The 56,377-nt window shown below is 73.1% G+C and carries 55 protein-coding genes and 1 riboswitch (2 of these 56 cut by a window edge); of the genes, 26 read left to right on the forward strand and 29 right to left on the reverse strand.

Translation table 11 applies throughout. The features are described from left to right. The 12 genes from cbiE to OG900_31180 all read right to left on the reverse strand — a co-directional run. Positions 1–143 carry the start of a precorrin-6y C5,15-methyltransferase (decarboxylating) subunit CbiE gene (cbiE, locus tag OG900_31125; protein WUH95995.1) on the reverse strand. It extends 1,096 nt beyond the left edge of the window, so the window shows 143 of its 1,239 coding nt (coding positions 1–143); its start codon is at positions 141–143; the stop codon falls past the left edge of the window. A gap of 4 nt (positions 144–147) precedes the next feature. Then, positions 148–963 carry a precorrin-4 C(11)-methyltransferase gene (gene cobM / locus OG900_31130; protein WUH94144.1) on the reverse strand — a complete coding sequence of 272 codons (816 nt, stop codon included), beginning with the start codon at positions 961–963 and terminating at the stop codon, positions 148–150. Further along, positions 960–1,688, reverse strand: coding sequence for a precorrin-2 C(20)-methyltransferase (cobI, locus tag OG900_31135; GenBank protein ID WUH94145.1), 729 nt, complete (start codon positions 1,686–1,688; stop codon positions 960–962). Before cobI ends, cobM begins: the two co-directional genes overlap by 4 nt. Then, on the reverse strand, positions 1,673–3,118 hold the full coding sequence (locus tag OG900_31140) for a cobyrinate a,c-diamide synthase (GenBank protein ID WUH94146.1): 1,446 nt from the start codon (positions 3,116–3,118) through the stop codon (positions 1,673–1,675). Before OG900_31140 ends, cobI begins: the two co-directional genes overlap by 16 nt. Next, on the reverse strand, positions 3,112–3,708 hold the full coding sequence (cobO, locus tag OG900_31145) for a cob(I)yrinic acid a,c-diamide adenosyltransferase (protein ID WUH94147.1): 597 nt from the start codon (positions 3,706–3,708) through the stop codon (positions 3,112–3,114). Before cobO ends, OG900_31140 begins: the two co-directional genes overlap by 7 nt. Beyond that, entirely contained in the window at positions 3,708–5,765 is a 2,058-nt protein-coding gene (locus OG900_31150; GenBank protein ID WUH94148.1) for a putative cobaltochelatase, read from the reverse strand. Before OG900_31150 ends, cobO begins: the two co-directional genes overlap by 1 nt. A gap of 145 nt (positions 5,766–5,910) precedes the next feature. Next, positions 5,911–9,687 (reverse strand): cobaltochelatase subunit CobN, encoded by a 3,777-nt coding sequence (gene cobN, locus OG900_31155; protein ID WUH94149.1) that lies wholly within the window; start codon positions 9,685–9,687, stop codon positions 5,911–5,913. After that, on the reverse strand, positions 9,684–11,177 hold the full coding sequence (locus OG900_31160; protein ID WUH94150.1) for a cobyric acid synthase: 1,494 nt from the start codon (positions 11,175–11,177) through the stop codon (positions 9,684–9,686). Before OG900_31160 ends, cobN begins: the two co-directional genes overlap by 4 nt. Then, on the reverse strand, positions 11,165–12,214 hold the full coding sequence (locus tag OG900_31165; protein WUH94151.1) for a cobalamin biosynthesis protein: 1,050 nt from the start codon (positions 12,212–12,214) through the stop codon (positions 11,165–11,167). Before OG900_31165 ends, OG900_31160 begins: the two co-directional genes overlap by 13 nt. Positions 12,215–12,346: 132 nt before the next feature. Continuing rightward, a riboswitch (cobalamin riboswitch) is annotated at positions 12,347–12,476 on the reverse strand. A gap of 111 nt (positions 12,477–12,587) precedes the next feature. After that, positions 12,588–12,785, reverse strand: coding sequence for a hypothetical protein (locus OG900_31170; GenBank protein WUH94152.1), 198 nt, complete (start codon positions 12,783–12,785; stop codon positions 12,588–12,590). A gap of 18 nt (positions 12,786–12,803) precedes the next feature. Continuing rightward, complete coding sequence (locus tag OG900_31175; protein ID WUH94153.1) at positions 12,804–14,012, reverse strand: inorganic phosphate transporter; 1,209 nt, start codon at positions 14,010–14,012, stop codon at positions 12,804–12,806. Positions 14,013–14,258: 246 nt separating this feature from the next. After that, complete coding sequence (locus OG900_31180) at positions 14,259–15,650, reverse strand: FAD-binding oxidoreductase (GenBank protein WUH94154.1); 1,392 nt, start codon at positions 15,648–15,650, stop codon at positions 14,259–14,261. Between the two features lie 96 nt (positions 15,651–15,746). On the opposite strand from OG900_31180, the gene OG900_31185 reads away from it, so the two are divergent. The 6 genes from OG900_31185 to OG900_31210 all read left to right on the forward strand — a co-directional run bounded on the left by OG900_31185 (position 15,747) and on the right by OG900_31210 (position 22,799). Next, positions 15,747–16,391 carry a class II aldolase/adducin family protein gene (locus OG900_31185; GenBank protein ID WUH94155.1) on the forward strand — a complete coding sequence of 215 codons (645 nt, stop codon included), beginning with the start codon at positions 15,747–15,749 and terminating at the stop codon, positions 16,389–16,391. Positions 16,392–16,709: 318 nt separating this feature from the next. Then, positions 16,710–17,825: an alpha/beta hydrolase gene (locus OG900_31190; GenBank protein WUH94156.1), complete on the forward strand. Its 1,116-nt coding sequence runs from the start codon at positions 16,710–16,712 to the stop codon at positions 17,823–17,825. Between the two features lie 63 nt (positions 17,826–17,888). Beyond that, positions 17,889–19,259, forward strand: coding sequence for a hypothetical protein (locus tag OG900_31195; protein WUH94157.1), 1,371 nt, complete (start codon positions 17,889–17,891; stop codon positions 19,257–19,259). Positions 19,260–19,678: 419 nt separating this feature from the next. Continuing rightward, positions 19,679–21,277 carry an ATP-binding cassette domain-containing protein gene (locus tag OG900_31200; GenBank protein ID WUH94158.1) on the forward strand — a complete coding sequence of 533 codons (1,599 nt, stop codon included), beginning with the start codon at positions 19,679–19,681 and terminating at the stop codon, positions 21,275–21,277. Between the two features lie 382 nt (positions 21,278–21,659). Next, a complete protein-coding gene (locus OG900_31205; GenBank protein WUH94159.1) occupies positions 21,660–21,881 on the forward strand; it encodes a helix-turn-helix domain-containing protein in 222 nt (73 codons plus the stop codon). Positions 21,882–22,001: 120 nt separating this feature from the next. Then, on the forward strand, positions 22,002–22,799 hold the full coding sequence (locus OG900_31210) for an enoyl-CoA hydratase/isomerase family protein (protein WUH94160.1): 798 nt from the start codon (positions 22,002–22,004) through the stop codon (positions 22,797–22,799). 20 nt (positions 22,800–22,819) lie between these two features. On the opposite strand, the gene OG900_31215 is transcribed toward OG900_31210, so the two are convergent. Further along, on the reverse strand, positions 22,820–23,578 hold the full coding sequence (locus tag OG900_31215; protein WUH95996.1) for a nucleopolyhedrovirus P10 family protein: 759 nt from the start codon (positions 23,576–23,578) through the stop codon (positions 22,820–22,822). 143 nt (positions 23,579–23,721) lie between these two features. Here OG900_31215 and OG900_31220 point away from each other — a divergent pair, with 143 nt between their 5' ends. From OG900_31220 to amaP, 5 genes are all read left to right on the forward strand, one after another. Further along, positions 23,722–24,228 carry an Asp23/Gls24 family envelope stress response protein gene (locus tag OG900_31220; protein ID WUH94161.1) on the forward strand — a complete coding sequence of 169 codons (507 nt, stop codon included), beginning with the start codon at positions 23,722–23,724 and terminating at the stop codon, positions 24,226–24,228. 82 nt (positions 24,229–24,310) lie between these two features. Then, the gene (locus OG900_31225; protein WUH94162.1) at positions 24,311–24,511 is read left to right on the forward strand and encodes a hypothetical protein; all 201 of its coding nucleotides are present in this window, start codon (positions 24,311–24,313) and stop codon (positions 24,509–24,511) included. Continuing rightward, positions 24,511–24,879 (forward strand): Asp23/Gls24 family envelope stress response protein, encoded by a 369-nt coding sequence (locus tag OG900_31230; GenBank protein WUH94163.1) that lies wholly within the window; start codon positions 24,511–24,513, stop codon positions 24,877–24,879. The genes OG900_31225 and OG900_31230 overlap by 1 nt, the downstream gene beginning before the upstream one ends. Then, a complete protein-coding gene (locus OG900_31235; protein WUH94164.1) occupies positions 24,876–25,568 on the forward strand; it encodes a DUF6286 domain-containing protein in 693 nt (230 codons plus the stop codon). Before OG900_31230 ends, OG900_31235 begins: the two co-directional genes overlap by 4 nt. Before the next feature lie 7 nt (positions 25,569–25,575). Next, complete coding sequence (gene amaP / locus OG900_31240) at positions 25,576–26,172, forward strand: alkaline shock response membrane anchor protein AmaP (protein ID WUH94165.1); 597 nt, start codon at positions 25,576–25,578, stop codon at positions 26,170–26,172. A 284-nt stretch (positions 26,173–26,456) separates the two neighbouring features. Here the strand turns inward: amaP and OG900_31245 are convergent, their stop codons facing one another. The 5 genes from OG900_31245 to OG900_31265 form a co-directional block, all read right to left on the reverse strand. Beyond that, entirely contained in the window at positions 26,457–27,218 is a 762-nt protein-coding gene (locus OG900_31245) for an SDR family oxidoreductase (protein ID WUH94166.1), read from the reverse strand. 3 nt (positions 27,219–27,221) lie between these two features. Then, positions 27,222–29,009: a glycoside hydrolase family 15 protein gene (locus OG900_31250; GenBank protein WUH94167.1), complete on the reverse strand. Its 1,788-nt coding sequence runs from the start codon at positions 29,007–29,009 to the stop codon at positions 27,222–27,224. Between the two features lie 52 nt (positions 29,010–29,061). After that, on the reverse strand, positions 29,062–29,922 hold the full coding sequence (locus OG900_31255; GenBank protein ID WUH94168.1) for an SURF1 family protein: 861 nt from the start codon (positions 29,920–29,922) through the stop codon (positions 29,062–29,064). An 82-nt stretch (positions 29,923–30,004) separates the two neighbouring features. After that, complete coding sequence (locus OG900_31260; GenBank protein ID WUH94169.1) at positions 30,005–30,256, reverse strand: hypothetical protein; 252 nt, start codon at positions 30,254–30,256, stop codon at positions 30,005–30,007. Between the two features lie 133 nt (positions 30,257–30,389). Further along, complete coding sequence (locus tag OG900_31265; GenBank protein WUH94170.1) at positions 30,390–31,382, reverse strand: DEDDh family exonuclease; 993 nt, start codon at positions 31,380–31,382, stop codon at positions 30,390–30,392. A 151-nt stretch (positions 31,383–31,533) separates the two neighbouring features. On the opposite strand from OG900_31265, the gene OG900_31270 reads away from it, so the two are divergent. Together OG900_31270 and OG900_31275 are read left to right on the forward strand one after the other, a co-directional pair. Further along, a complete protein-coding gene (locus OG900_31270; protein WUH94171.1) occupies positions 31,534–32,436 on the forward strand; it encodes a sterol desaturase family protein in 903 nt (300 codons plus the stop codon). A 137-nt stretch (positions 32,437–32,573) separates the two neighbouring features. Further along, positions 32,574–33,185 (forward strand): lysoplasmalogenase, encoded by a 612-nt coding sequence (locus OG900_31275; GenBank protein WUH95997.1) that lies wholly within the window; start codon positions 32,574–32,576, stop codon positions 33,183–33,185. Between the two features lie 67 nt (positions 33,186–33,252). Here OG900_31275 and OG900_31280 read toward each other — a convergent pair whose 3' ends face one another. Beyond that, on the reverse strand, positions 33,253–33,468 hold the full coding sequence (locus OG900_31280) for a hypothetical protein (protein WUH94172.1): 216 nt from the start codon (positions 33,466–33,468) through the stop codon (positions 33,253–33,255). A gap of 273 nt (positions 33,469–33,741) precedes the next feature. Between OG900_31280 and moaA the strand changes: the two genes are divergently transcribed. Continuing rightward, complete coding sequence (gene moaA, locus OG900_31285) at positions 33,742–34,731, forward strand: GTP 3',8-cyclase MoaA (protein ID WUH94173.1); 990 nt, start codon at positions 33,742–33,744, stop codon at positions 34,729–34,731. Between the two features lie 48 nt (positions 34,732–34,779). Here moaA and OG900_31290 read toward each other — a convergent pair whose 3' ends face one another. From OG900_31290 to OG900_31305, 4 genes are all read right to left on the reverse strand, one after another. Then, the gene (locus tag OG900_31290) at positions 34,780–35,034 is read right to left on the reverse strand and encodes a hypothetical protein (protein WUH94174.1); all 255 of its coding nucleotides are present in this window, start codon (positions 35,032–35,034) and stop codon (positions 34,780–34,782) included. Positions 35,035–35,291: 257 nt separating this feature from the next. Further along, a complete protein-coding gene (locus tag OG900_31295; protein ID WUH94175.1) occupies positions 35,292–35,651 on the reverse strand; it encodes a DUF3099 domain-containing protein in 360 nt (119 codons plus the stop codon). 239 nt (positions 35,652–35,890) lie between these two features. Continuing rightward, positions 35,891–36,442, reverse strand: a complete 552-nt coding sequence (locus OG900_31300) for an RNA 2'-phosphotransferase (GenBank protein WUH94176.1) — start codon at positions 36,440–36,442, stop codon at positions 35,891–35,893. A 22-nt stretch (positions 36,443–36,464) separates the two neighbouring features. Then, positions 36,465–37,859, reverse strand: coding sequence for a metallopeptidase TldD-related protein (locus OG900_31305; GenBank protein ID WUH94177.1), 1,395 nt, complete (start codon positions 37,857–37,859; stop codon positions 36,465–36,467). A 554-nt stretch (positions 37,860–38,413) separates the two neighbouring features. Here OG900_31305 and OG900_31310 point away from each other — a divergent pair. Next, positions 38,414–39,130: a G1 family endopeptidase gene (locus OG900_31310; GenBank protein WUH94178.1), complete on the forward strand. Its 717-nt coding sequence runs from the start codon at positions 38,414–38,416 to the stop codon at positions 39,128–39,130. Between the two features lie 318 nt (positions 39,131–39,448). Here the strand turns inward: OG900_31310 and OG900_31315 are convergent, their stop codons facing one another. Continuing rightward, positions 39,449–40,228 carry a GntR family transcriptional regulator gene (locus OG900_31315; GenBank protein ID WUH94179.1) on the reverse strand — a complete coding sequence of 260 codons (780 nt, stop codon included), beginning with the start codon at positions 40,226–40,228 and terminating at the stop codon, positions 39,449–39,451. A gap of 287 nt (positions 40,229–40,515) precedes the next feature. Further along, a complete protein-coding gene (locus tag OG900_31320) occupies positions 40,516–42,054 on the reverse strand; it encodes a TldD/PmbA family protein (GenBank protein WUH94180.1) in 1,539 nt (512 codons plus the stop codon). 223 nt (positions 42,055–42,277) lie between these two features. On the opposite strand from OG900_31320, the gene OG900_31325 reads away from it, so the two are divergent. The 6 genes from OG900_31325 to fabI all read left to right on the forward strand — a co-directional run bounded on the left by OG900_31325 (position 42,278) and on the right by fabI (position 47,205). Continuing rightward, a complete protein-coding gene (locus OG900_31325) occupies positions 42,278–42,691 on the forward strand; it encodes a globin domain-containing protein (protein WUH94181.1) in 414 nt (137 codons plus the stop codon). Between the two features lie 90 nt (positions 42,692–42,781). Next, positions 42,782–43,888: an FAD-binding oxidoreductase gene (locus OG900_31330; protein WUH94182.1), complete on the forward strand. Its 1,107-nt coding sequence runs from the start codon at positions 42,782–42,784 to the stop codon at positions 43,886–43,888. 49 nt (positions 43,889–43,937) lie between these two features. Then, positions 43,938–44,510, forward strand: coding sequence for a DivIVA domain-containing protein (locus tag OG900_31335; GenBank protein WUH94183.1), 573 nt, complete (start codon positions 43,938–43,940; stop codon positions 44,508–44,510). Positions 44,511–44,682: 172 nt separating this feature from the next. Continuing rightward, entirely contained in the window at positions 44,683–45,591 is a 909-nt protein-coding gene (locus OG900_31340) for a lytic polysaccharide monooxygenase (protein WUH94184.1), read from the forward strand. A 121-nt stretch (positions 45,592–45,712) separates the two neighbouring features. Continuing rightward, positions 45,713–46,432 carry a 3-oxoacyl-[acyl-carrier-protein] reductase gene (fabG, locus tag OG900_31345; GenBank protein ID WUH94185.1) on the forward strand — a complete coding sequence of 240 codons (720 nt, stop codon included), beginning with the start codon at positions 45,713–45,715 and terminating at the stop codon, positions 46,430–46,432. 5 nt (positions 46,433–46,437) lie between these two features. Beyond that, positions 46,438–47,205 (forward strand): enoyl-ACP reductase FabI, encoded by a 768-nt coding sequence (fabI, locus tag OG900_31350; GenBank protein ID WUH94186.1) that lies wholly within the window; start codon positions 46,438–46,440, stop codon positions 47,203–47,205. Positions 47,206–47,623: 418 nt separating this feature from the next. On the opposite strand, the gene OG900_31355 is transcribed toward fabI, so the two are convergent. Next, on the reverse strand, positions 47,624–48,307 hold the full coding sequence (locus OG900_31355; protein ID WUH94187.1) for a FadR family transcriptional regulator: 684 nt from the start codon (positions 48,305–48,307) through the stop codon (positions 47,624–47,626). Between the two features lie 22 nt (positions 48,308–48,329). Here OG900_31355 and OG900_31360 point away from each other — a divergent pair, with 22 nt between their 5' ends. The 4 genes from OG900_31360 (at position 48,330) to OG900_31375 (ending at position 50,909) form a co-directional block, all read left to right on the forward strand. Then, the gene (locus OG900_31360; protein WUH94188.1) at positions 48,330–49,604 is read left to right on the forward strand and encodes an MFS transporter; all 1,275 of its coding nucleotides are present in this window, start codon (positions 48,330–48,332) and stop codon (positions 49,602–49,604) included. Positions 49,605–49,646: 42 nt separating this feature from the next. Further along, on the forward strand, positions 49,647–49,769 hold the full coding sequence (locus tag OG900_31365) for an SGM_5486 family transporter-associated protein (protein WUH94189.1): 123 nt from the start codon (positions 49,647–49,649) through the stop codon (positions 49,767–49,769). Between the two features lie 226 nt (positions 49,770–49,995). Then, positions 49,996–50,247: a hypothetical protein gene (locus OG900_31370; protein ID WUH96096.1), complete on the forward strand. Its 252-nt coding sequence runs from the start codon at positions 49,996–49,998 to the stop codon at positions 50,245–50,247. A gap of 140 nt (positions 50,248–50,387) precedes the next feature. Then, complete coding sequence (locus OG900_31375; GenBank protein ID WUH94190.1) at positions 50,388–50,909, forward strand: histidine phosphatase family protein; 522 nt, start codon at positions 50,388–50,390, stop codon at positions 50,907–50,909. 6 nt (positions 50,910–50,915) lie between these two features. Here OG900_31375 and serB read toward each other — a convergent pair whose 3' ends face one another. Continuing rightward, positions 50,916–52,166, reverse strand: a complete 1,251-nt coding sequence (serB, locus tag OG900_31380; protein WUH94191.1) for a phosphoserine phosphatase SerB — start codon at positions 52,164–52,166, stop codon at positions 50,916–50,918. Between the two features lie 192 nt (positions 52,167–52,358). Between serB and OG900_31385 the strand changes: the two genes are divergently transcribed. Further along, on the forward strand, positions 52,359–54,977 hold the full coding sequence (locus OG900_31385; protein WUH94192.1) for an FHA domain-containing protein: 2,619 nt from the start codon (positions 52,359–52,361) through the stop codon (positions 54,975–54,977). A 94-nt stretch (positions 54,978–55,071) separates the two neighbouring features. On the opposite strand, the gene OG900_31390 is transcribed toward OG900_31385, so the two are convergent. Both OG900_31390 and OG900_31395 read right to left on the reverse strand, forming a co-directional pair. Then, positions 55,072–55,908, reverse strand: coding sequence for a transglycosylase SLT domain-containing protein (locus tag OG900_31390; GenBank protein ID WUH94193.1), 837 nt, complete (start codon positions 55,906–55,908; stop codon positions 55,072–55,074). 267 nt (positions 55,909–56,175) lie between these two features. Continuing rightward, positions 56,176–56,377 carry the 3' portion of an S-adenosylmethionine:tRNA ribosyltransferase-isomerase gene (locus OG900_31395; GenBank protein ID WUH94194.1) on the reverse strand. The gene runs 812 nt beyond the window's last position, so 202 of the gene's 1,014 nt are visible here — the last part of the coding sequence; the start codon falls outside the window, past its right edge — the gene reads right to left on this strand; its stop codon occupies positions 56,176–56,178.

Here is a 56,377-nt window from a genome sequence, read left to right on the forward strand (position 1 = left end):
GGCGCCAGCGGCCCGAGGACCAACTGCCGCACGCCGTACGGCATTTCGGCCGCGCCGAGATGCCGGGCCGCACCGACCACCAGGTCGGCGGCACCGACCACCGGTGGCGGCCCGCCCGTTCCCGTGCCGAGGACGGTGATCACCGCGTCACCCACGGGACTCGCGCAGGGCGCGCCGCGCGGCGGGGTCGGCCCGCCGGAAACCGTGGAAGTGCCCCGGGTGGTAGAGGTGCGACCGCGTCCCCGACGCGGACAGCGCGGGCCCGACCAGGAAGAGCGTGTGCTTCCACAGGCGGTGCGCCTTGACCGTCTCCTCCAGCGTCGCGATGGTGCAGTGCAGCAGCAATTCCTCGGGCCAGCTGACCTGGTGGGCGACGATGACCGGCGTGTCCGTCGGATAGCCGCCCTCCAGCAGCTCGGCGGCGAGCTGCCCGGACCTGGCGGCGGACAGGAAGACCGCCATCGTCGTGCCGTGCCGGGCGAATTCCCGCACCTCCTCGCCCGGCGGCATCGGGGTCTTCCCGCCGCCCAGCCGGGTCAGCACCACCGACTGGGCGACCTCGGGAATCGTCAACTCCCGCCCGGCCGCCGCCGCCACCGCCGAGAACGACGACACCCCGGGCACGATCTCCACCTCGACGCCCAACTCGGCGCACCGGTCGACCTGTTCCTGCGTACCGCCCCACAGTGCCGGGTCGCCCGAGTGGATCCGCGCGCACCGCAAGTCCTCGCGCCGCGCTCGCTCGTAGACCGCGACGACGTCCTCCAGCGACATCGCCGCCGAGTCGAGGATCTCCGCGTCGGGCCTGGCGTGCTCAAGGACCGCCGCCTGCACCAGACTTGCCGCCCAGATGACGATGTCCGCCTCGGCGATGGCCTTCGCCGCCCGGAAGGTGAGCAGATCGGCCGCGCCGGGCCCCGCGCCCACGATGGTGACCTTGGCGTTCCCACGCGGGTCGCTCACAGTTTTCCTCCCCTGCCGTCCCGCCGCGCGGGCGCGATCAGCGTCGACAGATACGGCAGCGGGCCGTCGAGCAGCTCCGCCGCCGGGCGGATCGACTCCTCGGGCAGCCCCAGCGCGCTGCCCCACACCGCGCCCTCGGTCCTGCCGGTCGCCGCCAGCGCGGCGGCGACCTCGGCCGCGAGCCGGCCGAATTTGTACGCCACGACGGTGCCGGGTCCTTCGAGCGCCGCCTTGAGCACCGCGGCCCCCGCGGTCACCGGCACCAGCGTCAACGGCTCGGTGCCCTCGGTCAGTACGGCCCCGCTGCGGGCCGCCAGATCCTGCATCGCGGTGATGCCCGGCACCGTGGCGACCGCCACCCCCGGCAGCGACTCGACGATGGTGTGCGCGAGATACGTGAACGTCGAATACACATTCGGGTCCCCGATCGTCGCGAAGGCCACCGCCCCGTGCTCCCGCAGCAGTTCGGCCACCCGCGCACCCGCCGCGTCCCACGCGGCCTCGCGACGGGCCCGGTCGGAGCGCTCGTTCAGCGCGAAGACCACCCGGACGACGCGGTCCGCGGCCACGTAGTGCCGCACCGTCGCCTCGGCCCGCCCGACCTCGCCGGTGTCCATCACCGGCACCACCACGGCGCCCGCCGCGCGCAGCGCGTTGACGCCCTTCACCGTCACCAGCTCGGGATCGCCGGGGCCGACCCCGACCCCGGTCAGTCGCAGGTCCATGCGGCACACCTCTCGACGAAACGGGTCGCCAGCGACGGCTCGGCGGCCCAGTGCAGATGCAGATACGAGGCGTGCACATTCCCGTCCACGAAGCCCTCGGTGCGGCGCTCGGGCTGCGTGAAGCCCCACGCGGCGGCGGCACCCCGCGGCGGGTCCACCTCCGTACGGTGGAATTCGTGCCCGCGCAGACGGGTGCCCTGCGCCGCCAGCGGGCTGTCCGCCAGCGCGACGGCCTCGCGGTAGCCCAGGGTGAGGCGGCCGGTCATCCTCGCCTCGACCGGCAGCCGGCCGCACATCGACCGGCCGTCGAGGGTGCGGGAGAGGTAGAGCAGGCCCGCGCATTCCGCTGCGACCGGGGCCCCGAGGCCCGCGATCTCCTGGCGGAGGGCCTTGTTGGCGGAGAGCTGCTCCGCGTGGAGTTCGGGGAAGCCGCCGCCCAGGATGAGGCCCTGGGCGCCGGTGGGGAGGGATTCCGCGGTGAGCGGGTCGAAGGGGGTGACCTCCGCCCCCGCGGCGGTGAGCAGTTCCGCCTGCTCGGCGTAGTGGAAGGTGAAGGCGGGGCCGGTGGCGACGGCGATCACGGGGCGCCTGCGGCGGGCTTTCTCCCCTGACCCGCCCCTTCCCGAAACCGGGGCTCCGCCCCGGACCCCGGTCCCCGAACGCCGGACGGGCTGGAAACGCTCCGCCTCCACCTCCGCTTCCGGGCTCCAGGGGGTGTCCGGGAGGGGTGGGGCCGTGTGGGAAAGGGCCAGGAGGGCGGGGAGGTCGCAGGCGTCGCGGACGCGGGCGGCGGCGGAGCGGACGAAGTGGCGGGCGGCGGCGGCGCGTTCGGCGGCGGGGACGAGGCCGAGGTGCCGGGAGGGCACCACCAGGTCGTCCCGGCGGCCGAGCGCGCCCAGGCAGGGGACGCCCACCTCTTCGAGCGCGTCGCGCAGGACGCGCTCGTGCCGCGCGGAGGCGACCTTGTTGAGGACGACCGCCCCCAGCCGCAGCAGCGGGTCGAAGGACGCGAAGCCGTGGACGAGCGCGGCCACCGACCGCGCCTGCGCGGACGCGTCGACGACCAGCACCACCGGCGCCCGCAGGATCGTGGCGACCTGGGCGGTGGAGGCGAGTTCGCCGTGGCCGGTGGCGCCGTCGAAGAGGCCCATCACGCCTTCCACGACGGCGAGGTCGCAGCCCGCGGAGCCGTGCAGGAAGAGCGGGGCGACGCGCTCCGGGCCGCACAGGTACGGGTCGAGGTTGCGGCCGGGGCGACCGGTGGCGAGGGCGTGGTAGCCGGGGTCGATGTAGTCGGGGCCGACCTTGTGCGGGGACACGGCGAGGCCCGCGTCGGTGAAGGCGGCCATCAGGCCGGTCGCGACGGTGGTCTTGCCGCTGCCGGAGGAGGGCGCGGCGATGACGAGGCGGGCTGCCGTCCGGTCTACCACTCGATGCCCCTCTGCCCCTTCTGGCCGGTGTCCATGGGGTGCTTGACCTTCGACATGTCGGTGACCAGGTCGGCGGCGTCGACCAGCGCGGGCGGCGCGTTGCGACCGGTGATCACGACATGCTGGACACCGGGGCGGTCCCGCAGCACCGACACGACCTCGTCGGTGTCGACCCAGCCCCAATGCATCGGGTAGGCGAACTCGTCCAGCACGTACAGCCGGTAGGTCTCCGCCGCCAGGTCGCGCTTGACCTGCTGCCAGCCCTCGACGGCGGCCTCCTCGCTGCTCTCCGGCGAGCGCTGCACCCACGACCAGCCCTCGCCCATCTTGTGCCAGGCCACCGTGCCGCCCTCGCCGGAGTCGCCGAGCACCCGCAGCGCCCGCTCCTCGCCGACCTTCCACTTGGCGGACTTCACGAACTGGAACACCCCGACCGGCCAGCCCTGATTCCACGCCCGCAGCGCGAGGCCGAAGGCGGCCGTCGACTTCCCCTTGCCGATGCCGGTGTGCACGATCGTCAGCGGCCGGTTGCGGCGCTGCCGGGTCGTCAGACCGTCGTCGGGCACCACTTCCGGCTGTCCCTGCGGCATTACGCGGCCCTCCTGATGTCCTTGACCAGTGCGGAGACCGTGTCGGCCCGCAGTTCGTCGAGCGTGACGGCGACCCCGGCCAGGTCGGCGGCGAGCGCGCCCGCGAGGCCGAGGCGTACCGGCCCCGACTCGCAGTCCACGACCACCGCGGCCGTGCCCGAGGCGGCCAGCAGGCGGGCCGCGCGGGCGCCCAGCGCCACGGGTTCCGGGCCGCCGGTGGCCCGCCCGTCGGTCACCACGACCAGCAGCGGGCGCCGCGACGGGTCGCGCAGCCGCTCGATCCGCAGCACCTCGTGCGCCTTGAGCAGGCCCGCGGCAAGCGGCGTACGGCCCCCGGTCGGCAGCGTCTCCAGCCGCGCCGCCCCCGCGTCCACCGACGACGTCGGCGGCAGCGCCAACTCCGCGCCGGTGCCGCGGAAAGTGACCAGGCCGACCTTGTCGCGCCGCTGGTAGGCGTCCAGCAGCAGCGACAGGACCGCCCCCTTCACCGCCGACATCCGCTGCCTGGCGGCCATCGAGCCGGACGCGTCGACCACGAAGAGCACCAGATTGCCCTCACGGCCCTCCCGCACCGCCTGCCGGAGGTCGTCCCTGCGCAGAACAAGTCCGGGTCCGCTGCGGCCCCTTGCCCGCTGATACGGGGCCGCCGCCCGCACCGTCGCCGCCAGGTGCAGCTTCCCGAGGGCGCCGCCGTCGGGCCGCCGGGCCCCGGTCGTACGCCCCTGCGCGGTCCGCGCCCGCGAACGCCGCCCCGCCGCGCCCTCGCCGAGCCCCGGCACGGTCAGCGTCCGCGCCTTGAACGGTTCGGCGGCGGGTGCCACGGGCTGCTCCCGCTGCGGGCCGCCGGAGGGGGCGTCCGCGCCGGCGGAAGGCGTCGGGGCCTCCGCCCCCGTCGGGTCCCCCTCCGACTCCGGCTCCGCAGGTGTCGGCGGCGCGGTGTCGTGGCCCGGCCCGTCCTGGGGCTGCGGCGGCTGCTCACCGCCGCCGTCCGGGCCGCCGTCCGGCCCCCCGTCCGGGTCGGGGTCCTCGTCGTCGCCGCCGGACTCCGCCTTGGCCCGCGCCAGCGTCTCGTCGAGCTTGTCCTCGTCGAGTCCCGGCGCGTCGAAGGGATTGCGGCGCCGCCGGTGCGGCAGCGCCAGCAGCGCCGCCTGCCGTACGTCCTCGGCCAGCACCACCGTGCGGCCCGCCCACGCGGCCAGCGCCGTCGCGGTACGGGCCATCACGATGTCGGCCCGCATGCCGTCGACCTCGAAGGCCGCGCAGGTCGCCGCGATCTGCCGCAGGGCGGCGTCGCCGAGCCGCACCTCGGGCAGCAGCGCGCGGGCGGTGACGATACGCGTCCGCACCTGCTCCTCCTGCGGCGCCCAACGCGCCGCGAAGCCCGCCGGGTCGGCGTCGTAGGCCAGCCGCCGCCGCACCACCTCGACGCGCTCGTCCGTCTCGCGGGACGCCGCGACCTCGACGGTCAGCCCGAAGCGGTCGAGCAACTGCGGCCGCAGCTCGCCCTCTTCCGGGTTCATCGTGCCGACCAGCAGGAAACGGGCCGCGTGCCGTACGGAGACGCCCTCGCGCTCGACGTAGCTCGCGCCCATCGCGGCCGCGTCCAGCAGCAGGTCGACGAGGTGGTCGTGCAGGAGGTTGACCTCGTCCACGTACAGCACGCCGCGGTGCGCTGCCGCGAGCAGGCCGGGCTCGAAGGACTTCACGCCCTCGGCGAGGGCGCGCTCGATGTCGAGCGCCCCGACCAGGCGGTCCTCGGAGGCGCCGACGGGCAGCTCCACGAGCCTCGCGGGGCGCTCCCCGCCAGTCCCCTCCGGGTGGGGGCCGTCGGGGCACTGCGGGTCGGCGGACCCGGGCTCGCAGGAGAACCTGCACCCGGGGATGACGCGTACGCCCGGGAGGAGGGCGGCCACCGCCCGGACGGCGGTCGACTTGGCGGTGCCCTTCTCGCCCCTGACGAGCACGCCGCCCACTGCCGGGGAGACGGCGTTGAGCACCAGTGCCAGGCGCAAATCTTCCTGCCCGACCAGGGCGCTGAACGGGTAGGGCGTGCTCACATGTCCCCCTCTGTACGCGTCCTCAATCGCCGGACGGGCTGGTTTTGTCTGGCCCCCGCGTCCACTTGCCGGTGCGTCCTCAACTGCCGGACGGGCCGGAAGTGCTCGGCCCCGGGGTCTGGGGCGGAGCCCCAGGGGGGTGGGGTCATGACTCGCCCTCCAGGTCGCCCTCAAGGGCGAGATAGGTGTCGCGCAGACGGGCGAGCGTCAGGGGATCGGGGGCCGCCCACAGGCCCCGATCCGCCGCTTCGAGCAGCCGCTCGGAAATCCCCCTCAGCGCCCAGGGATTGGACTTCCGCATGAATTCGGAGTTCTCCGCGTCGAAGACGTACTCCGAGGCCAGCCGCTCGTACATCCAGTCGTCCACGACCCCGGCCGTGGCGTCGTAGCCGAACAGGTAGTCGACGGTGGCGGCCATCTCGAAGGCCCCCTTGTATCCGTGCCGCCGCATCGCCGCCATCCAGCGCGGGTTGACGACGCGCGCCCGGAAGACGCGGTGGGTCTCCTCGCCCAGCGTGCGGGTCCGCACCTGGTCGGTCAGGGCGCTGTCGCCGACGTAGGCGGACGGGGAGGTGCCGGTGAGGTGGCGGACCATCGCGACCATGCCGCCGTGGTATTGGAAGTAGTCGTCCGCGTCGACGAGGTCGTGCTCCCGGGTGTCGACGTTCTTCGCCGCCACCTGGATGCGGCGGAAGGCGGCCTCCATGTCGCCGCGCGCGGGGCGGCCGTCGAGGCCGCGGCCGTACGCGTAGCCGCCCCATACCGCGTAGACCTCGGCGAGGTCCGCGTCGGAGCGCCAGTTGCGGGCGTCGATCAGCGGGAGCAGCCCCGCGCCGTAGGCGCCCGGCTTGGAGCCGAAGATGCGGGCGGTGGCCCGGCGGCGGTCGCCGTGCAGGGCGGTGTCCTGGTCGGCGTGCGCGCGCACGTAGTTGGCGTCGGCGGGCTCGTCGAGTTCGGCGACCGCCCGCACCGCGTCGTCGATGAGGGCGACGACGTGCGGGAAGGCGTCGCGGAAGAAGCCGGAGATGCGGACGGTGACGTCGATGCGGGGGCGGCCCAGTTCGGCGGCGGGGACGATCTCGAAGCCGGTGACGCGGCGGGAGGCGTCGTCCCACACCGGGCGGCAGCCCAGCAGCGCCAGGATCTCGGCGATGTCGTCGCCCTGGGTGCGCATGCACGAGGTGCCCCACACGGTCAGGCCGACCGATGCCGGGTAGCTGCCGTTGTCGGCGAGGTGCCGGGCGAGCAGGGAGTCGGCGAGCGCGGTGCCGACGTCCCAGGACAGCCGGGACGGGATGGCCTTGGGGTCGACGGAGTAGAAGTTGCGGCCGGTGGGGAGCACGTTGACCAGGCCGCGGGTGGGGGACCCCGAGGGGCCGGCGGGGACGTAGCCGCCGCGCAGGGCGCGCAGGATGTGGTCGATCTCGTCGGTGGTGCGGGCCAGCCGGGGGACGACCTCGGCCGCGGCGAAGTCCAGCACCTCTACGGCCGCGGCCACGTCGGCGCCGCCGAGCACGTCCCGTACGGCCTCGGCCGCCGCGCCCGGAGCCCAGTCGCGCAGCTCCATGAATTCCGCCAGCCGCCTGGCCAGTTGCTCCAGCAGGTCGACCGCGTCGGAGGCGGTGCGTGCCGGGCCGTCCACGAGGGCGGTCAGCTCGGCCGGTACGGCGGCGGGTGCGCCGGGGACGGCCAGCAGGTCCTTCTCGACCAGGCCGAAATGCTCGGCCAGGGCCGCCCGCAGGCCGGGCAGCGCGTCACCGGCGCCGCCCCAGATCTGCGCCGACCTGAGCACCGCGAGCACCAGGTTGACCCGCGCCTCGCCGACCGGGCCGCCGCCCAGGATGTGCAGGCCGTCGCGGATCTGGACGTCCTTGATCTCGCACAGCCAGCCGTCGACGTGCAGCACGAAGTCGTTGAAGTCGCCGTCGTCCGGCTGCTCCTCGACGTGCAGGTCGTGGTGCAGCTCCGCGGTCCGCACCAGTTCCCAGATCTGGCTGCGGATCGCGGGCGCCTTCGCCGGGTCGAGATCGTTGACGAGGGCGTATTCGTCCAGGAGCTGTTCGAGCTTGGCGAGGTCGCCGTAGGAGTCGGCACGGGCCATCGGCGGCACCAGGTGGTCCACGACGGTGGCGTGGCCGCGCCGCTTGGCCTGGGTGCCCTCGCCGGGGTCGTTGACGATGAAGGGGTAGACCAGCGGCAGTTCGCCGAGCACGGCGTCGGGCGCACAGCCCGCGGACAGCCCGAGGCCCTTGCCCGGCAGCCATTCCATCGTGCCGTGTTTGCCCAGGTGCACGATCGCGTCGGCGCCGAAGGTGTGCTCCAGCCAGCGGTAGGCGGCCATGTAGTGGTGCGAGGGCGGCATGTCGGGGTCGTGGTAGATGGCGATCGGGTTCTCGCCGAAGCCGCGCGGCGGCTGGATCAGCACGACCACATTGCCGAACCGCAGCGACGCCAGCACGATGTCGTCGCCGTCCACGTAGAGCGAGCCCGGCGGCTCGCCCCAGTGCCGCAGCATCCCGGCCCGCAGGTCCTCGTCCAGCGTCGCGAACCACCGCTGGTAGTCGGCCAGCGGCACCCGGGCCGGGGCCGCGGCGAGCTGCTCCTCGGTCAGCCACTCCACGTCGTGGCCGCCCGCCGCGATCAGCCGGTGGATCAACTCGTCCCCGCCGGCCGGGTGTTCACCCGTCTCGTAGCCCGCGTCCCGCAGGGCTTCGAGCAGCCGTACGGCCGAGGCGGGTGTGTCCAGGCCCACCGCATTGCCGACCCGCGAGTGCTTGGTCGGGTAGGCGGTGAAGACCAGCGCCAGGCGCTTGTCGGCGTGTCGCTTGTGGCGCAGGGCCGCGTGCCGGACCGCGATGCCCGCGATACGGGCGGCACGCTCCGGGTCCGCGACATAGACCGGCACATCGCCCTCACCGGTCTCCTTGAACGAGAACGGCACGGTGATCAGCCGCCCGTCGAACTCGGGGATCGCCACCTGCATCGCCGCGTCCATCGGCGACAGCGCCGCGTCGGACTCCTGCCACGCCTTGCGCGACGACGTCAGGCACAGCCCCTGCAAGACGGGCACGTCGAGTTCGGCGAGCGCGCCCACATCCCACGCCTCGTCGGCGCCGCCCGCCGACGCGTCGGCCGCGACGGTGCCGCCGGAGGCCAGCACCGTCGCCACGATCACGTCGGCGCGGCCCAGCAGGTCGTAGAAGCCGGCGTCCGCGGACCCGCCTTCTGCCGCGGGCGCTCCGCCTCGACTCCGCTGCGGGCGGGTGCCGCTCCCTGGTTCCTCGCTCGCGACCTCCACCCTCCGCTGCATCTCGGCTGCGCCCCGCAGCGAACCGCAGTAGATCGGCAGCGCGTTGGCGGCGCGCGCCTCGACCGCGGCGCACAGGGTGTCCACGAAGGCGGTGTTGCCCGACAGTTCGTGCGCCCGGTAGAAGAGCACCGCGACCGTGGGGCGGCCGGGCTCGTACGGGTAGGCGCCGTGCACCCCGAACTGCGGCATGGCGCTTGGCGCTTCGAAGCCCTCGCCGCTCATCAGCACCGTGTCGGACAGGAAGCGCGCCAGCTCGGCGAGATTGGCCGGGCCGCCCTCCACCAGGTAGCGCAGCGCCTCGGCGACCACGCCCGCCGGGGCCGTCGACAGCGCCATCAGCTCGGCGTCCGGGACGCTCTCGCCGCCCAGCAGCACCGACGGCACCCCGGACGCGGCGATCACCGCCAGGCCCTCCTCCCACGCCCGGCGCCCGCCCAGCAGCCGCACCACGGCCAGGTCGGCGCCCGCCAGCAGCCCCGGCAGGTCGGCCTGCGGGTCCACCCGCGACGGGTTGCCGAGGCGGTAGGCGGCCCCGTCCGGGTGCGCGGCCGCCGCGGCGCGGGCGGCCAGCAGGTCGGTGTCGGCGGTGGACAGCAGCAGAACGGTGGTCATGGTGCCCCCGGTGGGACGAAGGGGAGTCCGGCGGGTGCGCCGTCCTCGATGAGCCGCAGCAGCGCGGCGGTGTCCAGGTGCTCTTCGACCAGGTCGCCGAGCCGGTCGAGCTGCGCTTCGCGCAGCGCGCCGAAGTCGGTGCCGGGCGCCGGGACGAAGCGGCGGCCCGCGGCGGCGGCGACCCGGCGCAGGAAGGCGCGGCGGAAGCCGTCGCTCTCCAGCGAGCCGTGCCAGTGGGTGCCCCACACCGCGCCGACCCGGCAGCCGTCGAGGAAGTCCTCGTCCCCGCCCAGCACTTCGGCGACCCCGTGGTGGATCTCGTAGCCCTCGACCGGCTCGCCGTAGGCCCGACCCGCGGGCCGCGCCAGGGTCTTGGCGGCGGCGAAGCGGATACGGGCGGGCAGCAGGCCGAGGCCGGGGACCTGGCCGGCCTTCGACTCGACGTCGTCCTCGATGTGCTCGGCCAGGATCTGGAAGCCGCCGCAGATGCCGAGCACCGGGCGCCCTTCCGCCGCCCGGCGCCCCACCGCGGCCGCCAGGCCGCGGACCCGCAGCCACTCCAGCGCCCTGACCGTGCCGCGGGTGCCGGGCAGCACCACCAGGTCGGCGTCCGCGACGTCCTCGGGGCGGTCGGTGAAGCGGACGGCGACACCGGGCTCCGCGGCGAGGGCGTCCAGGTCGGTGAAGTTCGACATCAGCGGCAGCGCGACGACGGCGACCCGCAGCACGTCCTCGCCGTACGGCCGCCCCGCCTCCGACTCCCGTACGCGCAGGCCGTCCTCCTCGTCGATGCCGAGGCCGCGGGCGTACGGCAGCACGCCCAGGGTGGGCCGGCCGGTGAGCCGGCGCAGCATGTCGAGGCCCGGTTCGAGCAGGGTGACGTCGCCGCGGAATTTGTTCACCACGTAGCCCGCGATCAGCGCCTGGTCCTCGGGCGCGAGCAGCGCGGTCGTGCCGAAGAAGGAGGCGAAGACGCCGCCGCGGTCGATGTCGCCCACGACGAGGGCGGGGATGTTCGCGCGGCGCGCGAGGCCCATGTTGACGATGTCCGTACGGCGCAGGTTGATCTCGGCGGGGCTGCCCGCGCCCTCGCAGATCACCGCGTCGTACGAACGCCCCAGCTCCGCCAGGCAGTCCACGACCACGTCCAGCAACTCGCCCTGCCTGCCGCCGTGTCCGTGGTAGCCGCGGGCCGACATCTCGCCGACCGCCTTCCCCAGCAGCACGACCTGGCTGCTGCGGTCGCTCCCCGGCTTGAGCAGCACCGGATTCATCAGCGCGGACGGCTCCACGCGGGCCGCCTGCGCCTGCATGGCCTGCGCCCGGCCGATCTCGGCGCCGTCGCGCGTGACGAAGGAGTTGAGCGACATGTTCTGCCCCTTGAAGGGGGCGACCCGCATGCCCCGGCGCACCAGGAAGCGGCACACCCCGGCGGTGACGACGCTCTTGCCGGCGTCCGAGGCGGTACCGGCGATCATCAGCCCGCGCATGGGGGTGTCACCCCCCGTGCGACCTCAGCCGTACGCGGCCGGCCGGTGCCTGCCGCGAGTCCGGCGGGACGCGCGGGCCGCGGCGGGAAGAGGCGGCCGCCGAGGGCCCTGCGGGGGAGCAGGGACGCGGTTGCGGTCAGCGCCAGCGCCAGTGCTGAGACGCGGCGGGAGAGGGCGATGGCGCGGGGGATGTCGGCGGGGGTCGGGGCGGGGTAGGCGGGGCCGAGGACGGGGCGGTGTTCGGTGCGGCCGGCGTAGGAGAGGGTGCCGCCGAGGCGGAGGTGGAGGGCGCCGGCGAAGGCGGCCTCGACGGGTCCCGCGTTCGGGCTCGGGTGGGCGGCGGCGTCGCGGCGCCAGGTGCGCAGGGCGTCCACCGGGTGGGGGGAGGCCAGCGCCGCGAGCGTCGCGGTGAGGCGGGCGCCGGGCCAGCCGGCGGCGTCGTCGAGCCGGGCCGCGGCCCACCCGAAGCGCAGGTGGCGCGGCGAGCGGTGCCCGACCATCGCGTCGAGCGTGTTGACCGCGCGGAAGCCCGCGAGCCCCGGCAGCCCGCCCAGGGCGCCCCAGACGAGGGCGCCGACGACCGCGTCCGAGGTGTTCTCGGCGACCGACTCCACGACGGCCCTGGCGATCCCGTCGGCGTCCAGGTGCTGCGGGTCCCGCCCGCACAGGTGCGGCAGCCTCGCCCTGGCCGCGTCGACGTCCCCGGCGTCCAGCGCGGCCGCGACGGCCCGTGCCTCCCTGGCCAGCGAGGTGCCGCCGAGCACCGACCAGGTGCAGGCCGCGGTCAGCCCGGCCGACAGCGCGGCGCGGGGCCGTACCGCCCGCCCGGCGAGGGCCGCGGCACCCACCACGGCACCGGCGCACAGCGCCGCGTAGGCCGCGCCGCTGAACCGGTCGTCCCGCCACATCCGGCGCTCCAGCGCCCCCGCCGCGCGCCCGAAGGCCGCGACCGGATGGCCGCGGCGCGGGTCGCCCGCGACGAGATCGCCGAGAAAGCCGAGCGCGGCGCCGTACGCGTATACGCGATCGGCACGCATCAGCTCAGACCGCCGTCACCCTCCGGGGGGACGGCGTACAGGAACACGTACCGGGAGGTCGGGGAGTGGCGCCGGGCATGGCAGAAGTCCTCACTCAGGGTCCGCGCCCTGGTTCGACGTGACCGGCGGTGAGAGTCTCCTGGCTCCCGGATCTACGCACTCCCGGTCTTCCAACCGGTGAACCGGCCGTGACGTACGGGTTGGGAGTGCACTCCCCGGTGACAGTGGCGGGACCGCGCCGGATTCACACCGGACTTCCTCTCCTGCCGCCGTATGGCCTCCGCAGTCCACCACGTGCGGGTGGGCCCGTCAACCGGCCCTTGACCTGGGTCGACGGAGTGTGGTGAGGTCCACACCCCGCCGCGGGCCGGGGCTACTTGGCGACGATCAGCCAGATGCCCCAGGCGATGGCCGCCGCGCAGGCGGCGAAGCAGGCGTAGGCCCCGCCGCGCGCGGCGACGGCCGGACGGGCCAGGCCGACCACGCCGAGGGTGAAGACGCCGACCAGGCCGACGGTGGAAAGCAGCGTGACGGCCAGGACCGTGCCGAGGGCGTGCCAGTCGATGCTCATACGGGACTCCTCGGGAGGTCAGGCGGTCGGGGCCGGGGAGGTCGTGCCCGGGAGGCCGACCGGCGGCTGGATGACGGCGGCGATGGCCGCGGTGACCGCGCCCTGCGGCTCGGCGGCAGCCGCGGGCTCGTCGTTGACGTTGGCGTGGGTGATCGGCTTGCGGCGGGCCGCCGTGCGGATCGTGGCGCAGATCGCCAGGCCGGCGACGGCGACCGTGACCACGCCCCAGGTGCCCTGGTCGGTCAGCAGCGCGGCCCCGGCGGCGACCAGCCCCGCCGCGGGCAGCGTCAGCGCCCACGCGGCGACCATCCGCCCCGCGGTCCCCCAGCGCACGACCGCGCCGGTGCGGCCGAGCCCGGCGCCCATCACCGAGCCGGAGCAGACCTGGGTGGTGGACAGCGCGAAGCCGAGGTGGGAGGAGGCCAGGATGGTCGCGGCGGCACCGGTCTGCGCCGCGAAGCCCTGCTGCGGCTGGATGTCGGTGAGGCCCTTGCCCATGGTGCGGATGATCCGCCAGCCGCCGATGTACGTGCCCAGCGCGATCGCGGTGCCCGCCGAGACGATGACCCACAGCGGCGGGTCGGCGTGCGGGGCGACGACGCCGCCGGTGATCAGCGCGAGGGTGATGACGCCCATCGTCTTCTGCGCGTCGTTGGTGCCGTGGGCGAGCGAGACCAGGCCCGCTGAGGCGATCTGCCCGGCCCGGTAGCCCTTGGCGGTGGTGCCGGGGTCGGCGTGGCGGCCGAGGCGGTAGCTCAGCCGGGTGGCGAGGGTCGCGGCGAGGCCCGCCACGACCGGCGCGGCGAGCGCCGGGATGAGGACCTTCATCACGACTGCTTCGCCGTGCACCCCGTGCCGCCCGACCGCGACCAGCGTGGCGCCGATCAGGCCGCCGAACAGCGCGTGCGAGGAGCTGGACGGCAGTCCGGCCAGCCAGGTCAGCATGTTCCAGACGATCGCGCCGACCAGCGCCGCGAAGATCATCTCGGGTTTGATGCCCGATGACTCGTCGATGATGCCGCCGGAGATGGTCTTGGCGACCTCCACGGACAGGAAGGCGCCGACGAGGTTGAGAACGGCGGACATGGCCACCGCCGTCTTGGGTTTGAGTGCACCGGTGGAGATGGTGGTGGCCATCGCGTTGGCGGTGTCGTGGAAGCCGTTCGTGAAGTCGAACACGAGTGCGGTGGCGATGACGATTCCGATCAGGAGCGTCATGTGTTCCATGGACCCAGGCAATCCGTTGGTGGGGCAGTGGCGAGCTGACCGTACGGATCATTGGTGAACGGAAGGTGAACTGGCAGCGGACTCGCGGTGCCAAGGTGACGTGCGGATGAACACAATGACAACGGAAACCCTTCTGGGGCCCGGAATCCGGCGGCCGCGGGCGCCCTGAAATGCCGTATGCCCCAGCTGCCGTCGTTCAGCCGCGTCCAGTGCGGTTGTCCCTGTGCCGCTCCGCCGCCCGGCGCCTCAGTGCCGCCCGGACAGCCGGTCGGCATACCGCGCCACCGGGTCGGTCGCCGCGCTCCGGCCGGTCAGCTCGCGCCGGTCGGCGCCCCGGTAGGCCGCGTACATCCCGCGCACCCCCGCCCAGCGCAGCGGCTCCGGCTCCCAGCGCCGCACCCGGTGGCCCACCCACGGCAGCGCCGTCAGCTCGGTGCCGTGCCCCTGCCCCGAGTCCTGCCGCACCAGGTCCCGCAGCGTACGGGCGGCCAGATTCGACGTCGCCACCCCGCTGCCGACATAGCCGCCCGCCCAGCCCAGGCCCGTCGTACGGTCCAGCTGCACGCTCGCGCACCAGTCGCGCGGCACCCCCAGCACCCCCGACCAGGCGTGCTCGACCGCGACCCCCGCCGTCGCGGGGAAGAGCCGCACCAGCACCTCGCGCAGCGCGGCCACCGTACGCTCCGAGGTCCGCCCGTCGTTGTCGGTACGCGAACCGAAGCGGTACGGCACCCCGCGCCCGCCCAGCGCGATCCGGCCGTCCGCGGTGCGCTGCGCGTACATGTACGCGTGCGCCAGGTCGCCCAGCGTCTCGCCGCCCTCCCAGCCGATCGTCTCCCACATCTCCGGCGACAGCGGCTCCGTCACGATCATCGAGGAATTCATCGGCAGCCAGGTGCGGCGCTGCCCCTTCACCGACGCGGTGAAGCCCTCGGTGCAGCGCAGCACGTACGGCGCGCGGACCGTGCCGTACGGGGTGACCGCGTGCTTGGGGCGGATCTCGGTCACCACCGTCGACTCGTGGACGGTCACCCCGAGCCGCTCCACCGCCGCGGCCAGCCCCTGCAGCAGCTTCACCGGATGCACCCGGGCGCCGTGCGGCGTCCAGCTCGCCCCGACCGTGCCCGCCGCCCTGATCCGCCGCGCCGACTCCGCCGCGCCGAGCAGCACCCGGTCCTTCTCGCCGAAGGCCGCCTCCCGGTCGTGGTACGCCCGCAGCCGCGCCAACTGCGCCGGCGAATACGCCACTTCCAGCACCCCGCCCTGCTGGATGTCCGCGTCGATGCCCTCGGCCGCGGCGACCCGCACCACCTCGTCCACGGTGGAATTCATCGCCCGCTGCAAGGCGACCGCCGCGTCGTGGCCGTGCAGCTCGGCATAGCGGTCGCGGCCCGCGATGCCGTTGTAGAGCCAGCCGCCATTGCGCCCGGAGGCGCCGTAGCCGCAGAACTTCGCCTCCAGCACGGTGATCCGCAGGAAGGGCACGGCCTGCTTCAGGTAATACGCCGTCCACAGCCCCGTGTAGCCGCCGCCGACGATCACCACGTCGGCCTCCGCGTCCCCGGGCAGCGGCTCGCGCGGCAGCGGTATGCCCGTGCCTGCGTACCAGAACGAGATTCCGCCGTTGACGGTGGCCATAATGCACCTGCAATCGCTGTGGAGCCCGGTGATGTGCGGGGACGCTACTGCGCTCCCGGCGGCCACGGCAACGCCTGAGGGACATGGGAGGCCGTTGTGCGCGACGCAGTCGAGAAAGCCTGGTCGGACGTGGTCGACACGGCCCGCCGCACCGTCACCGACGGCCTCGTCGTCGGCACGTCGGGCAACGTGTCCGCGCGGGTCGGCGATCTGGTCGTCGTGACGCCCACCGCGATGCCCTACGACCGGCTGCGCCCCCAGGACCTGGTCGCCGTCGACCTCGAAGGCCGCCAGGTGCGCGGGGCGCTGCGGCCCACCAGCGAACTGCCGCTGCACCTGGCCGTCTACGGCGGGACCGACGCGCAGGCGATCGTCCACACGCACGCGCCGCACGCGACGGCCGTCTCCACGCTGGTGGACGAGCTGCCGCCGATCCACTACGTCACCGCCGCCCTCGGCGGGCCGGTCCGCGTCGCCCCCTACGCCCTCTACGGCACGCCCGAGCTCGCCGCCCTCGCCCTGGCCGCCCTCGCCGACCGCACGGCGTGCCTCCTGGGCAACCACGGCACCCTCGCGTACGGCTCCACGCTCGACGTCGCCTACGAGCGCACGGCCCAGCTCGAATGGATGAGCCACGTCTGGCTCCTCGCCACCGCCTCCGGCGGCCCACGCCTCCTCACCCCCGCGGACCTCGCCGCGGCGGCAACCCGCCTCTCCACGTACGCCCAGCCGGGGGCCTGACGCACGCCCCTCACCCGCGCCCCTTTCGGCCTGCGTCCTACTACGCCGAGCGTTCGCCCCTGGAGGGTGAGCGTTTTTCAGGGGCGCGTGGGGGTACCCCCGGGCGAAGCGCTGGGGGATAACGGAGCGCCCCGCCGGAGAGGCGCGAAAGAAAGCAACGCCACAGCAAGGGGCAATCACCCGGGGGCGCGGGGAGCTGCGCGACGAACCCCCACCGGGCGGCAGGTGCGGGGCCGGCATGCCCGGCAGGGCGGCCGGGTACCCGGCGAGGGTACGCAGGAGTGGCCGAGAGCAGAGAGGTCGGTGAAACTGGAGGGGATGCGACTACGAACCGCCGTGGCGACAGCCACCGCCGCCCTGGGTGCCGGCACCGCCGCCGTCGTGGCGGTCGGCCGGTACGGCTCGCGTTTCGCCCTCAAGCCGTCCGCCGAGGGCCCGGCGCCGGAGGGCACGGTCACCGTGCACACGGTCACCGCGGACCGCGTCGTCCTGACCCGCACCGCCGCGTCGGGCCGCCGCGGGACGTACGGCCTGGCGGCCGACGGCCTGCACGCGATCGCCGGCGACGTGGTCGACGGCACCGCCTACTCCGTGACCAGGAAGCTGCTCGCCGTACCGCACGGCTCGCTGGACCCGGGCGCCCCGGTCAGGATGACCCCGCAGGTGCACTGCGGGAATCCGCGGGTGGCGCTGGGCCTGGACTACACCGAGGTCGAGGTGCCGGGCGAGCTGGGCCCGCTGCCCGGCTGGTATCTGCCGGGCGCCCGCAGCACCTGGGTGATCAGCGTGCACGGCCTGGGCGCGACCCGCGAGCACGCGATGAACGTGCTGCCCGCCCTGCACCACCACCGCTTCACCCAGTTGGTCCTGGGCTACCGCGGCGACCCCGAGGCCCCGGCGCCGCCCGACGGCATCGGGCACCTGGGCCGGACCGAGTGGCGCGACCTGGACGCGGCGATGCGCTACGCGGTGGAGTACGGCGCCCAGCGCATCGTGCTCTACGGCTGGTCCACCGGCGCGACCATGGCCCTGCACGCGCAGCACCTGTCCGCGGTCGGGAACCTCGTCCGCGGCCTGGTCCTGGACTCGCCGGTGCTGGACTGGCGTGCCACGGTAGCCGCCGCCGCGCAGTGGCACGGGCTGCCCGCCAACCTGACACCGCTGGCCGTACGCGCGGCCGAGGGGCGTACGGAACCCTCGGGACGGCACGGCGCCGCCCCCGCCGTCCCGGCGCCGCCCACCGTGCCGACGCTGATCTTCCACGGCCCCGAGGACACCCTGGCGCCCTGGGGCCCGTCCCGTGAACTCGCCGCGCGCTACCCGGATCTGGTGGTCCTGCACAGCGTGCGCGGCGCCCAGCACGGGGCGATGTGGAATGCCGACCCGGTCGGCTACGAGGAGATCCTGCGCCGCTTCCTGACCCCGCTCATGTGAGCGGGGAACGCGGGAAAGTCCGGCCGATTGGGAATCTGGGCGCACAACGGCGAGACTGCTCCAGTGACGTCCCGTAGCCCGCGAGACACTCCGCTCCGCCTCGTCCCCCGCCGGCCGCTCACCGCCGCCCGCAGGACCGCGACCACGCGCAGGCCAAGGCCGCCGCGCCCGCCGGAAGGCACACCCCCGCTGCCGGAACTCGCCCGGCTCGCCCGAGCCGAACTCGCCGCCGCCGTACGGCTCGCACGCTGGGCGGGTACGGGCCCCGGCACCGCGGGGCCGACCGGCATACTGCCCGCGGACGCGCTCACCGAGGCCGCGGCAGCCCTCGGCCTGACCCCCGGCCAGATCCGCACCGCCTGGGACCGCGCCAGGCTGTCCGGCCTGATCGAACTGCACGGCGGCACCGCCCGCCCCGGCTGGCGGCTGCGCGCCTGGGACACCGACGACACCGCGGTGCTGCGCGGCTGGGTCGCGCTCTTCGACGCCTGGTCCCTCGCGCACCCCTTCCTGCCCGGCGACCGCAGCGGCCCCGACCCGGCGCTGGTCGCCGAAGTCGTCGAGGCGGCACCGCAGTTGCTGTCCTTCCTGCACCTGTCGAACGGCCCGGTGCCGATCGACACGCTGCTCGACCTGCTCCGCCAGCGGGTCGCCGAACTGCGAACAGAACGCCATGAGCCGCCCGCCGACGGCGCCGGCGACCCGCTGCCGACGCTGCTCGACTGGACGCTGGAGGCCGCCGTGCGGGTGGGAGCGCTCCGCCCCCGCGACCCGCAGCGGCCCGACGAGGTCGTGCTCACCGCGCTCGGCAGCTGGGCGGTGTGGGTCAAGCTGGAGCAGATCTGCGTTGCCGCGCAGGGCCCCGCCGGGCACATGGAGCAGTCCGCCGCCACCATGCTCCGCGCCTGCGCCCGCCTGTCTCCTGGCCCCGCGCGGGCCGAATACCGCGCCTGGCTCGCCGCGCGGCCCGTCGCCCCCGCCGTCGCCGAACTCCTCGACACCGCCCGCGGCGACGACGCGCTGCTGCGCGGCCTGGCCTTCGAGGCGCTGCGTGTCGTCGGCGACCCGGCGGAGCCGGCGGTACGCGAGGTGGTCTCCGAGCCGGTGCTGCGGCCGTACGCGGTGCTGTGGCTCGCCGAACTCGACGGCGGCGACCCCGACACCGCGACCGGGCTCCTCACCCGGGAGGAGGCCACGTGGCTGTGGGTCGACACGGCGGCCGCGGTCGCGGACCACGGCGAGGACCATCTGCTGGTCAGCCATCTGGAGACCGCCGTCCAGGGCTCCGTGCCAGGACTTCTCGAAGAGGTCCGCGACGTCGGCCACCCGCGGACCGTCCAGGTCCTCGTCGCCCTCGCCGCCGCCCACCCCGACCCCATCCTGGCCAAGGCCATGCGCAAGGCCGCATTCCAGGTCCACACGGGCGAGGCGTAGAGCCTCCCTCGCCCTCACACTGGCGGCCCGTCGTGGCTTGTCTCGCAGTTCCCGGGGGTACCCCCACGCGCCCTTGAAAAACGCTCACCCTCCAGGGGCGAACGCCTGGCGGCGGAGGACGCAGGACCCAAAGGGGCGCGGGGAACTGCGCGACCAGCCACCCACGCAGCGGCACTGTGGACTCCGTGACAGCACCCCGCAGGGAGTGGCGGGGAACTGCGCGCGCAGCCCACCACCGGGCCGCGGGCAAGGGCACCCCCGCGAGGGGGAAGAAGGCGGGCGCCCGGCACGGGCGAAGGCAGTTGCATGGGGCCAGTAGACTGGCCCCATGGTTGCACTGCTCCTCGATTAGACCTGGCGCAACGCCGCGACACGCCCACCGGCCGTGAGGCCATTCGTTACGCCATGGAGCCAACCCCGTGATCACTGCCACCGGCCTGGAGCTGCGCGCCGGCGCCCGCGTCCTCATCGAATCCGCGTCCTTCCGCGTCGCCAAGGGCGACCGCATCGGCCTGGTCGGCCGCAATGGCGCGGGCAAGACCACCTTGACCAAGGTGCTGGCCGGGGAGGGCCAGCCCGCCGCGGGGAGCGTGACGCGGTCCGGCGAGGTCGGGTATCTCCCGCAGGACCCGCGCACCGGCGATCTGGACATGCTCGCCAGCGACCGCATCCTGGGCGCCCGCGACCTCGACACCGTGCTGCGCAAGATGCGCGAGAACGAGGAGCGGATGGCGAACGGCAAGGGCGCCACCCGCGAGAACGCGATGAAGAAATACGCCCGCCTGGAGACGGAGTTCCTCACCAAGGGCGGTTACGCGGCGGAGGCGGAGGCGGCCACGATCGCGGCGGCGCTCGGCCTGCCGGACCGTATCCTCGGCCAGCAGCTGCACACCCTGTCGGGTGGACAGCGGCGCCGTGTCGAGCTGGCCAGGATCCTGTTCTCGGACGCGGACACCCTGCTGCTCGACGAGCCGACGAACCACCTGGACGCGGACTCGATCAGCTGGCTGCGCGACTACCTGAAGACGTATCGCGGCGGATTCATCGTCATCTCCCACGATGTGAACCTGATCGAGACGGTCGTCAACAAGGTCTTCTATCTCGACGCCAACCGCTCGCAGATCGACGTCTACAACATGGGCTGGAAGCTCTACCAGCAGCAGCGCGAAGCCGATGAGAAGCGCCGCAGGCGCGAACGCGCGAATGCGGAGAAGAAAGCCGCCGCGCTCAATTCGCAGGCCGACAAGATGCGCGCCAAGGCCACCAAAACCGTCGCGGCGCAGAACATGGCGCGGCGGGCCGACAAGCTGCTCGCCGGCCTCGACGCGGTGCGGGTCTCGGACAAGGTCGCGAAGCTGCGCTTCCCCGACCCGGCGCCGTGCGGCAAGACGCCGCTGATGGCCAACGGCCTTTCCAAGTCGTACGGGTCGCTGGAGATTTTCACCGACGTGGACCTGGCGATCGACCGCGGCTCGCGGGTGGTCATCCTGGGGCTGAACGGCGCGGGCAAGACCACCCTGCTGCGGCTGCTCGCCGGGGTGGAGACGCCGGACACCGGCGAGGTGACGCCGGGGCACGGGCTGAAGCTCGGCTATTACGCGCAGGAGCACGAGACGCTCGACCCGGAGCGCACGGTGCTGGAGAACATGCGTTCTTCCGCGCCGGACACCGATCTGGTGGAGATCCGCAAGATCCTCGGCTCCTTCCTCTTCTCCGGCGACGACGTCGACAAGCCGGCCGGTGTGCTGTCCGGCGGCGAGAAGACCCGGCTGGCGCTGGCCTCGCTGGTGGTCTCCAGCGCCAACGTGCTGCTGCTCGACGAGCCCACCAACAACCTCGACCCGGCCAGCCGGGAGGAGATCCTGGGCGCCCTGCACACCTTCAGCGGCGCGGTGGTGCTGGTCACCCACGACGAGGGCGCGGTGGAGGCGCTGCAGCCCGAGCGGATCATCCTGCTGCCCGACGGTGTCGAGGACCTGTGGGGCCAGGACTACGCGGACCTGGTCGCCCTGGCCTGACCGGTCGCGGCGCCGCCGACCTGGGGGGACGCCGGGTGATCATGCGGATTGGATCATTCGGCCCACCGCGGGTCCGTCATCTGTGTGAGTCGGGCTGGTACCCCCCGGGCGGGGCCGCCCGCGTGGCGGCAGCGCTTGGTGATCAGTGGTGTGACGTCGGCAAACACCTTACCGATGGCCGCTGACCTGCTGGTATTGCGCGGGCTTCGTTCCCGGGTCGGAATTGGGCGGCGGAAATTTCCCGCCGGGACCCGTTCTTCGCCTCGTATCGCGGCATTCATGTTGCGAATGTCCCGTGACGGACCTTGTCGAATGGGTGGCCAGGAAGGCGCTTAGGGGTGATCATGAGAGTCCATAGCGCACTTCCCTGGAGGAGGCACGGGTGGCCGAGACTCTGAAGAAGGGCAGCCGGGTGACCGGCGCCGCGCGCGAGAAGCTCGCGGCGGACCTGAAGAAGAAGTACGACTCCGGTGCGAGTATCCGGGCACTGGCCGAGGAGACCGGCCGGTCCTATGGATTCGTGCACCGGATGCTCAGCGAGTCCGGCGTGACCCTGCGCGGACGCGGCGGGGCGACCAGGGGCAAGAAGGCGGTCACGGCCTGAGCCGGCCCTGACGTCCTGATGCCGACGGGCGGGCATCTCCCGCACCCAGCGGGTCGGCGTGCCGCACGGATGGTTACTCTTCGGTAGTAACCAAGTCCGCGGTCCGCTCGGAGGTGCCCGATGCCCGATGACAAGATCCTGCTCGAACACGACGGAGTCCGGCTGGTCCTGGACGGCACCGGCACCGTCGCCACCATCACCCTGTGCAACCCGGCCAAGCGCAACGCCCAGTCGCCTGCCTTGTGGGAGGCGCTGATCGAGGCGGGCCGGCTGCTGCCGGGGCAGGTACGGGTCGCGGTGCTGCGCGCCGAGGGGCCGTCCTTCTCCGCCGGTCTCGACCGGAAGGCGTTCACACCCGAGGGCTTCGACGGCGGTCCGTCGTTCCTGGAACTCGGGCGCGGATCCGAGGCCGACCTCGACGCGACCATCGCCATGTACCAGCAGGCCTTCACCTGGTGGCGGCGCACCGACCTGATCACGGTCGCCGCCGTCCAGGGGCATGCCATCGGGGCCGGCTTCCAGCTCGCGCTGGCCTGCGACCTGCGGGTGTGCGCCGACGACGTGCGGTTCGCCATGCGCGAGACCGGCCTCGGGCTCGTCCCCGACCTGACCGGCACCAAGCCGCTCGCCGAGCTGGTCGGATACGGCCGCGCGCTGGAGATCTGCGTCACCGGGCGCTACGTGCACGCCGAGGAGGCCGAGCGCACCGGCCTGGCCAACCTGGTCGTGCCCGCCGCCGAGCTGGACGCCGCCGTCGCCGACCTGGCCGCCGCCCTGCTGGCCCCGCCGCGCGACGCCGTCAACGAGACCAAGGCGCTGCTGCGTACTGCCCTGTCCCACACCGAGGCCGACCAGTTCGCGGCCGAGCGCGCCGCCCAGGCCCGCAGGCTGCGCAGCCTGACCGGCGCGGCGGAGTAGCGCCCGGCGCGGCCGCGCGGTCAGTGCGTGTCGGTCACCACGACCGCCGTCGTCACCGGCCCGGGGGCGCCCGCCGCCGCCACCGGGGCGATCGCCGCCGTCACCGCCCGAGCCACCGCGAACGGGCGGTGGCCCGCCGCCACCGCGAACTGCAGCTGTACGCGGCGGCCCGCCGGGCCCTCCGCGTCCGCCGCGGTGTCGCGGACCCGGACACCGCTGCCGAGGCCGGCCAGCCGCCGGGTCAGCCGCAGCACCCCGGGCACGGCCAGCGCGGCGGCCGCCACCAGGGCCGCGGGGGCGCCGGCGGCCGGGGCGTCGGCCAGCTCCCGCGCCGCGTCGCCGTCGTCCACCACCACGCCTTCCAGCACCGGATCGGCCGCCGCCCCGCCGTCGAGCAGCCCGGTGACCTCCAGATCGACCGAGTGGACGGGCACCCCGAGCCAGTCCTCGGCCGTCGCCCACAGCGCGGCCCGCAGCCGCTCCGCGGTGCGCGGCAGCGGGTCGTCGAGCCCGGCCTCGAAGTCCGCGGTGATCCGCAGCGGCCGGTAGGGCAGCGCGCCCACCGGCGCGGCGCCGCCCGGCCGTCCGGGCTCGGACGCCTCCCCGTCCAGTGCCAGGTCCACCGCCCCCAGCCGTACGCCGCCGACGCCGTCCGCGGCCCGCCGCAGGGCGCCGACAGCGGCGCTCTCGGTGATCCAGGCGGCGTCCGCGGCCTCGCCGAGCGGAAGGAGCCGCCCCAATGCCACCTGCTCCCTGACGGTCCTGGCCAGTCGGTCCATGGTCACCGGGTCTCATCGCCTTCCGATGTGCCGACCACTCGGATGGGGGGCGGCCGTCCCCTCTGGGTGCATCCCCGCAGCGCTTCCGGGCATGCCCGTTTAGTGTGGTGCACGGAGCAGCCCAGACGAAGGGACGACTCGCGATGACGGACAGCACGCAGCACAACCGGCCGGAGCCCGAGGGCTCGTCGATAACAGCGGAGAGCGGCAGGACCCTCGACAAGGGCAACGTCGGCTCGGGCCGCAAGGCACTCGGCGACCCCGCGAGCCGCGGCCGCACCACGATCGCCGACGGCGTGGTCGAGAAGATCGCCGGACTCGCGGCCCGTGACGTGGTGGGCGTGCACGCGATGGGCACCGGACTGTCCCGCACGTTCGGTGCGGTACGCGACCGGGTCCCCGGCAGCACCCGCTCGGTGACCCGCGGCGTCAAGGCCGAGGTGGGCGAGGTGCAGACCGCGCTCGACCTGGACATCGTCGTGGAGTACGGCGTGTCCATCGTCGAAGTCGCCCGCGCGGTGCGGGAGAACGTGATCGCGGCGGTCGAGCGGATGACCGGGCTCGAAGTCGTCGAGGTCAATGTCGCGGTCGGCGACGTGAAGTTGCCCGACGAGGACGATGATGACGACCGTGAGCAGCGGGTCCAGTAGTGGGACCGGGGCGGCACACCGGCCCTGAGACGCGGCCCGCGGCGGTGCGGGCGGGCGCAGCCGAACGGACGGGATGCGAACGATGAGCATGGCGGTGATCGGCCTGGTGGCCGGAATGGCACTGGGGTTCGCCGGGTATTTCGGCGGCTTCGGCGCCTTCCTCGTAGTGGCACTGCTCGGTGCCGTCGGCTTCGTGGCGGGCAAGTTCTTCGACGGCGACCTCGAAGCCGGGGACTTCTTCCGCACGCGTGACCGCGACCGTGACCGGGACCGGCGGCGCTGATGGCCTCAGCCGTGCCCGGCCAACTGCCCCCCGCCGACCGCGGCGCGCTGCGGATCGCCGACCGGGTGGTCGCCAAGATCGCAGCCCAGGCGGCGGGTGAGGTGCTGGCCGACGCGCCGGGCGCGGACCTGGTGCCGGACGACGCCCAGCCGCACGCCTCCGTGTCGGTACGCAAGGACACCGCCAGGCTGCGGCTGGCGCTCGAACTGGGCTACCCGGCGAACATCGGGGCGGTGTGCCACACGATCCGGCGCCACGTCACCGGCAAGGTCGAGGCGTTGACGGGTATGGATGTACCCGAGGTGGCCATCGAGGTCGAGCGGCTGCACTCGGCGGCGACGCGCCGCAAGGAGGGGAGGGTCGAATGAGCGACGACGAGGGCAGCCACCTCTACCGCGAGCAGGACCCGACCAGGTCCAATGCCGAGAACGCCCGCGTGAGCATGGCCAAAGAGCCCGAGATCGAGCCGTACGCGGTCACGTTCGGCCTGCCGGGCGGCGGCCAGGGCCCCAAGGTCCGCCGCTTCTGGTCCGGCCGCCGCATCCCCGCGGCGCTGACCGCCGCGGTGCTGTTCGGACTCGCCGGACTCTTCCTCTACGACATCGCCTCGGTCCGCGCCGACCGCAAGGCGATGCGGTGGCGTGTCAGCCTCGCCCACCAGCTCGCCACCCGGCACCTGGAAGACGTCTGGATCATCCTCGGCGCCTCCGTGGCCGCCGCGCTCGGCCTGTGGCTGCTCATCCTCGCCCTCACCCCCGGCGAGCGACAGGTGCTGCCGATGGCCCGCAGCGGATCGGCCGGCGTCCGCGCGGGACTCGACCGGCACGCCGCCGAACTGGTGCTGCGCGACCGGGCGATGGAGGTCTCCGGGGTGCGCACGGCCAAGGTCGACGTCGGCCGCCGCAAGATCAAGGCCCGCGCCACCTCGCACTTCCGCGAACTCGAGGAAGTGCGCTCCGACCTGACAACCGCGCTCGGCCAGGCCGTACGCCAGCTGGGCCTGTCCAGGTCGCCGCACCTGAGCATCCACCTCCAGCGGGCCGAGAAGAAGGGGTGACAGGGCGATGCGCACCACGTTCAACCGGGTCATGCTCGGGCTGACCGGCCTGGTCCTCCTGGTGGTCGGCCTGTCCGTGCTGGTCGGCGGCCTCGACCTGCAACGCCACTGGGATTTCACGATGCCCGACTGGTGGCCCTTCAGCGGCCCCAAGGACGTCCTGCTCTCCGAGCACAACAGGACCCGCTACCGCTCCGACGGCTGGTGGTGGCCGGTGGTCTTCGTCGTGCTCGGCGTGCTCTTCGTGGGCGCCCTGTGGTGGCTGCTGGCCCAGGCCCGCACCAGGCGGCTGCGGCAGATCAGGATCGACAGCGGCGACGGCCAGGGCGCGCTGCTGCGCGGGCGGGCGCTGGAGAATGTGCTGCGCTCCGAGTCCGAGGCGTATGACGGGGTCGAGTGGTCCAACGCGGTGCTCGGTGGGCGGCGGGGGGCGCCCGAGGCGCGCCTCGTGCTGGGGCTCGCCCCGCATGCCACCCCCGAGGATGTTGTCGCCGGGCTCGACGCGGAGGTCCTCGAACACGCCCGCGCGTCGGCCGGGCTTCCCGGCCTTCCCGCGGAGGCGCGCCTCCGCGCGGTCCGCCACCGTGCGGCCAGGGTCTCCTGACCCCGCCCGCCCTTCTTCCCGGGGTGCCCCCGCGCCCTGCCACTTCCCCAGGCGGTGGGCTGGTCGCGCAGTTCTCCCCCAGAGCTTCGCCTGGGGGTACCCCCACGCGCCCCTGAGGTCCTGCCCCTTGCGGTGCGTTGCTTGTCTGCGACGCCATCGTGGCGGGGCGCGCAGTTCCCCGCGCCCCTTTGGGCCTGCGTCCTCCTGCGCCCGGCGTTCGCCCCTGGAGGGTAAGCGTCTTTCAGGGGCGCGGGGGGTACCCTCACGCGAAGCGCGGCGCAAGGTCAGAGGGGGCGTTGGGTGCCGCCGTCGACGGGGAGCATGACGCCGGTCAGGAAGGACGCCGCCGGGGAGAGAAGGAACGCGGCGGCCCGGCCGAACTCGGCCGGGGAACCGTACCGCCGCAGCGGAATGCGCTCGACGTGCCGCGCCCGCGCTGCCGCGGGATCCCCCCCGACCGCATCCAGCTCGCGCACGCGATCCGTGTCGATGCGGGACGGAAGCAGCCCGACGACACGGATCCCGCGGGGACCGACCTCCGCGGCGAGGGTCTTGGCGTAGCCGGCCAGCCCCGGCCGCAGGCCGTTGGAGATCGCCAACCCGGGGATGGGCTCGTGGACCGAGCCGGAGAGCACGAAGCCGATGACCCCGCCGTCACCGAGACATTCCGCGGCGGCCCGCGCCAGCCGCACCGCTCCGAGGAAGACCGACTCGAAGGCGGCCTGCCACTGCTCGTCGCCGACGTCTGCGGCCGCGCCCGGCGGCGGCCCGCCGACGCTGATCAGCACGCCGTCGACCGTGCCGAAGCGGGTCCTGGCGGTGGCCAGCAGCAACTGCGCCGTCGCGGGGTCGGCGTTGTCCGCGACGACGCCCAGCGCCCGCTCGGGCCCGCCGAGTTCCGCCGCGGCCGCGTCGACGGTGGCCGCGGTGCGCCCGGAGAGCACCACCTTCGCGCCCTCGGCGGCGAGTTCGCGGGCCGCGGCGAGGCCGAGGCCGCGGCCGCCGCCGGTGACCACGTAGACCCGGTCCTTGAGTCCGAGGTCCATGGCTCAGCCCCTCCTTCCGCTCCGGCCCGACAGCGCGAGCGCGGTGTTGACCAGTCCGACGTGGCTGAACGCCTGGGGGTAGTTGCCCAGTTGGCGCCCGGCGACGGGGTCCCACTCCTCGGCGAGGAGCCCGACGTCGTTGCGTACGGCCAGCAGCCGTTCGAAGAGCTCCCGGGCCTCGTCGGTGCGCCCGATGGCGTGCAGCGCGTCGGCGAGCCAGAACGAGCAGGCCAGGAAGGCGCCTTCGGAGCCGGGCAGCCCGTCGACGCCGTTGGCCTCGGGGGAGTAGCGGCGGACGAATCCGCCGTGGTCCAGCTCCCGCCGGACCGCCTCGACCGTGCCGATCACCCGGGGGTCGGTCGCCGGCAGGAAGCCGACCTGCGGGATGAGCAGCGTGGCCGCGTCGAGTTCCACGGAGCCGTAGGACTGGGTGAAGGTGTTGCGCCGCGGGTCGTAGCCCTTCTCGCAGACCTCGGCGTGGACTTGTGCCCGCATGGAGCGCCAGCGGTCCGCGTCGCCGCGCAGGTCGGGGCTGGCCTCGACGGTGCGCACCGCGCGGTCGGCCGCGGCCCAGGCCATCACCTTGGAGTGCACGAAGTGCCGGCGCGGGCCGCGTACCTCCCACAGGCCCTCGTCCGGCTCGTGCCACTTGGTCTCCAGGAATTCCATCAGCATCCGCTGCAGGTTCCAGGCGTGCGATTCGTCGCGCAGCCCGCTGTTCCTGGCCAGGAAGAGCGAGTCGAGCACCTCGCCGTAGACGTCGAGTTGGAGCTGGTCGGCGGCGGCATTGCCGATCCTGACCGGTGCGGAGTTCGCGTAGCCCTTCAGCCAGGGCACCTCGTATTCCGGCAGCCGCCGCTCGCCCGCGATGCCGTACATGATCTGCAGGTCGGCCGGGTCGCCGGCCACGGCCCGCAGCAGCCAGTCCCGCCAGGCCCGCGCCTCGGAGAGGAAGCCGCCGGCGAGCAGGGCGTTCAGGGTGAGGGCGGCGTCCCGCAGCCAGCAGTAGCGGTAGTCCCAGTTGCGGACCCCGCCGATCTCCTCGGGCAGCGAGGTGGTCGCGGCGGCGGCGATTCCGCCGCTGGGCGCGTAGGTCAGCGCCTTGAGGGTGATCATGGAGCGCAGGACGGCCGATCGCCACGGCCCGTCGTAGCGGCACTGGGCCGACCACTTCTCCCAGTCCGCCAGGCTCTGTTCCAGCGCCGTGAAGGGCGGCACCCGGCGCGGCTGCTTGGCGTGCGAGGGGTGCCAGGTCAGGACGAAGGCGATCTTGTCGCCGGCGGCGACGGTGACGTCGGAGTAGGTCCGCATGTCCTTGCCGTACATCGGCAGCGGCGGCTCGGTGCGCAGCCACACCGCGTCGGGGCCCGCGATGGCCACCCGGTGGCGGTCGGTGCGCCGCACCCAGGGCACCACGCTGCCGTAGTCGAAGCGCAGCGCCAGCTCGCTGCGCATCTCCACCGAGCCGGAGAGGCCCTCGACGATCCTGATCAGGTCGGGCGCGCGGTCGCGCTGCGGCATGAAGTCGGTGACCTTGACGCTGCCGCCGGGTGTCCGCCAGACGGTGTCGAGCACCAGCGTGTCGCCCCGGTAGGAGCGCTCGGCGCACTCCTCGGCGTCCAGCGGGGCGATCTTCCAGCGGCCGTTGCCGTCGTCGCCGAGCAGCGCGGCGAAGCACGCGGCGGAGTCGAAGCGCGGCAGGCACAGCCAGTCGACCGACCCGTCCCGCCCGACGAGCGCGGCTGTCTGGAGGTCGCCGATCAGCGCGTAGTCCTCGATACGTCCTGGCACGGTACGCCTCGCCGCCTCGTGGTGGTGTCAGTCGAGTCTGCTGGTGGCGCGGCTAGACCGCTACCGGATCACTGCCTTCCGGCTCCTGCGGGGTGTCCGGCTCCAGGGGTGTCTCGGACTGCTTCCTGCGGGCGGCCACTATCTCGGCGCGCTCCCGGCGCAGCAGCACCACCCAGCCCACCGGCACCATCGCGGTGAACAGCCACCACTGGATCGCGTAGGCCATGTGCGGGCCGATACTGCTGTGGTCGGGCTCGGGGACCACCGCGGGCCCGCCGTGCGCGGGCTTGGGTGACACCAGCTCCAGGTAGCCGCCGACCGTCTGCTCGGGCAGCCCGCCGGCCGACTTCACCTCGGAGCCGTTGATCAGCATGATCTGCCGCGGCGGCAGTCCCTTGCGGTCGCGGATGCCGGTGGAGGAGGTGGTCTCGTCGGGGCGCAGCCGCCCCACCACGGTCACCTCGCCGGACTGCGGCGGGTTGATCTTCGGGAATCTCGTCGGGTCGTCGCCCGGCGAGATCCAGCCGCGGTTGATGAGCACCGCCCGGCCGTCGTCCAGGACGAGCGGGGTGATGACGTGGTAGCCGACCTCTTCGCCGCCGCCGGAGGAGTCGTCGGAGCCCGAGTTGCCCGCGGTGCGGTGCCGGGCGACGACCTCGTGGGCGGTGTCGTAGTGCCCGGTGGCGGTCACCATGCGGTAGAGGTCCTTGTGCGGTACCGCGTAGCCGGGGGAGGTCACCGACTCGACCGGGACCGGGGTGGCCTTGAGGCCGGCCGCGATGATCTTGTTGTTCGCCACCCGGTGCTCATGGCGGTGCAGCTGCCAGAAGCCCAGTCTGACCATCACCGGCATGAGCAGCAGACCGATGAGGGTGAGGATCACCCATTGGCGGGTGAGCAGGAAGCGGTACACCCCACGACGGTACAACTCGGCCGTGGGGCGTCCGTGGGTAGGGGGTCGGTCGGGTCGGTGGGCGGTCGGTTCCGGTGGGGGTTCAGGCGTGTGCCGGGGTGTCGGTGTGGTCGACGATGCCGGTGCCGCCCTCCGCTTTGGCGCAGTGGCCGCAGCAGTAGAAGTGGCCGTCGACCTCCACGCCGTGTCCGATGATCTGCACCCGGCAGTGCTCGCAGATCGGCGCCATCCGGTGGACGGCGCACTCGAAGCAGTCGAAGACGTGCACCGCGCCCTGGGCGTGCACCTCGAAGCTCATCGCATAGTCGTTTCCGCAGACTTCGCATCGTGCCATGAGGCACAGGCTGCGGTGGCCGGGCGGCGCGGGCAAACCGGCGCCGGGCGTGTCGCCCGGCTGCCACCCGGACGGCGGCGCGACGGACCCGCCCGCAGGCCGGCCGGGGACGCGACCGTACCGGTCTGCGAGGTCAGCCGTGGACGCCGGAGGCCGGGGTGACGGCCTTGAGCAGCTCGGTGAACTGCCGCTCGCCGATCACCGGCGTGCCGTACGCGCGGGCCTTGACCGCCTTGCCTGTGGGCGAGTCGGGGTCGTTGGTGACCAGCAGGCTGGTCAGCCGGCTCACCGAGGACGCGACATGCAGCCCCGCGTCGGTCGCCCGGTCCTCCAGCAGCTCGCGGTCTATGCCCGTGTCGCCGGAGAAGGCCACCCGCATCCCCTGGACCAGCGGCCCGTCCGGCGCCAGCCGCCCCGGGTTCGGATACGGGCACGGCGGCCGCTTGCGGGCCGGCCGCCAGCCGGAGCGCGGCCCCGAGCCGTACAGCGCCCCGTAACGCGGCGCGGGCACCGGTGCGTCCACCCACTCCGTCAGCGGGCGGCAGGCGTGCAGCGGCAGCGGCAGTTCGGCCTCCGCCGCCAGGTGCAGGCTCGGCCGGAAGGCCTCGGCGAGCACCCGGGCGTCGTCCAGGGCGTGGTGGGCACGCTGCTGGACCACCCCGTAGTGCGCGGCCAGCGACTCCAGCTTGTGGTTGGCCAGCGGCAGCCGCAGCTCCTTGGCCAGCACGATGGTGCACAGCCGGTGCTCGACCGGCGCGGCGGACCGCGCCCTGGCGTATTCCCTGGCCAGCATCGACCAGTCGAAGACCGCGTTGTGCGCCACCAGCACGCGCCCGGCGAGCCGTTCGGCCAGATCGCCGGCGATCTCCGGGAAGAGCGGGGCGTCGGCGAGCATCGCACCGGTCAGCCCGTGGATCCACACGGGACCGGGGTCGCGCTGCGGGTTGACCGGCGAATACCAGTGGTCCTGGACCTCGCCGCGGGCGTCGAGGCGGTAGACCGCCGCGGACACGATCCGGTCGTCCCTGCCCAGCCCGGTGGTCTCGACGTCGACCACCGCATAGCCCTCGGGATAGCCCGCGGGCCATGGCGAAGGGGGCGGCGGCGCGGTCCGGTTGTCCAGCATGGTCACTGAGGATACGGCGCGGCGCCGACAGTGGATCATCCCGGCCGCCCTGCGGGTGGGCGCCGGCCGCTCTCCGGTTGACGCGTACGCGTCCGTACTAATCGGTAACAACGTCTGGCGGACGCCCGCGATGTGCCTCTATCGTGCGCGCATGCCCCAACTGCCCGATGTCGTGCTGTGGTCGATACCCGCCTTCGTGCTGCTCGCCGTCATCGAGATGGTGAGCTACCGCATTCACCCCGACGAGGACGCGGCCGGCTACACCGGCCGCGACACCGCCACGAGCCTGTCCATGGGCCTGGGCAGCCTCGTCACGGACACGCTGTGGAAGATCCCGGTGGTGGCGGTCTACTCGGGCGTCTACGCGCTGACCCCGCTGCGGGTGCCGGTGCACTGGTGGACGCTGCTGCCGATGCTGCTGGCCCAGGACTTCTTCTACTACTGGTCGCACCGCGGCCACCATGTCATCAGGGTCCTGTGGGCCTGCCACGTCGTGCACCACTCCAGCCGCAACTTCAACCTGTCCACCGCGCTGCGGCAGCCCTGGACCAGCCTCACGTCCTGGCCCTTCTACCTGCCGCTGATCGCACTGGGCGTGCACCCGGCGGCACTGGCCTTCTGCTCGTCGGTCAACCTCGTCTACCAGTTCTGGATCCACACCGAGCGGGTCGACCGCCTCGCCCGCCCGCTGGAGTTCACCCTGAACACCCCCTCCCACCACCGGGTGCACCACGCCTCCCAGGGCAGCTACCTGGACCGCAACTTCGGCGGCATCCTCATCGTCTGGGACCGCCTCTTCGGCTCCTTCGCCGCCGAGACCCAGCGCCCGGTCTACGGCCTGACGAAGAACATCTCCACCTACAACCCGCTGCGGGTCGCCACCCACGAATACGCGGCCCTCGCCCACGACCTGGCGGCCGCCACCCGCTGGCGCGACCGCCTCTACCACCTCGTGCGCGGCCCCGGCTGGCGCCCGGCAGCGGCGGAGCCGGGCGCCCCGACCGCGGCCGTACCGCTGTCCGCGCCCGCCGGGGCACCGGAGCGCGCCGCGTGACGGTGGACGACCCGGCGCGCGGCCTCGCGGCCGATGCCGCGACCGAGCCGGCGGCCGACCCGGTGGACGGTTCCGCGCCGCGGGCCGCCGTCGCGCCCGAGCGCGCGGGCGCGGCCATGGCCCTCTACAGCGCGCTGATGGCGCTGCACCTCTCGGCGATCAGCTCGCACTTCGACATGGTGCGGGACCTCAGCAAGCCGCTGCTCATGCCCGCGCTGGCGCTGTGGACGCGGGCCTGGCGCGGGCCGCGCCTGCTGGTCGCGGCGCTGCTGTGCGGCTGCGGCGGCGATGTGCTGCTGGAGGTCGGCGGCACCGCGGCCTTCCTGCTCGGGATGGGCTGCTTCGCCGCAGGACACGTCTGCTACCTGCGGCTCTTCACGCGGTACGGCGGCTTCGCGGGGCCGCCTACGGCGGTACGGGCGCGCTGCGCGGCCTACGCCGTGCTGTGCGCGGTCCTGGTCGCGCTGCTGTGGCCAGGACTCGACGCCGGGATGCGGGTGCCCGTCGCGCTCTACAGCCTGCTGCTGACCGCGATGGCCGCCGGCGCGTACGGGCTCGGTCCGGTCGCGCTGGCCGGCGGCACGCTGTTCCTGCTGTCCGACAGCCTCATCGCGACCGCTCTGGCGGACTGGCCGCAACCGCCGGGGCACGACCTGTGGATCATGGCGACCTATCTGGTCGGGCAGAGCCTGCTGGCCATGGGAGTGCTCCAGGCCGCCGGTGTCACGCGGGCGCCGGGCGGTCCGTAGCGCCACGCTCGCGATCGGGCGCCGCCGCCGGGGACCTGTACCGGCGCACGCGGCAGAGCGGGAGGTGTCAGGCGCCGTAGCGCCGGGCGGCCCGTAGCGCCCCGATGCTCAGCAGCGGCACCTGGACCCGCCCGTCAGGCCAGCGCTGCGAGGCGGTGGTGCGCGGCGCGGGCGGCGCGGCGGCGGCCACCGGGGCCGCCAGCCGCACGCTGCCGTACGGGCGGCGGCCCGGCGGGGCGTCCGGCCGCGGGTTCTCGGCAGGCGGGGGCGGAGGGGTCGGCACGGCGGGTCCTCGCAGCTCGCGGCGCCGGCGGACAGCCGGCGGGTGACGGCACGGTGTGCGCTGCCCAACGACCCGGCGCCGCCCCGGTGTCGCCCGCGACCGGCCCACCGCCCGGAAAAGGTGAACGCCCACCAGCGGTTTCAACAATCTGTTGCACAATGGCGCCCGTCGCGTACGCTTCGGCGGTGACGCCGCCGGCCTGCGATGTCGGCGCCGGGACATACGCTGGAGGAATCGGCGGCGCGACCCTGCGCCCGGAGGGAGGCGGAGCCCGTGCTCATCGACACCTACGGACGCGTGGCCACCGATCTGCGCGTCTCGCTCACCGACCGGTGCAATCTGCGCTGCACGTACTGCATGCCGGAAGAGGGCCTGCAGTGGCTGGCCAGGCCCGATCTGCTCACCGACGACGAGATCGTCAGGATGGTGCGGATCGCGGTCACCGACCTCGGCGTCACCGAGGTGCGCTTCACCGGCGGTGAGCCGCTGCTGCGCCCCGGCCTGGCCGGCATCGTCGAGCGGTGCGCCGCGCTCGATCCGCGCCCCCGCATGTCGCTGACCACCAACGGCATCGGGCTGCGCAGGACCGCGGCGGCCCTGCGCGCGGCGGGCCTCGACCGGGTCAACGTCTCGCTGGACACCCTGCGGCCCGCCGTCTTCCACACCCTGACCCGCAGGGACCGGCATGCCGACGTGATCGCGGGCCTCGCCGCCGCGTCAGCCGCGGGCCTGGCCCCGCTCAAGGTCAACACCGTGCTGATGCGCGGAGTCAACGACGACGAGGCGCCCGACCTGCTCGGCTGGGCCCTGGAGCACGGCTATGAGCTGCGCTTCATCGAGCAGATGCCGCTCGACGCCCAACACGGCTGGCAGCGCGGCGACATGGTCACCGCCGACGAGATCATCGGCAGCCTGCGCTCCCGCTTCACCCTCACCCCGGAAGGCGAGTCCGTCCGCGGCTCGGCGCCCGCGGAGCGCTGGCTGGTGGACGGCGGCCCGGCCCGGGTCGGCGTGATCGGCTCGGTCACCCGGCCCTTCTGCCGGGCCTGCGACCGCACCCGGCTGACCGCCGACGGCCAGGTGCGCAACTGCCTCTTCGCCCGCGAGGAGTCCGACCTGCGCGGCCCTCTGCGCTCCGGCGCGTCCGACGCGGAGGTCGCCGCCCTGTGGCGGGCGGCGATGTGGGGCAAGAAGGCGGGCTCGGGTCTTGACGACCCGGCCTTCCTCCAGCCGGACCGCCCGATGTCGGCGATCGGCGGCTGACCGCCGCTCGTGCCGCGGGCGGCGGAATCGTCCGCGCCGGCGCGCGGCTCATCCGCGGGCGGCGGGACCCCCGTCGGCGGAGCCGTCCGCGCCGGCGCGCGGCTCCCACTCGGCCAGCGCCACCACGTCCTTGAGGAAGCCGCGCATGTCGAGGAACTGCGCCAGGTGCGCGCGGTGTTCGTCGCACGCCACCCACGTCTTGCGCCGCTCCGGCGTGTGCAGCTTCGGGTTGTTCCACGCCAGCACCCACACGGCGGCCGTGCGGCATCCCTTGGCCGAGCAGATCGGCGTCTCGTCGTTCACGCGCCCCAGTAAACCCCACCCGCGGGCCCGCCCGACCGTGCCCGTCCGGGCCTGGACATGGCGACGCCGGGCAGCCACGGGGGGAGCCGCCCGGCGTCGGTCCGTCGCCCCGACGGGGGATGCGGAGCGCCTACGAAGTATGTCATGCACTGACGCGTTCGTGGGAGTGGAACGTCACCATTGATCTGAGCTTTTCTTGAGGTTCCGCTTCCGTGGTCCGGACCGGTCGAGCCTTCGCCGGACGCCTCCGCGCCTGGTCAGGGGGTGTCGACGGGGTCGGCGAACGCCTCGGCCGAACGTTCCGCTCCGGACTCCACTTTGGTTGCCTCAAGCACCGGTATGACCGGTGGCGGGATGTACGCGGCGGTCACCACGGGACGGTTCTCCCGCCCGGCATTGGCGTAGACCACTGCGACGTACGGCAGCAGCAGACCCAGCACCAGGGTCCCCCAGGCCAGCGGGCGCTCGACATTCCACAGCACCACGGTGAGGACCACCGAGAGCGTGCGGACCGACATCGAGATGATGTAGCGCCGCTGCCGTGCGCGTACGTCCTCGGTCAGCCCGGTACGCGCGCCGGAGATCTGGTGGACCTCCGGTCCGCCCCGCTTCCGCATCGCATTCCACCGCCCGCTCGACAGGCCGGGCCGCGCTGCTCACGGGTTGCAGCGCCACCGCTCCGGCTGCGCACAACGGTACGCCGCGCGGCGCCCGCGCATCAGGGTGGGGGAGGGGGCGCGTCTTGCGCCGTACGCACCACCACCGCCCCCCGACAGGCGTCGTAGCCGGACCGGGCAGGGCGGCGGCCCGCCCGACCGGTCGCGTACGGGCGTACGCCCGCTTGGGCGTCACTCCGTCAGTCCGGCTGCACCCGCAGCCACTCCGGCGCCACGGGACCGGTCAGCCACACCCCGTTCGCGCTGACCCGGAAGACCTGGCCGCCGGCGGCCAGCCCCGCCGCGTCCACCGCGAGCACCACAGGACGGCCGTGCCGCTGCCCGACGCGTACGGCCGTTTCGCGGTCCGCCGACAGGTGCACGTCCTGCCGCGCCATCGGCAGCAGCCCGTCCCGCAGGATCAGCGGCAGCGTCTTGGTCGCCGTCCCGTGGAAGAGCACGTCGGGCGGTGCCGCGGCCGCGAGCCCGAGATCCACCTCGACCGTGTGCCCCTGGCTGGCCCTGATCCGCCGGCCGTCGTCCGAGAAGGCGAACCGCCGCTTGTTGTTGGTGGCCACGACATGGTCGAGCTCCGCCCTGGACAGCCGCCGGCCGTGGGCGGCACACGCGGCGAGCAACTCGTCCACGCCCGCCCAGCCGGCCTCGTCCAGCGCGACGCCTATCCTGCCCGGGTCGTGCCGCAGCACCAGCGACAGGAACTTCGACGCCTTCACCGTCCGCTTCTCGTCCATCCCCCGGTCCCCCCGATCCCCCTCAGACGCCCTGGCTGACCGAACTCATGTTGAAGTCCGGCACCCGCAGCGCGGGCGCCGAGGCCCGCGTGAACCAGTCGCTCCACTCGCGCGGCAGCGTCCGCTCGCTGCGGCCCGCCTCGACCGCCCGGCCCAGCAGGGCGACCGGCGACTCGTTGAAGCGGAAGTTGTTCACCACCCCGGTGACCTCGCCGCCCTCGACCAGGTAGACACCGTCCCTGGTCAGGCCGGTCAGCAGCAGCGTCGCCGGGTCGACCTCGCGGATGTACCACAGGCAGGTCAGCAGCAGGCCCCGCTCGGTGCCCGCGACCATCTCGGCCAGCGACTGCTTGCCGCCGCCCTCCAGGATCAGGTTGTCGGCGGCCGGCGCCATCGGCAGCCCGGTCAGCGAGGCGCTGTGCCTGGTGGTCGGCAGATGGCGCAGGGTGCCGTCCCGCATCCAGTCCACCGGGCCGACCGGCAGCCCGTTGTCGAAGACCGAGGACTCGTCGCCGGACGCGTGCGCCACCACGAAGGGCGCCGCCTCCAGGCCCGGCTCGCCCGGGTCGCTGCGCAGCGTCAGCGGCAGCGTGGAGAGCTGCTCGCCCACCCGCGTGCCGCCGCCCGCCTTGCTGAAGACCGTACGGCCCTCGGCGGCGTCCCGGGCGCCCGACGACCACAGCTGGTAGATCATCAGGTCCGCGACCGCCGACGGCGGCAGCAGCGTCTCGTACCGCCCGGCCGGCAGCTCGACCTTCCGCTCGGCCCAGGCAAGGCGCTGCGCCAGCTCGGCGTCCAGCGCCCGCGGGTCCACGTCGGTGAAGTCCCTGGTGGCCGCGCCCGCCCACGCGGACCGCGTACGGTCGGGGGACTTCGCGTTGACCTCAAGGGTGCCGGTCGGCTGGTCGTGCCGCAGCCGCAGCCCCGCCGACGTCCCCAGATACGTCGAGGTCACCGAGTGGAAGGCGAAGCCGTACAGCTGCCGCCCGCCGGCCTTCGCGGTGGCGAAGGCCTCGCCCAGCGCGGGCGCGAAGGCCGCGAAGACCCCGGAGGCGGTCTCGGCCGGCGCATCCGTGAAGTCCGCGGACTGCGGCACCCCGGTCACCAGCGGCTGCGCGTCCTCGGCCGGCCCGGCCTCCCGGGCCGCCGCCTCGGCCGCCCGCACCAGCGGCTCCAGCTCGTCCGCGGTCACCGCGGACCGCGACACGACGCCGGAGGCGGCGCCCTGCCCGCCGTCCACGGTCGCGATCACCGTGAGGGTCCGCCCGCGGGTGACGCCGTTGGTGGTCAGCGCGTTGCCGGCCCAGCGCAGGTTCGCGCTGGACTCCTCGTCGGCGATGACCACGCAGCCGTCCGCCGTCGACAGCTCCAGAGCCCGCTCGACAATCTCGTGCGGCTTCGTCGTCGCGATGCTCATCGCCCGGCCTCCTGGCTGGTGTTGCGGATGTCGGCGCCCCGGAAGTTCGTCGCAGGGTCGGGGGGCATACCGCTCTGATCGGCGTCTGTGCAGGTCAGGGTGTTCTTCACGGTGTGCCCTCAATCCCTGTTCATACGGGTTGAAACCGGACTGTACGGGGTCTGGCGTCGACCTGGTGTCAACCTCCGGGGCTGTCCGCGTGGTGCGTGCGGCGGCCCCTGGGGGTCTGTGGATCAGTGCAGAGACTACCCACGGGCTGTACGGCAGGGGGCGACAATTTTCCTTGATCAGAAAGATGCCCCGTCGAGGAGTCTGCCTCCGTCCTCGGTGAACTCGCGGAGGCGCACGAGGGGGCCGGTTCTCGGCGCCGACCGCTCGCGGGTGATCGCCGAGACGGACTCCCGGGCGAGGTGCGGAAGTTCAGCGGCGGCACGCAGTCTGTGGCGTGTTGACAGGTGCATGGCGGTCGGTGATTCTGAACTGCCGCCCCAAGTTCCCCACACGGCCCAGGGGTCGGCGCATCGAGCATTCTGATCCCCCACGAAGGAGCCAGCATGCGCAGATTCCTGACCCGCGTCGCCCCCGTCGCGGTAGCGGTGGCCGCCCTTGCCGCTCCCGCCGTACCGGCCGGCGCGGCGGCCGCACCAGGACTGTCCTTCCGCCCTCTGCACTACAACATCAACGGCTACAACTGGGGCGGCTATGCCGCCACAGGCAGCGGCTTCACCTCGGTCTCGGCTGCCTGGACCGAAGCGAACGCCACCTGCAGGTCCACCGACGACCTCTACGCTCCCTGGGTCGGCATCGACGGGTACGGCTCGTCCACCGTGGAGCAGACCGGGGTGGCGACCGACTGCTCCAGCGGCAGTCCCGTGCACCAGGCCTGGTACGAGATGTACCCGGCGAACCCGGTCTACTTGAGCCGCAGTTCGTACCCGGTCTCGGCCGGCGACCACATATCCGCCTCGGTGACCTACGCCGGCAGCAGCAAGTACACCCTGAAGCTGACCGACTCCTCGCGTGGCTGGACCTACACCACGACCAAGTCCCTCTCCTCCCAACGGACCAGCGCCGAAGTCATCATCGAGTCGCCGACCGGGGCCTACCCGAACTTCGGCACCCTCAACTTCACCTCGGCCACCGTCAACGGAAGCTCCCTCGGATCCTTCGGCCCGGTCGCGCTCGACCCGTCGAACGGCGCCTACGAGGCCCGGACCAGCGCGCTCGGCTCCGGCGGTACCAGCTTCAGCGAAACGTACCTGCGGGAGTAGCCGCATCGGCGCTGGGGCGCTCACCCGCCCCAGCGCACGCGGTCTCCACGCGGCCTCGGGCCACGCCCGCCCGCCGCCCCCTCTGTGCGCTCATCCGCGACCGGCGCTTCTACGCGGTCACGCCAGCGCTTGTCCCAGCGTCGCTCTGATGGTGTTTTTGAGCGGCCACGCGAACAGTGTCGAGCTTCGCCCGCTGGGATCTCGCTCTCTGACTTCCTTCCCGGCCCGCTGATAAACGTCGCCCCCGACGGGCCGCGGTCCACCGGGCTCAGACCCCAGGCGACCGGCCCAGCCACGGCCTGCCTCGTCCGAGCCTGGTCAGGTGCCGACAGTGCGGAGTTCGCGGGTGGGCTCCGGCGGGACGCGGTACGCGAGTTGGGCTCGGTCGGCGCTCGTGCGGAGGACTTCGAGGATGAGCGGGCGGTCCTGGGTGCCGTGGGTGACGCGGCTGGTCTCCAGGAGCGGGGTTCCGTCCTGGAGGTGGAGTGCGGCGCGCTCGTCCGGGTGCGGCATCCGGGCGCGGACGGTTTCCGACCACCAGAGGGTGTGGCCGGCATCGGACAGCAAGGCGTAGATCCGCGTGGGCTCGGTGCCCGGGTGATCCGCCAGGTCCGTTCCCTCGGCGGTGGCGAACGGGATGAGTGTCTGGTGCAGGACGCGGGTGGCCGTGTCGGCGTCTGTGAGCAAGCGGTCGACGCCGAGCAGGGCTTCGTCCTCTCGCAGGTCCAGCAGGCGCCCGGTGACCGCGGTCGTCCTGGTCCGGTGGATGTGGGGCATTTCCACTTCCTGCCAGTCGGTGGCACCGCCGGTGGTGAAGTCTCCGCCGCCGCTGAGGCCGATCGACCGATCGAGCGTCAGAACGGGGGACGCCATCCCTCGGACGAAGCTGCCCTTGCCGTGGATGACCTCAAGGAGTCCTTCGGAGCGAAGGGCCGCGACGGCGTTGCGGACGGTGGGGCGTGAGACCTGGTAGCGCGCGATGAGCTGGGCTTCGGAGGGGAGCGGGGCTCCGGGCGGGTACTCGCCGGACGCGATGGCGTCGCGGATGGCGGCGGCCACCTGGCGGTAGAGCGCCCCCGGGCGCTCGATCTCTGACATACCGCTCTCCTTGTTCGGGTGGTGCGTAAATTAGGCTGACGTCACTCGTCATTATGAGTGACGTCAGCCTAAAGTCTGACACTGATGGCCCGGAGGGCCGAGCGCGCAAGCGGTCCAAGCGTGGGTCGGGCACCGGACCGCCCAAGGGCCCCATCGTCCCGCCCTCGCCGGCTCCGGCGGAGTGGGACACCGGGGACTGGGACGATGTGGCATAGGCGGTCCGGCTGTGATGGCGTCCAGACCTGGTGCGGGTTTCTGGCCGCTTACGGCCGTCGGCCGGATGGCCGTCAGCCGCGGCCGGACTCGCTCGCGGTGTTCAGGATGTTGACGCCCCGGAAGAGCGCGGAGGGGCAGCCGTGGGACACGGCGGCGACCTGGCCCGGCTGGGCCTTGCCGCAGTTGAAAGCCCCGCCCAGCACATAGGTCTCGGGCCCGCCGACGGCCTCCATGGACCCCCAGAAGTCGGTCGTCGTGGCCTGGTAGGCGAAGTCCTTGACCTGGCCGGCGAGGCGGCCGTTCTCGATGCGGAACGCCCTCTGGCCGGTGAACTGGAAGTTGTAGCGCTGCATGTCGATCGACCAGGACCGGTCGCCGACCACGTACAGGCCGCGCTCGACGTCGCCGATCAGCTCGTCGGTGGACGGGCCGTCCGGTGCGGGCTGGAGGGAGACGTTCGCCATCCGCTGGACCGGGACGTGGCCGGGGGAGTCGGCGTAGGCGCAGCCGTTGGAGCGGTCGAAGCCGGTGAGCCTGGCGATCCTGCGGTCGAGCTGGTAGCCGACCAGGACGCCGTCCCTGACCAGGTCCCAGGACTGGCCGGCCACGCCCTCGTCGTCGAAGCCGACGGTGGCCAGGCCGTGCTCCGCGGTGCGGTCGCCGGTGACGTGCATCAGCGGGGAGCCGTACTTCAGGGTGCCCAGCTGGTCGAAGGTCGCGAAGGAGGTGCCGGCGTACGCGGCCTCATAGCCGAGCGCCCGGTCCAGCTCGGTCGCGTGGCCGATCGACTCGTGGATGGTCAGCCACAGGTTGGACGGGTCGACCACCAGGTCGTACGCGCCCGCCTCGACGGAGGGCGCGCGCATCTTCTCCGCCAGCAGGCCGGGGATCCGGGCGAGTTCGCCGTCCCAGTCCCAGCCGCCGCCGGCCGCGCCGGACGTCAGGTACTCCCAGCCGCGGCCGACCGGCGGGGCCAGGGTGCGCATCGAGTCGAAGTCGCCGGTGTCGGGGTCGACGCTCACGGCGGTGAGCTGCGGGTGCACCCGTACCCGCTGCTGGGTGGTCGAGGTGCCCGCGGTGTCGGCGTAGAACTTGTTCTCGTGCACCGCGACCAGCGAGGCGTCGGCGTGCGAGACGCCGTCCGCGGCCAGCAGCCGGCTGCTCCACTCGGCGAGCAGGCCGGTCTTGTCGGCGTCCGGCACCTCGAAGGGGTCGATACCGTACGCCGACACCCACGTCCGGTCGGCGTGCACCGGCTCGCCGGCCAGCTCCACCCGCTCGTCGGACCCGGCCGCCGCGATCACCTGGGCGCTGAGCTTGGCCATGGCGACGGCCTGCGAGGCGACCTTGGCCGCCGCGTCCATCGTCAGGTCCACCCCGGACGCGAAGCCCCAGGACCCGCCGTGCACCACCCGTACCGCGTAGCCGAGGTCGGTACTGTCCGAAGTCCCCGCGGGCCGCGCGTCCCGCAGCCGCCAGGCGGCGCTGCGCACCCTTTCGAGGCGGAAGTCGGCGTGCTCGGCCCCGAGCGCCCGCGCTCTGGCCAGCGCAGCGTCGGCGAGCGCCCGCAGGGGCAGCGCGAGGAATGACTGATCGACCTCATGAGGCACGGCGAACTTCCCTTCGCGTCAGCGTGTCCGCAGTGAATCATGGCCTGCCCGGCGGCGGCTCCGCCACAGCATTGGGACGCGGGCGGGTTCCGCCGCAGGAGTGGGTCGATTCCCCTGGATGACGACATGTCCGACGGGCAGGTGTCGGACATGTCAGGGGCCGCTCCTTCGCTCCGTGGACACAACTTGTTCGATTCCTGGCCGCTGGCTAGAGTCGGCCGCCATGACCGCAGACCTCTCGCTGATCCGTAGCAGTTTCACGGTAGTTCAGCCGCACGGACCGCAGGTGACGGCGTACTTCTACGACCACCTGTTCGCCAACAACCCCGGTGTGCGCCCGCTGTTCGCCCCCCACATCGACGAGCAGCGCGACCGTCTGTGGGCCGCGCTCGGCGCCCTGGTCGCCAACCTCGAGAACACCGACACGCTGACCGACATGCTGCAGAACCTCGGCCGCCGGCACGTGGGTTACGGCGCGCTGCCCGAGCACTACCCGGCCGTGGGCGCCAGCCTGATAGCCACCCTGCGGCACTTCGCCGGTGACGCCTGGACGCCCGCCGTCGAGGAGTCCTGGACGGCCGTCTACGGCGTGATCAGCGGCACCATGATCGCGGCCGGCGATGCGGCCGAGAACTGACGCACCACGTCCGCGGCTCCTCGCACGGGGCCGCCGGCTGCTCCCAACTGTCCGGAGGTCACCCCTGATGTCAGCCAGCGGCGAGCGGTCGTGAGCGATTCCCAGGCGCTGAGAGACTCCTTCGCCCTGGTCGGCAAGTCCGGGGACGAAGTACCGCGCTACTTCTACTCCTACCTGTTCCTGATCGCGCCGCAGGTCCGGCCGATGTTCCCGGTCGCCATGGGGACGCAGCGCGACAGGCTGGTCGCGGCACTGGGCCGGATCGTCGCGGACGCGGACGACCCTGAGCGGCTCGTCCCCTACGTGCAGCAACTGGGCCGCGACCACCGCAAGTTCCAGGTGGTGGCGCAGCACTACGAGGCGGTCGGCCAGGCGCTGCTCGCCACGCTGGCCTACTTCCTGGGCGATGCCTGGACCGCGGAACTCCAGCGCGGGTGGACCGAGGCGTACGGCCTGGTGGCCCGCACGATGTTCCAGGCGTCCGAGGCCGACAGCGCGGTGAACCCGGCCTGGTGGAATGCCGAAGTGGTGCGGCACGAGCCGCGCGGCTTCGACGTCGCGGTGCTGACGCTCCGCCTGGACCACCCGATGGCCTACGCCGCCGGGCAGTCCGTGATGGTGGAGACCCCGATGCTGCCGAGCACCTGGCGGTCCTTCACCCCGGCCAACGCGGTCCGCGCCGACGGGACGATCGAGCTGCACGTGCGCGCCGTCGACGGAGGGCTGGTCAGCCCTGCCCTGGTCTACCGGGTGCGGCAGGGCGACGTGCTGCGCGTCGGCGCCCCGGTCGGCGACCGGCTGGCACTGCGGCGGTCCATCGGCCGGGACCTGGTGATGGTCGCCGGGGGCACCGGCCTGGCACCGCTGCGCGCCCTGGTCGAGGAGATCGCCTGGCAGGGTCCGCCGCGCCGGGTGGAGCTGTTCTTCGCCGCGCGCGACACCCAGGGCCTCTACGACATGGCCGCACTGCGGCAACTGGAGCAGGCCCACTCGTGGCTCCGCGTCACGCCGCTGGTCGGCGCGGACGCCGGCACCTTCGACAACCGCAGCCTGGCCGGCCCTGTCCTGCGCGCGGCCCTGGGGCGCGGAAGCTCGTACTACGTCTGCGGCTCGCCGGCGACGGTGTCCGCGACGGTGCGCGATCTCGCGACCGGAGGCATCCCCCAGGAACAGCTGCACTTCGAAGACGCCCGGTGATCGGAGACACGTGAACGAGAATCGCGCACACCGCCCCGAGGATCGCCGGGTGACGCCGGAGACACTGCGGTCGATGACCTTCCCCCGCGCCCCGCTGACCCGCCGCGGCTACAGCGAGGAGGCCGTGCACGACGCGCTGCGCCACTGCGCGGCGACGCTGACCGTGCTGGCGGAGGAGAACGACCGGCTGCGGACGGACATGCAGCGCCACCGGGACTGGATCCGGGCCAACAACATCGGCGACAACGGCAGCCCCACCGGGGTGCCGACCGTGGACGCGGTGCTCCAGCAGTCCCGCGCCCAGCAGTCGGCGGAGCAGACCGTCTTCGCGGCCCGCGAGCAGGCCCGCACGATGCTGCGGGCCGCCCGGGTGCAGGCGGAGGCGATCCTGCAGCAGATACGCGAGCAGGAGGGCCAGGGCGGCGAAGCCGACCAGGAGGAGACCGAGCGGCTCATCTCGTACCTGCGCCAGATCGCGCAGTCGCTGACGGTGACAGCGGACCAGTACGCCACGAAGCACGCCTCCGCCGCCGCCCCTCCCGCCCCCGACCCGGGCCCTTCCCCCTCCGCTCCCGATCCCTCGTCCCTGCCGGCCGACACGGGCACTCCGCACAGCGCCTGACCCGCACGGCCCCGCGGTCCGTACGGCCCGCGGTCCGCGCTGCGCTCCCGCTGTCCCGCGAACCAGCGGTAGCCCCACGGCTCTTGGCTTGGTCCAGACCAATCTCTATGCTCGGAGTGCCGCCCTCTCTTGTCCGCAAGCATCACCGCACGCTCGACAAGGAGCCCCCCACATGTCAGTACGCCGCAAGGCCGCCGCCCTGGGCGCGGTCGGCGCCACCGCCCTGGTCGTCGCCGGGCTCACGCCCGGCTCGGCCAGCGCGCACGGAGCGCTCAGCACCCCGGTCAGCCGGATCTCCGCCTGCTACGCGGAAGGCCCGGAGAATCCCAAGTCCCAGGTGTGCAAGGACCTCGTCGCCGACAGCGGCACCCAGCCGCTTTACGACTGGAACGAGGTCAACATCGCCAACGCCGACGGGCAGAGCCGCACGATCATCCCCGACGGCCACCTGTGCTCCGCCGACCGCGACAAATACCGCGCGCTGGACTGGGCCCGCACCGACTGGCCGGCCACCCCGGTCCAGGCCGGGCAGACCAACATCAGCTTCCGGGTCACCGCACCGCACCGCGGCGTCATGACGCTGTACATCACCAAGCAGGGCTACGACCCGACGAAGCCGCTGAAGTGGTCCGACCTGGCCGACACCCCGATCGCCACCTACACCACCGCGGCCTCCTCGCCCGGCTACTACACCTTCTCCGCCACCCTGCCGGCCCGCACCGGGCGGCAGTTGATCTACCAGGTGTGGCAGCGATCCGACAGCCCGGAGGCCTTCTACGGCTGCGCGGATGTCGTCTTCGGACAGACCGCGCAGGCGGCGAAGGCGGCCACCGCCGACATCGCCCAGGCGCCGACCGACGCCCAGATCACCGCGGGCGAGTCCAGGTCGACCGTCGTCCACCACGGCCACGGCGGTGACGCGCCCGTCACCTCCACCACCGGCAACCTCGCGACCAGCAATGTGGCCGCGAGCAGCAGCACCCTGGAGACCGCGCTGTCCGGCAGCGCGATCCTGGCCAGCGGCGCGGTCGGCCTGCTGGTCTACAGCCGCCGCAGGGCAGGGGCACGCGGCCGGAGCTGACCGCGGGCCGCTGTAGGAATCCCACAGGGTCGGCCGGAGCAGCCTGTCGGGGCCGATTCCCCGGAACGGCGCCGGGACCGATAGCTTTCACCGGAGATACTCACGACTGAGGAGTGATCCGTTGAGCCGCTCGGTTCTCGTCACCGGAGGAAACCGGGGCATCGGCCTCGCCATCGCCCGGATTTTCGCCGACGCGGGCGACAAGGTCGCCATCACGTACCGCTCGGGTGAGCCGCCGGCCGACCTCGTGGCGCTCGGCGTGCTCGCCGTGCGCTGCGACATCACCGACGCCGAGCAGGTCGAGCAGGCCTACAAGGAGGTCGAGGCGGCGCACGGCAATGTCGAGGTGCTGATCGCCAACGCCGGCATCACCCGCGACCAGCTGCTGATGCGGATGTCCGAGGAGGACTTCACCACCGTCCTCGACACCAACCTGACCGGCACCTTCCGGGTGGTCAAGCGCGCCAACCGCGGCATGCTGCGGGCCAGGAAGGGCCGCGTCGTCCTGATCTCGTCGGTGGTCGGCCTGCTGGGCCAGGCGGGGCAGGCCAACTACGCCGCCTCCAAGGCCGGCCTGGTCGGCTTCGCCCGGTCGCTGGCCCGCGAGCTGGGCTCGCGCAACATCACCTTCAACGTCGTGGCGCCCGGTTTCGTCGACACCGACATGACGCGGGCGCTCACCGACGAGCAGCGCGAGGGCATCGTGGCGCAGGTGCCGCTGGCCCGCTACGCGCAGCCGGAGGAGATCGCCGCCGCGGTGCGTTTCCTGGCGTCCGACGACGCCGCGTACATCACTGGAGCCGTCATCCCCGTTGACGGCGGATTGGGCATGGGTCACTGAACACCATGAGCGGAATCCTCGACGGCAAGCGCATCCTGGTCACGGGTGTGCTGATGGAGTCCTCCATCGCCTTCCACACCGCCAAGCTGGCCCAGGAGCAGGGTGCCGAGATCATCCTGACCGCCTTCCCGCGGCCCACCCTGACCGAGCGGATCGCCCGCAAGCTGCCCCGCCCGACCAAGGTCATCGAGCTTGACGTGACCAACGCCGAGCACCTGGCAGGCCTGGAGGCCGTCGTACGCGAGGAGCTGGGCGGCCTCGACGGCGTCGTCCACTCGATCGGCTTCGCCCCGCAGGACGCGCTCGGCGGCAACTTCCTCAACACCCCCTTCGAGTCGGTCGCCACCGCGATGCACGTGTCGGCGTACTCGCTCAAGTCGCTCACCATGGCCTGCCTGCCGCTGATGGGCGAGGGCGGCTCGGTCGTCGGCCTCACCTTCGACGCGCAGTACGCCTGGCCGCAGTACGACTGGATGGGCCCGGCCAAGGCCGCCCTTGAGGCGACCTCCCGCTACCTGGCCCGCGACCTGGGCAAGCAGAACATCCGCTGCAACCTGATCTCGGCCGGGCCGATCGGCTCGATGGCCGCGAAGTCCATCCCGGGCTTCTCGGAGCTGGCCGACGTGTGGAACCACCGCTCCCCGCTGGAGTGGAACATGTCCGACCCCGAGCCCGCGGGACGCGGTGTCGTGGCGCTGCTGTCGGACTGGTTCCCGATGACGACCGGCGAGATCGTCCACGTGGACGGCGGCCTCCACGCCATCGGAGCCTGACGCCTGCCCCTGAGGCTCACCCCTTCCTCGACCCCCTCTCCGCCCTGCCGGCCGAGCCCGCGCCCGTCGACGAGGTGCACGTCGTCACCGGCCGAGAGGGACCGGTGCTGTCGCATCCGGACCACCGGCCGCTGGTGGGTTGCGCGCGCAGTTCCCCGCGCCCCTGTGCGGTTGCCCTCCGCGATGGGCGGTGCCCCATCAGGGGCGCGGGGCTGCGGCTGATGTGCGGCCGGCGCCGCGTGGGCGCGACCAGCCCGCGACAGGCTGCACGTCGCCACCGGCCCAAAGGGGCTGTTCGGTCCTCCCCCAGAGCTTCGCCTGGGGGTACCCCGTCTCGCTTCGCTCGGGACCACCGGCTGGTGGGTGGCTGAGCGCGCAGTTCCCCGCGCCCCTGTAAGGCGCCGCCTTACGTTGCCGGCTAGCCGGCGGCCGCGCGGAAGCGGCAGTGGAAAGCGTGTGTGCGGGCCTCGTCCGCCGCGTGGGCGGGGTCGCCCGCGCGGATCGCGGCGACGAGGCGGGCGTGGTCGAGGTGGTCCTCGGGGCGCAGCTCGGGGCCGATGTCGGCCCGGAGGAAGTCCCGCAGGACCTCGCCCAGGTCGGCATAGAGGGCGGTCAGCACCTCGTTGTGCGAGGTCGCCACGACCGCGAGGTGCAGGGTCGCGTCGGCCTCGACGAAGGCCTCCGCGTCGCCCGACTCCCAGGCCCGCTCGCGCCGCTCCAGCAGCGCGTCCAGGTGCCGCAGGTCCGCCTCGTCGCGGCGCTCGGCGGCGAGCGAGGCGGCGGTGGTCTCCAGCGCCCCGCGCAGCTCGGCGATGTGCAGCTGCTCGGCCCCGGCGAAGCGCCGCTGCATCACCCCGGCCAGTTCGCTGGTGGCCACCACATACGTGCCGGAGCCCTGTCTGATGTCCAGCAGGCCGTTGTGGGCGAGCGCCCTGACCGCCTCCCTGACGGTGTTGCGTGCCACACCGAGCCGCTCGACCAGCTCGGGTTCCGTCGGTATACGGCTGCCCACGGGCCACGCTCCCGAGGTGATCTCGGCCCGCAGCCGGGCGATGACCTGGTCGGCGAGGGTGGCATGACGGGGCACGGGTCCGAGATTCATCCCATCATTCTATGATGGGTCCATGCGCGATGACGAACTTCTCACCCTCGACCCGCCCACGACCCGGCCGACAGCACCGACGCCCCCGCCCGCTCCCGCCGCGCTGCCGCGCTGGATCCGGGTGCTGGCCGTCGCGGGACTCGTCCTCGCCGCCCTGAACCTGCGCCCCGCGGTCACCAGCCTCGGCCCGCTGATGAAGGAGGTCCGCGACGGCCTCGGAATGAGCGGAGCCATGGCGGGCCTGCTCACCTCGGTCCCCGCCGCGTGCTTCGCGCTGTTCGGCTTCGCCGCGCCCCGGCTCGCCCGCCGCCACGGGCCCGGCGCCGTCGTCTGCTCCGGCATGGCCCTGATCACCGCGGGCCTGCTGCTGCGCCCCTTCGCCGGAGGCACCCCCGCCTTCCTGGCCGCCAGCGCCCTGGCGCTGGCCGGCATCGCGGTCTCCAACGTGCTGATGCCGGTGATCGTCAAGCGCTACTTCCCCGACCGGATGGGCCGGGTCACCGGCGTCTACTCGATGGCCCTGTCGCTGGGCACCGCGGTGGCCGCCGCCGTGTCGGTGCCGCTGACCGACGCCATGGGCCACGGCTGGCGGCTGGGCCTGGGCGTATGGGCGCTGCCCGCGGCGCTCGCCGTGCTGGTCTGGCTGCCGCTGGTGAAGGACCGGTCGTCGGCCCGTACGGCACCCCTGTCGGCGGCGCCGGCCGCGAGCGGCGAGCACGGGCGGATCACCCGCAGCCGTACCGCCTGGATGATGGCCGCCTTCTTCGGCCTCCAGGGCACCGCCGCCTACGTGACCATGGGCTGGATGCCGCAGATATTCCGGGACGCCGGGATCTCCGCCGACAAGGCGGGGCTGCTGCTCGCGGTGACCATGGTCATGGGTGTGCCGCTGTCGTTCGTGCTGCCGCAGGTCGCCGCGCGGATGCGCTCGCAGGGGCCGATCGTGCTGGTGCTCGCGACCTTCCAGGTGGCCGGATTCGCCGGGCTGTGGGCCGCGCCCGCCGCCGCCCCCTGGGTGTGGGCGCTGCTGCTGGGTGTCGCGAACTGCGCCTTCCCGCTGGTCCTGACGATGATCGGGATGCGCTCGCGCACCGGCGCGGGAGTCGTACGCCTGTCGGCCTTCGCGCAGAGCACCGGCTACCTCATCTCGATCCCCGGGCCGATCCTGGTCGGCGCGCTCAACTCGTCGTCCGGCGGCTGGGGCCTGCCGATCGCCCTGATGATCGCCCTGGTCGTCCCCCAGGCGGTGTGCGGGGTGCTGGCCGGCCGCAACCGGTACATCGAGGACGAACTGTGACCCCGGTGCGGCGGCCCGCGACCCCGGTGCCAGACTGGACGCATGCCCGTACTCGAACCGAATCCCCCGCAGCCCCAGCGCCGGCTGCTGATCATGTTCGGCCTGATGATGGGGGTGCCCGCCATCGTCGCGGTCGTCGCCATCATCGCCGCGCGCATGGGATGACCGCGGCCGCGGGCCGGGACCCGCCGCACCGCTGTGAGCTGACCCGCCGTCAGCCGCCTTGGCGCCGACCCCGACCCGGGGGTGGGGACAACCCCACCATCCCTAGGGGGCCAGGGTCAGGGTCAACTGGGTGGACGACCGGATGGGACGCCCCGCCGCGCACCCGTAGCGTCGAAGTGCAGTCGGACGACGGCACTTTCGACGGTTCACCACGGAGGCGGTCAGCGTGACCACACAGTCCCCCCACCTGTACACCCGGCAGGCCGGGACCGGCGCCGAGGCGCCCGCCGCACGCAAGGCGGACGGTGTGCAGACCCGGCTGCCGTGGTGGGCGGTCGCGCTGCCCGCGCTCGCCTTCGCCGCGCTGCTCGCGCTGATCAGCGGCGGCAGCGCCGACGCCTCGACGGCGGTGCCTGGCGGCGACGTGCTGTCCAGGATCGTCACCGCGCTGCCCGACTTCCTTCGTCACGTCCTGTGACCGCCCCGCGACGCCGGTAGTGATCATGCGCGGGCACGCAGCGTGACCGCACCGGCGGGCGCATCCGGTGGAGCCCAGGCAGGACCGGTGATCACGCCCATCCCGCGCCTGACTGCGGGTTTTCTGGAAAGCTGAAAGGCATGACCGTCGATTCGCCCCGCACCATCGTCCTGCTCCGGCACGCCAAGGCCGACTGGCCGGCCGTCCCCGACCACGAGCGGCCACTGGCCGACCGCGGCCGGCTGGACGCCCCGATGGCCGGCCGCCGCCTCGCCGACGACGGCATCGCCCCCGACCTCGTGCTGTGCTCCACCGCCGCCCGTACCCGCGAGACCTGGAAGCTCGCCGCGCACGAACTGCCGCACCGGCCCCGTACGGTCTACGAGGAGCGGCTCTACGACGCGAGCCTGGGCGATCTGCTCGCACTGCTGAGCGAGACCCATGACGAGGTCGGCTCGCTGCTGGTCGTCGCGCACAATCCCGGGGTGCACGCCCTCGCCGGGGCACTCGCGGGCAGCGCGGAAGGCGACGCGCTGGCCCGGCTGAAGAGCGGCGGCTTCCCCACCGCGGCCTTCGCGGTGATCACCTTCACCGGCTCGTGGAAGACCGTCGAGCACGGCGTCGGCCGCCTCACCGTCTTCTGGACCCCGCACGAGGCCTGACGCGGTTCAGGAGGTCGCCACGCCGTCCCGCTCGTCGGCCGCCTCGATCTCCTCGCGGGTGATCCCCAGCAGGTAGAGCACGGCGTCGAGGAAGGGCACGTTCACCGCGGTGTCGGCCGCCTGGCGCACCACCGGCTTGGCGTTGAAGGCGACGCCCAGGCCCGCCGCGTTGAGCATGTCCAGGTCGTTGGCGCCGTCGCCGATCGCCACGGTCTGGCTCAGCGGCACCCCGGCCTGCGCGGCGAAGCTGCGCAGCAGCGCGGCCTTGCCCGCCCGGTCCACGATCGGCCCGACGACCCGGCCGGTGAGCCGCCCGTCGGCGACCTCCAGGGTGTTCGCGGCGGCGAAGTCCAGGCCCAGCCGCTCCCTGAGGTCGTCGGTGACCTGGGTGAAGCCCCCGGAGACCACGCCGACCTGGTAGCCGAGCCGCTTGAGGGTGCGGATCAGGGTCCGCGCGCCCGGGGTCAGCCGCACCTCGGCCCGCACCTTGTCCACCACCGACACGTCCAGGCCGGCCAGCAGCGCCACCCGGGCGTGCAGCGACTGCTCGAAGTCCAGCTCGCCGCGCATCGCGGCGGCGGTGACCTCGGCGACCTGCGCCTCGCACCCGGCGTGCGCGGCGAACAGCTCGATCACCTCGTCCTGGATGACGGTGGAGTCGACGTCCATCACCACCAGCCGCTGCGCCCGGCGTGCCAGCCCGGACGGCACCACCGCGACGTCCACCCCGCGGGCCGCCGCCGCGACGGCGAGCGCCGAGCGCAGGGCCGTCGGCTCCGCGCCGGACACGGCGAACTCCACGGCGGTCACCGGATACTTCGCCAGCCGGAAGATGCGGTCGATGTTGCCGCCGGCGCCGGTGATCACGGCTGTTATGGCCGCCGTCGACTCCGCGGTCAGCGGCCGGCCGAGCACGGTGACATGCGAACGCCCCTCGCCGCGCGGCCGGTTGTCGCCGACCCCGGAGATGATCTCGGCCTGCATCTGCAGGCTCTCGGCCCAGCTGTGCACGGTGGCCCGCAGGTCGCCCTCGGTGCCGGTGCCCGGCGCGGGCGCGGTGACCAGCGCGCACAGCATCATCCGGCCGCGGGTCACCACCTGTTCGATGTCGACGACGTCCACGCCGTAGGCGGCGAGCGTGTCGAAGAGCCCGGCGGTGATGCCCGGGTGGTCCTTGCCGAAGATCTTGACCAGGAGGGTGGGCACGTCCGCTGCGGGAACGGCGGCGGCAGGCGCGGCTTGCGATGCGTCGTTCATGGTCCTGACACGGTATCCGCCCGGCACCGGCGCATGGCCACCCGTCCCGCGTGCCGGACAATCGGGCGGCCCGGGGACTCGGAACGCGTTCGGGAGGGCGCTTTCTGTTACGAGACCGGGGCCTGCGATAGTTCCTCCCGATGTTCGCGATCCCTAGACTCCCCTCATGGGGGACAACACGGGGGACAACCAATGGGGCTTGGGGTGCCTGAACTCGTACTCGAATTGAACGACCGGACCTGGACGCTCGACGCCTCACGGTCCTACAGCCTCGGGCGCGACCCGCAGGCCGATCTCGTCTGCGACGACCCCAGGGTGTCGTGGCGGCATGCCACCATCCGCCGGGGCGACCGCGGTTGGGTGATCGAGGACCAGGGGAGCACCAACGGCACCTTCGTCCACGGGCAGCGGATCCAGCAGACCGAGGTGGGACCCGGCTCCACGGTGAACCTCGGCAATGCCACCGACGGCCCGCGGCTGAGCTTCACCGGCGGCACGCCCGTCGCGGCGTCCGGCGGCGACGTCTACAGCGCGGAGACCGCGCGCGCCCAGCCCCAGCAGCTCTACCAGCAGGCACCGCCCCAGCAGCCCGTGCCGCCGCCCGTGCAGCAGCCGGCCCCGCGCCTGCCGCCGCAGCAGCAGGGCTACCCGCAGTATCAGCAGGCCCAGGCCCCGCACGCGGCCCCGGTCCCGCAGGTGGTGCCGCCGCAGCAGGGCGGCGGCTGGCCCGGACAGCCGCCGGCGCCGCAGGGCGTACCGCAGCAGCAGGCGGGCCCCACGCCAGGACAGGGCGACCGCAGCCCGACGACCTTCCACCAGATCGCGCTGGGCCGGGTCATGCGCATCGGCCGCGCGCGGGAGAACGAACTGGTCGTCGCCGACCTCCAGGTCTCCCGCTACCACGCGGAATTCCGCGCGCATCCCGACGGCCGCCACGAGATCGTCGACCTCGGCAGCCACAACGGCACCTATGTCAACGGCCAGCCGATCCAGCGGCACCTGCTCGGCCCGAACGACATCGTCGGCGTCGGCCACTCCACCTTCCGGCTGGTCGGGGACCGGCTGGAGGAATTCGTCGACACCGGCGCGGTGTCCTTCTCGGCCCGCCGCCTCTCGGTGACCGTCCCGCACGGCAGGACCACCAAGACGATCCTCAGGGACGTCTCCTTCGGGGTGCCGGAGAAGTCGCTGATCGGCGTGATCGGCCCGTCGGGCTCCGGCAAGTCGACGCTGCTGCGCGCGCTGACCGGCTACCGGCCCGCCGACCAGGGCGAGGTGCTGTACGACAACCGGAATCTGTACAAGCAGTTCGCCGAACTGCGGCAGCGCATCGGCCTGGTGCCGCAGGACGACATCCTGCACAAGGAACTCCAGGTCAAGACCGCCCTGCGGTATGCGGCCAAGCTCCGCTTCCCCGGCGACACCGCGTCGGCCGAGCGCGAGGCCAGGATCGACGAGGTGCTGCGCGAGCTGAAGCTCGACATCCACGCCGACAAGCGCATCACCTCGCTGTCGGGCGGCCAGCGCAAGCGCGTCTCGGTGGCCCTCGAACTGCTCACCAAGCCGTCGCTGATCTTCCTGGACGAGCCCACCTCGGGCCTCGACCCCGGCATGGACCGCGACGTGATGAAGCTGCTGCGCGGCCTGGCCGACGACGGCCGCACCGTCCTGGTGGTCACCCACTCGGTGGCCGAACTGGCGCTGTGCGACAAGCTGCTGGTGATGGCCCCCGGCGGCGCCGTCGCCTATTTCGGGCCGCCGGACGAGGCGCTGAATTTCTTCGGCTACGACAACTGGGCCGACGTCTTCTCGGCGTTCGAGACCTACCGCGACTACGACTGGATGGGCCGCTGGCGCGGCTCGCAGCACTACCAGACCTATGCCGCCGACCTGGACGCCGTCGCACCGCAGGCCGCGCCCTACATCCCGCACCAGGTGGCCAAGCCGCCCAAGCCGCAGGCCTGGGGCCCGCAACTGTGGACGCTGGTGCGCCGCTACACCTCGGTGATCGCCTCCGACCGCGGCTTCATCGGCCTGATGCTGATCCTGCCGACCGTGCTCGGCATCGTCAGCCTGCTGATCCCGGCGAGCAGCGGCCTGGGCTACGGGCCCGCCCGCTCGCACGGCCAGAACCGGGACGCCGGCACCATCCTGATGATCATCGCGGTCGGCGCGTGCTTCGCGGGCGCCGCCAACTCCGTGCGCGAGCTGATCAAGGAAAGGGTCATCTACGAGCGCGAGCGTGCCGTCGGCCTGTCGCGCTCGGCGTACCTGATGTCCAAGGTCATCGTGCTCGGCCTGATCACCGCCCTGCAGGGCGCGATCATCTGCGGTATCGGCTTCGTGCCGCGCAGCAGGATGCCCGCCGAGGGCGTCATCCTGCACGGCCAGCCGGCCGTGGAGATGACCCTGGTCATCATGGCCTTCGGCTTCACCTCGATGATGGTCGGCCTGATCATCTCCGCCCTGGTGAAGACCGCGGAGAAGACCATGCCGCTGCTGGTGATGTACTCGATCGTGCAGATCGTCTTCACCGGTGTGCTCTTCCAGATATACGGCAAGCCCGGCATGGAGCAGGTCGCCTGGCTGATGCCGGCCCGCTGGGCGGTCGCCGGCACCGGCGCGACGGCCGACCTCAACACGCTGCTGCCGTGGGACACCAAGCCGCCGATCGACGTGGACGCGCTGTGGAAGCACAGCGCGGGCGTCTGGACGGTCGACGTCCTGATGCTGCTGCTCATGGCGGCGCTGTGCGGTGTCGCCGTCGCCCGGCTGCTGCGCCGGCACGAGCCCGAGGTCATGCGCAAGTAGCCGGCGCAGACGCGGCATGCGAAAAGGGCGGTGGGACTCGTGGTCCCATCGCCCTTTTCGCAGGAGTTGATCGGTTCGCGGATCAGCGCGCCGATCAGTACGCCGAGTTGACGTTGTCCATTCCGCCGTAGACGTGCCAGGCGTAGTTGCACGCGGCGGCGATGTTCGCGACCGGGTTGTAGACGTTCCACGACGTGCCCGACACGTGGTAGGCGTTGAAAGTCGGGTCGATCGTCTGCAGCAGGCCCTTGGAGGGAATGCCGTTCTGGGCGTTGATGTCCCACAGGTTGATCGCGTTCGGGTTGCCGCTCGACTCCCGCATGATGTTGCGGTAAATGCCGTTGTAGGTCGGCACCGGGATGTTGTGCGCGGCCAGCACGGAGCGCGCCTCGCGGATCCAGCCGTCCAGGTTGTCCGGGTAGACGACCGCGGCGACGGGCACGGCGGTGGCGATCTTCTTCGGCGTCGCCTTCGGGGCCGCCACCTTGAGCGCGGTGCGGTGGGTGGAGCGGGTCGCGGCCTGCTTGGCCTTGGCGCGCTCGGCGGCCCGGGCGGCTGCCTTCTTCTTCGCCGCGGCGTCCGCGGCCCTCTTCTCGGCGGCGGCGTGCGCCGCCGCCTTCTTCTTCGCAGCCGCGTCGGCGGCGGCCTTCTTCTGCTGGGCCGCGGTGTCGGCGGCGGCCTTCTTCTTCGCGGCCGCGTCGTCCTGGATGGCCTTCTGCGAGGCGAGCCCCGCCTGGGCGTCCAGGCTCTTCACCTCCTGGCCGGATTCGACCGAGAAACCGGTCGCTTCGCCCTTGGCCTCAGCCGACCCACCGGTCGCCTGGAGACCGGTGACGGCCAGGACAACAGCTGCCGCGGCGGCGGCACCAGCCGCCGTGATCTTGTGCTTCTTGGACAGTCGGCCGATCTTCGGGATCGTGGGGAGCTGCATGGAATGACCTCTTCCGGTTGCGGACCTGAGAATTCTTAGGGCCTCGCAAAACGGGGGTCAATGAAGCCGGCTACGAATCCCATTCGTAGCCGGGACCGGAACGGGATGTCACTTCCCGGCAATAGCCCGAGCTTTGCCGGGGGTCGTATTCCACTACGCTGCTTAGTATGTGACGCAGGTCCTATAGGTCACCTCACACCGCCGCACCCCCGCTGTCGCTTGTGGTGACCGCGGGGGTGCTTTATGTGACGCTTATTGAGGTGCCCTTTACGGCAGCAGGAGATTCACGTCGCCGAACTCGTGCCACAGGTAGCGGTGCTGGAGCGCCTCGGCGTAGACCCGCTCCAGCAGGCGGTCGCCGGACACCGCCCGCAGCATCAGCAGATGCGAGGCCTCCGGCTCGTGCAGCCCGGTCAGCAGGCCGTCCACCGCGCGCACCCCGCGCTCCGGGGTGATCACCAGCTCCGTC

Source organism: Streptomyces sp. NBC_00433 (assembly GCA_036015235.1).
In the GTDB taxonomy this organism is placed as follows: domain Bacteria; phylum Actinomycetota; class Actinomycetes; order Streptomycetales; family Streptomycetaceae; genus Actinacidiphila.

What these genes read in the sequence shown, in the direction of transcription:
- cobI (WUH94145.1), bottom strand. Translation starts at nt 1,688, where the DNA reads ATGGACCTGCGACTGACCGGGGTCGGGGTCGGCCCCGGCGATCCCGAG.
- cobO (WUH94147.1), bottom strand. Translation starts at nt 3,708, where the DNA reads ATGCCGCAGGGACAGCCGGAAGTGGTGCCCGACGACGGTCTGACGACC.
- cobN (WUH94149.1), bottom strand. Translation starts at nt 9,687, where the DNA reads ATGACCACCGTTCTGCTGCTGTCCACCGCCGACACCGACCTGCTGGCC.
- OG900_31160 (WUH94150.1), bottom strand. Translation starts at nt 11,177, where the DNA reads ATGCGCGGGCTGATGATCGCCGGTACCGCCTCGGACGCCGGCAAGAGC.
- OG900_31165 (WUH94151.1), bottom strand. Translation starts at nt 12,214, where the DNA reads ATGCGTGCCGATCGCGTATACGCGTACGGCGCCGCGCTCGGCTTTCTC.
- OG900_31170 (WUH94152.1), bottom strand. Translation starts at nt 12,785, where the DNA reads ATGAGCATCGACTGGCACGCCCTCGGCACGGTCCTGGCCGTCACGCTG.
- OG900_31175 (WUH94153.1), bottom strand. Translation starts at nt 14,012, where the DNA reads ATGGAACACATGACGCTCCTGATCGGAATCGTCATCGCCACCGCACTC.
- OG900_31180 (WUH94154.1), bottom strand. Translation starts at nt 15,650, where the DNA reads ATGGCCACCGTCAACGGCGGAATCTCGTTCTGGTACGCAGGCACGGGC.
- OG900_31190 (WUH94156.1), top strand. Translation starts at nt 16,710, where the DNA reads ATGCGACTACGAACCGCCGTGGCGACAGCCACCGCCGCCCTGGGTGCC.
- OG900_31210 (WUH94160.1), top strand. Translation starts at nt 22,002, where the DNA reads ATGCCCGATGACAAGATCCTGCTCGAACACGACGGAGTCCGGCTGGTC.
- OG900_31215 (WUH95996.1), bottom strand. Translation starts at nt 23,578, where the DNA reads ATGGACCGACTGGCCAGGACCGTCAGGGAGCAGGTGGCATTGGGGCGG.
- OG900_31220 (WUH94161.1), top strand. Translation starts at nt 23,722, where the DNA reads ATGACGGACAGCACGCAGCACAACCGGCCGGAGCCCGAGGGCTCGTCG.
- OG900_31225 (WUH94162.1), top strand. Translation starts at nt 24,311, where the DNA reads ATGAGCATGGCGGTGATCGGCCTGGTGGCCGGAATGGCACTGGGGTTC.
- OG900_31230 (WUH94163.1), top strand. Translation starts at nt 24,511, where the DNA reads ATGGCCTCAGCCGTGCCCGGCCAACTGCCCCCCGCCGACCGCGGCGCG.
- OG900_31235 (WUH94164.1), top strand. Translation starts at nt 24,876, where the DNA reads ATGAGCGACGACGAGGGCAGCCACCTCTACCGCGAGCAGGACCCGACC.
- amaP (WUH94165.1), top strand. Translation starts at nt 25,576, where the DNA reads ATGCGCACCACGTTCAACCGGGTCATGCTCGGGCTGACCGGCCTGGTC.
- OG900_31245 (WUH94166.1), bottom strand. Translation starts at nt 27,218, where the DNA reads ATGGACCTCGGACTCAAGGACCGGGTCTACGTGGTCACCGGCGGCGGC.
- OG900_31260 (WUH94169.1), bottom strand. Translation starts at nt 30,256, where the DNA reads ATGGCACGATGCGAAGTCTGCGGAAACGACTATGCGATGAGCTTCGAG.
- OG900_31265 (WUH94170.1), bottom strand. Translation starts at nt 31,382, where the DNA reads ATGCTGGACAACCGGACCGCGCCGCCGCCCCCTTCGCCATGGCCCGCG.
- OG900_31270 (WUH94171.1), top strand. Translation starts at nt 31,534, where the DNA reads ATGCCCCAACTGCCCGATGTCGTGCTGTGGTCGATACCCGCCTTCGTG.
- OG900_31275 (WUH95997.1), top strand. Translation starts at nt 32,574, where the DNA reads ATGGCGCTGCACCTCTCGGCGATCAGCTCGCACTTCGACATGGTGCGG.
- OG900_31295 (WUH94175.1), bottom strand. Translation starts at nt 35,651, where the DNA reads ATGCGGAAGCGGGGCGGACCGGAGGTCCACCAGATCTCCGGCGCGCGT.
- OG900_31300 (WUH94176.1), bottom strand. Translation starts at nt 36,442, where the DNA reads ATGGACGAGAAGCGGACGGTGAAGGCGTCGAAGTTCCTGTCGCTGGTG.
- OG900_31305 (WUH94177.1), bottom strand. Translation starts at nt 37,859, where the DNA reads ATGAGCATCGCGACGACGAAGCCGCACGAGATTGTCGAGCGGGCTCTG.
- OG900_31310 (WUH94178.1), top strand. Translation starts at nt 38,414, where the DNA reads ATGCGCAGATTCCTGACCCGCGTCGCCCCCGTCGCGGTAGCGGTGGCC.
- OG900_31315 (WUH94179.1), bottom strand. Translation starts at nt 40,228, where the DNA reads ATGTCAGAGATCGAGCGCCCGGGGGCGCTCTACCGCCAGGTGGCCGCC.
- OG900_31325 (WUH94181.1), top strand. Translation starts at nt 42,278, where the DNA reads ATGACCGCAGACCTCTCGCTGATCCGTAGCAGTTTCACGGTAGTTCAG.
- OG900_31340 (WUH94184.1), top strand. Translation starts at nt 44,683, where the DNA reads ATGTCAGTACGCCGCAAGGCCGCCGCCCTGGGCGCGGTCGGCGCCACC.
- fabI (WUH94186.1), top strand. Translation starts at nt 46,438, where the DNA reads ATGAGCGGAATCCTCGACGGCAAGCGCATCCTGGTCACGGGTGTGCTG.
- OG900_31355 (WUH94187.1), bottom strand. Translation starts at nt 48,307, where the DNA reads ATGAATCTCGGACCCGTGCCCCGTCATGCCACCCTCGCCGACCAGGTC.
- OG900_31360 (WUH94188.1), top strand. Translation starts at nt 48,330, where the DNA reads ATGCGCGATGACGAACTTCTCACCCTCGACCCGCCCACGACCCGGCCG.
- OG900_31365 (WUH94189.1), top strand. Translation starts at nt 49,647, where the DNA reads ATGCCCGTACTCGAACCGAATCCCCCGCAGCCCCAGCGCCGGCTGCTG.
- OG900_31375 (WUH94190.1), top strand. Translation starts at nt 50,388, where the DNA reads ATGACCGTCGATTCGCCCCGCACCATCGTCCTGCTCCGGCACGCCAAG.
- serB (WUH94191.1), bottom strand. Translation starts at nt 52,166, where the DNA reads ATGAACGACGCATCGCAAGCCGCGCCTGCCGCCGCCGTTCCCGCAGCG.
- OG900_31385 (WUH94192.1), top strand. Translation starts at nt 52,359, where the DNA reads ATGGGGCTTGGGGTGCCTGAACTCGTACTCGAATTGAACGACCGGACC.
- OG900_31390 (WUH94193.1), bottom strand. Translation starts at nt 55,908, where the DNA reads ATGCAGCTCCCCACGATCCCGAAGATCGGCCGACTGTCCAAGAAGCAC.